The sequence below is a fragment of the Pseudomonas gingeri genome (assembly GCF_013386115.1).
In the GTDB taxonomy this organism is placed as follows: domain Bacteria; phylum Pseudomonadota; class Gammaproteobacteria; order Pseudomonadales; family Pseudomonadaceae; genus Aquipseudomonas; species Aquipseudomonas gingeri.
In genome coordinates this window covers 56664-114334 of record NZ_JACAOR010000008.1, presented here as the reverse complement: position 1 = coordinate 114334, position 57671 = coordinate 56664, and the positions used below count along the sequence as shown (strand labels likewise).

Sequence of the window (57671 nt, the reverse complement as noted above, 5' to 3'; positions counted from 1 at the left end):
GGTGGGAAATCACGCAGGCGGCCACCGCCTCCTCGGCGTCCGGCCAGCGCTCGAACAACACCTGTGCCAGGGCCAGGGCCTGCAGGTAGTGCTCGCGGGCATCGACCAGCTCGCCCAGGTTGAAATAGCGGTTGGCCCTTTCGATCGTGCGTTTCCAGTGTTCCATGACGAACCTCCAGGCAATGCAGTGGGTTACACGCCGCCAGCGGTGAGCTTTTCCGGATCCAGCAGGGTTTCCAGCTGGCTGCGCGGCAGATCGGTGTGTTCAAGCGCGACATCGATGATCGGACGGCCTTGCTGATAGGCCTTCTTGGCAATCTCGGCGGCCTTCTGGTAGCCGATGATCGGGTTGAGTGCGGTGACCAGGATCGGATTGCGCGACAACGCTTCCTTGAGCTTGGCTTCGTTGACCTTGAAGCTGGCGATAGCCTTGTCGGCCAGCAGGCGACTGACGTTCGCCAGCAGTTCGATACTGCTCAACAGATTCTGGGCGATGATCGGCAGCATCACGTTCAGTTCGAAGTTGCCTGACTGCCCGGCCACGGTGATCGCACTGTCGTTGCCGATGACCTGCGCCGCCACCATCGCGGTAGCCTCCGGGATCACCGGATTGACCTTGCCCGGCATGATCGACGATCCCGGCTGCAAGGCTTCCAGCTCGATCTCGCCGAGGCCGGCCAGGGGGCCGGAGTTCATCCAGCGCAGGTCGTTGGCGATCTTCATCAGCGACACCGCGGTGGTTTTCAACTGACCGGACACCGCGACAGCCGTGTCCTGGGAGCCGATCAGCGCAAACAGGTTATGGCCCGGGGTGAATTGCACATGGGTCAAGGCGCTCAGTTGCCGACTGAACAGCTCGGCGAACTGCGGGTGGGCATTGATCCCGGTGCCGACCGCCGTACCGCCCTGGGCCAGGGATTGCAGGCTCGGCAGCAGGTCCCGCAGATGCTGGACATTGGCCTTGAGCTGCGCCGCCCAGCCGTTGAGTACCTGGCTCAGGCGAACCGGCATGGCGTCCATCAGGTGGGTACGGCCGGTCTTGATAAACGGATGGACCTGCCCGGCCTTGGCTTCGGTGACCTGCACCAGGTGCGCCAGTGCCGGCAGCAATTGTTCGTGCAACGCCAGGGCGGCGCTGACATGAATGGTGGTCGGGATGATGTCGTTGCTGCTTTGCCCGCAATTGACGTGGTCGTTGGGGTTGACCGGCTCGCCGAGCAAGCGGCTGGCGAGGGTCGCGATCACTTCGTTGGCATTCATGTTGGAGCTGGTGCCGGAGCCGGTCTGATAGATATCCACCGGGAAATGCGCCATGAAGTCGCCTTCCAGCAGGCCCTGGCAGGCATCGACGATGGCCTTGCCCTGCGCAGCGCTCAACTGCCGCAATTCGACGTTGGCCTGGGCCGCCGCCGCCTTGGCGAGGATCAGCGCACGGATGAATTGCGTCGGCATGCGCAGGCGACTGATGGGAAAGTTGTTCACCGCGCGCTGGGTCTGGGCACCATACAAGGCCTCGGCCGGCACCTGCAGTTCGCCCATGCTGTCGCGTTCGATACGGGTATTACTCATCGGGGAATCCTTGCACCAGTTCAGTCAGGGGAATGGAAGGCAGCAACGAACAGGTCGCCAACTGCCAGGCAAAGCTTTGCCAGCGGCGCAACCGACAGTTGCACAGCGCCTGGCGCTCCAGGTCGCGCAGCGGACGCCAGGCCTGGTCCAGGCACAACGAACGCCAGTGCCAGGGCAACGCGGTGTCGGCGGCCGTGTCGAGCAACAGGCGAAAGGCGGTTTCGGCAATGGTCCACGGCGAGGTGGCCGTACAGCAGGCCAGATAGCGGCCTTCGGCGAGGTAGTGCTCGATCAGCCGGGGTTCATCCGGCAGCAATGCGCAGCGGATCTGGCGGCTCATCCAGCGCCAGCTTTCCAGGTAGGGTTGCTCATGCAAGGCAGAACTCATGACCCAGGCTCATTCGATAATGAGATTTATTATTATATGATATTGAGAATCAAGACAAGCACATAAGCCTATCTATCAGCGGCGGGAGCCAGGCAAAAAAAAGCGTGTCACCCAGTGGGTGACACGCTTCGTGTGCAGCCGGCCAGCGGAATCAGCTGCCCGCCACGGTCATCCGCTCGATCAGTACCGAGCCTGTGCGGATATTGCTGCGCAGTTCGAGATCGCTGCCAACGGCGACGATCTGCTTGAACATGTCGCGCATATTGCCGGCAATGGTCACTTCCTGGACCGGGAACTGGATTTCGCCGTTCTCGACCCAGAAACCCGCCGCGCCGCGGGAGTAGTCACCGGTGACCATGTTCAGGCCATGGCCCATCAGTTCGGTGACCAGCAGGCCACGGCCCATGCGACGGATCAGGGCATCCTGATCCTCGACGCCGTGGGTGACGAACAGATTGTGCACGCCACCGGAGTTGGCGGTACTCGGCAGGCCCAGCTTGCGCCCCGAATACGTGCCCAGCACATAGGACACCAGGGTGCCATTTTCGACGAACGGCTTGGCGTAGGTCGCCAGGCCATCACCGTCGAATGCCGAGCTGCCCATGGCGCGCATCAGATGCGGGCGCTCGTCGAGGGTCAGCCATTCCGGGAACAGGCGCTGTCCCATCGCGCCCTCGAGGAACGACGACTTGCGGTACAGGTTGCCGCCGGAAATCGCCGAGAGGAAGCTGCCGAACAGGCCACCGGCCAGTTCCGCGGAAAACAGCACCGGGACTTCGCAGGTCGGGACCGGTCGCGCGCCCAGACGGCTGGCCGCCCGCTGCGCGGCTTTCTGGCCGATGATCACGGCGTCGGTCAGCAATTCGCCCTGGCGATTCACGTCATACCAGTAATCGCGCTGCATCTGCCCGTCGCCTTCGGCGATCATCACGCAGCTCAGGCTGTGGCGGGTCGACGCGGAACCGCCGATAAAGCCATGGCTGTTGCCATAGACACGGCAGCCCTGACCCGTGGTCAGCGTGGTGCCATCGGCATTCTTGATCCGTGGATCGGCATCGAACGCCGCCGCCTCACAGATCAGCGCCCGTTCGATGGCCTGCTCCGGAGTGATGTCCCACGCGTGGAACAGGTCGAAATCCTTCAGGTCCTTTGCCATCAGGGCGGCATCCGCCAGGCCCGAACTCTCGTCTTCGGAAGTATGTTTCGCGATCGCCAGCGCGGCCGCGACGGTTTCGCGAATCGCCTCTGCGCCACTGGCCGAAGTGCTGGCCGAGCCCTTGCGCTGTCCCACATACAGGGTGATGCCAAAGCCCTGGTCGCGGTTGAACTCGACCGTCTCCACTTCCCGCTGGCGCACCGAAGTCGACAAACCCTGCTCCAGGGACACCGCCACTTCACAGGCACTGGCGCCCTGGCGCTTGGCTTCGGCGAGAATCTGCTCGACCTGCTCCTGCAGTGCCGGCAAAGCCTGCGGGCCGACGCTTTGTGCTGCACTCATGGTTCTCTCCAATCAAATTCGGCTTTCGGTCAAGGTCTTCGAGCGACCGGGCCGGACAAGCGGCCCCCGACTGGTTATCATGGCGGCGTTTCTTTGCGGACTGCCACCATGGTTGATTCTTACGACGACTCCCTCGATGGGGAGAAAAGCAAAACCCAGGTCAAACGCGAGCTGCATGCTCTGGTTGATCTCGGCGAGCGCCTGACAACACTCAAGCCTGACCTGGTGGCAAAACTGCCACTGACCGACGGCTTGCGCCGTGCCCTGGCCGAAGCGCCGAAGCACACCGCGAATATCGCGCGTAAACGGCATATCCAGTTCATCGGCCGACTGATGCGCGACCAGGACACTGACGCCATCCTGGTGTTGCTGGACCAGCTCGACGCCTCCACCCGGCAATACAACGAACGCTTCCACAATCTCGAACGCTGGCGCGATCGCCTGATCGCAGGCGCCGACGATGTGCTGGAAAAGTTCGTCGCCGACTATCCCGATGCGGATCGTCAGCAACTGCGTTCCCTGATTCGCCAGGCCCAGCACGAACTTGCCCAGAGCAAGCCGCCGTCTGCCAGCCGTAAAATCTTCAAGTACATCCGGGAGCTGGACGAAACTCAACGCGGCCTGCGCTGATCTTCGTCACGGGTGAGTGCCGTTGGCGCTCACCCGAGGCTCCGCCTTCCTACGACCCCGTGCCACCCACGGTGATCGCATCGATTTTCAGGGTCGGCTGACCGACACCCACCGGCACCGATTGCCCATCCTTGCCACAGGTTCCCACGCCGCTGTCCAGCGCCAGGTCGTTACCGACCATCGACACCTTGCTCATGGCTTCCGGGCCGTTGCCGATCAGCGTCGCCCCCTTGACCGGCGCGGTGATCTTGCCGTCCTCGATCAGGTAGGCCTCGCTGGTGGAGAACACGAACTTGCCGCTGGTGATATCGACCTGGCCACCGCCGAGGTTGGCGCAGTAGATGCCCCGCTTCACCGAAGCGATGATTTCCGCCGGATCGCTTTCGCCCCCCAGCATGTAGGTATTGGTCATGCGCGGCATCGGCAGGTGCGCGTAGGACTCGCGACGACCGTTGCCGGTCCGCGCCACGCCCATCAGCCGGGCATTCAACTTGTCCTGCATATAGCCCTTGAGCACGCCGTTTTCGATCAGCGTGGTGCACTCGGTCGGCGTGCCTTCGTCATCGACACTGAGGGAGCCGCGGCGCCCGGCCAGGGTGCCGTCATCGACGATGGTGCAGAGCTTGGACGCAACCATCTCGCCCATCCGCCCGCTGTAGGCCGAACTGCCCTTGCGGTTGAAATCGCCTTCCAGGCCATGGCCGACCGCTTCGTGCAGCAGGACCCCGGACCAGCCGGAGCCGAGCACCACCGGCAAGGTACCGGCCGGAGCGGGAATCGCTTCCAGATTGACCAGTGCCTGGCGCAAGGCCTCGCGGGCATAGCCCATCGCGCGGTCTTCGCTGAGGAAATAACGGTAGTCGGTACGACCGCCGCCGCCATGCCCGCCACGCTCGCGCCGGCCGTTCTGCTCGACGATCACGCTGACATTGAAGCGCACCAGCGGGCGCACGTCCGCCGCCAGGCCGCCATCGGTGGAGGCGACGAGAATCCGTTCCCAGACCCCCGCCATGCTCACCGAGACCTGCTGGATACGCGGGTCCAGGGCACGGGTGGCGATGTCGACACGCTTGAGCAACTCGACCTTCTCGGCACGGGTCATGACATCCAGCGGGTTGTCAGGGGCGTAGAGCTGCGCCACATCCCGGGTGGAGAAGGCCTGCACCGTACCGTTCTGCCCGGCGCGGGAAATCGAGCGGGCCGCACGCGCGGCCGACCCCAGGGCTTCGAGGGTGATCGCGTTGCTGTAGGCAAACCCGGTTTTTTCCCCGGACTGGGCGCGTACGCCGACCCCCTGGTCCAGGTTGAAACTGCCTTCCTTGACGATGCCGTCTTCGAGGGACCAGGACTCGGAAATCTGCCCCTGGAAATACAGGTCGGCGGCGTCGATGCCCGGACCGGCCAGGTCACCAAGGACCGATTGAAGGTTTTCGAGCGTCACGCCACCCGGCGCCAACAGGTGTTCACTGACTGAGGACAACAACTCGCTCATAGGTTTTGCGCCTTATTTCGTCATTCCGATGCAGGCCGCCGTGCGCCCTGCGAGAAAAAGCGCCGATGGCTCGCCACCGGCATTCGCGCCCGTATGGACGCCTGTTCAGTACTGTCGCGCTCGGCCAGCAACACCGCTTCGCCTTGATCCTGTTCAGCGACGATACGCCCCCACGGGTCGACGATCGCCGCATGGCCAAAGGTTTCCCGTGGCCCCGGGTGCACACCGCCCTGGGCGGCGGCCAACACATAACACTGGGTCTCGATGGCCCGCGCACGAATCAGGATGTCCCAATGCGCCGCGCCGGTCACCGCGGTAAACGCCGACGGCGCGGTGATCAGCTCGGCCCCGGCCTGGCGCAACTCGCTGTACAACTCGGGAAAGCGCAAGTCGTAGCACACGCTCAGGCCCAGCCGTCCGACCGGCGTATCGGCCACCACCACCCGGCTACCATGAGCATAGTCATCGGATTCGCGATAACGCCCACGATTATCCGCCACGTCGACATCGAACAGGTGCAGCTTGTCGTAGCGGGCCACCGTCTCACCCTGCTCGTCGACCAGCAACGAGCAGGCATTGGCCTTCGCCTGCGGCTGGTCGACCGGCGGTAGCGGCAAGGTGCCCGCCACTATCCATAACCTGAGGTCACGGGCGGTCTGTTTCAACCATGGCAGGATCGGTCCTTCGCCGAGTGCTTCGGCGCGACCGATGGCGGCGACATCCCGACGGCCCATGGCGGCGAAGTTTTCCGGCAGCACCGCCAGGCGCGCGCCGCCTTCGGCCGCTTGCTCGAGCAGGCGGCGGGCCTGGCTCAGGTTGGCCAGCACATCGCTCTGGCTGACCATCTGGATGACGGAGAAAGTCATGGCGCACTCCTTGAAAGGTAGGCAACCATGCTACTCCATGGCGCTCTACTTGGACTTCTCAAAAGGCTTGTCGAAGGTGATTTTCGGTTCTTTCCACGGGCCGGTGACGCTGTACTTCACGCTGGCGAAGCGGGCGACCCGGTCGCCGATCAGCTTGTCGATCAGGAACAGCGCACCGCCGATGGCCGGGGCACCGACGATCAAGGCGGCGATCGGCAGGTTGTTGGTCACCGGCAAGGTCACCAGCAGCTTGGCATCGACCCGGTCGGCCACCATGTCCAGCGTGCCATTGAGCTCGAGATTGCTCGACGGTCCGGTCAGGGTAATCGGATCGCGGGTGACATAGACGCCATCGCTGGCTACCAGCACCCCCTTGACCCGGTCATAGCTCAGGCCTTTGCCGAGCAGGTCGGAGAAGTCCAGGCGCAGGCGACGGCCGATGGAGTTGAAGTTCAGCAAGCCGAACACCCGCAGTGCCTGGGCTCCGCCCTCGACTTCGACGAACTGACCCTTGCGCAGGGTCGCATCCAGGCTGCCGGAGAAACGCTTGAGCCCGACCCAGGCCGGCGAGCCGGGCCAGCGACCGTCGACATCGAGGTGGAAATCCTCGCTGGTCACGGTCGGCGCGAAGCTCCAGGCCTTCAGCACATCCGCCAGGTTCTTGCCTTCCACACGACCGTTGATCCAGCTGTTGCTGCTGCCCGGCACGCCTTCCCAGCCACCGTTGCCCTGGAGTTGCATGCCCTTGAGGCCCAGGTCGAGATCGTTGAGCCTGACTCCCTTGGGTGTCGGCCGGGCCTTGAGCGACCACGCCCCGACCAGGTCCTGGCCCTGGAACAGTTGGTCGATGCTGATATCCAGCGCCGGGATCTGCCGTGGATCCGCCGAGGCCAGCGGGTCCGGGGCATTTTCATCGGCCACCACGCTCGGATCCGGTGCTGGCAATCGCACGTAGGCCAGCTTGACGCCAATCGGCGCGCCCTTGGCATCCGGCAGGGTCACGCTGCCCTTGGCCTGCTGGCTGTCGATCATCAGGCCCCAGGCCGTGGCGCTGCGGGCCATCTGCAGGCTCACCTGGTCGAAACGGGTACCAAAGCCGGTGAGCTTGTCGACCTTGAAGTCGGCGCTGCTGAGCAGCTGCTTGGCATTGCCGCCGGGATCCTGGCCGGCATAACGGTCAACCACCGCTTTCCAAGGCTCCAGGTCCAGTTCCGAGAGCACGCCACGCACGCGCAAACCCTTGGTCGTCGGCAGCTGGGCATCGCCATCACCGAGGAACAGTTCGCCACGACCGTCGCCGAACTTGCCGCCCGGCGCGGCAAAGGTGAAGTTCGCCAGCTCGCCATAGTCGAACCAGTAGCGGCGCTCGGCACCTTGCAGGGTCATGCGGAACACGCTGTCGCGGCCCTGGCTGGCCGGCATGCCAAAGGGCGCGGGCAGGTCGACGGCAACGCCCTTGAGGTTGGAGTTGATGATCAACTGGCTGTCGGCGCCGTCGAGGTTCAACTGCAACTGATAGGGCAGGTCACCGGTGACCGGCAGCGGCTGGCTGACACCCAGCCAGTCGGTGAGTTTTTTGATCGCCACCTGGCCCTTGGCGGTGACCCGGGTACCGAGATCCCCGGGCTTGCCGACGGCAGCGATCTGCGCGGTGATCGGCCGGTCGAACGCCTGGGCGGTGATCGCCTCGCCGCTCAGGCCCTTGGCACTGTCAAAACGGAAAGCGCCCTTGAGCTGGGTCAGCTCCAGGGCCGGATCGGCCAGTTTCAGCCGCGCCTTGTCGGTGGCGAAATCCACCAGGATCTTCGGCTCCTCGCCTTTCTCCAGGGGAATATCCAGCTTGACCTGGCCTTTCAGCTCACCTTCGCCCTGCCAGCCGGCAAAGGTCGCGGCGGTGCCGATCGGTGCTTCCTGGAGAATCTTCAGGCCATCGCCCAGGCCGCCGGCAAAACCACCGTCGAGAAACATGTGCGGGGCCTTGCCCTGCGACGAGTGGGGAATGTTGACCACGACATCACTGACCTGGGTGTCGAGCAACTGGCCCTTGCTGGCCTTGATCCGCACGCCACTGTTTTCGATGAAGACATCGCCGCTGACCTTGCTGACATGCGGCCAACCCGGCTGAAACGCCAGCTCGGCGTCATGGACCTTGAAGAACAGGCTGATATTCTGCGCGGCGGCCACGGCATCATGGTCCAGCGAACCCTGGTACTGGAAGAAGCCCTGTTCCACCGCGCCATGGAGGATCGAGGTGCGCAGCCACTCGTCCAGAGACGGACTCAGCACCGCCGGCAGGTATTTCGGAGTAAAACGCCCGTCCCCGTCCACCAGGCCGACCCGCAGGTCCATGTAGTCTTCCTGGTCACGCTCGAAATGCAGGCGGATCAGGAAGTCGGCGGCGATCTTGCCTTCCTCCCCCAGCACCTTGATATAGGGGGCGATCAGGGTGAACCCCTGCTGGTCGAGTTTCCAGGTCAGGCGGGCGTTGGCCTGGATGTACTGCCAGGGCTTGTTGAAGATCGGATACAGGAACAGCGAGAAGTCCTTGCTGTCCATGCGCAGTTCACCCTGGCCGAGGTCGCCGCTGATGCTGCCGCTGACATTGCGCGCCGCCGGCGCACCGTGATAGGCGTCGAAACCGACCCGCTCCAGGTTGGCCTCGAAGCTGAGACGGCGGTCACCGGTTTCCTGGGGACGGTAATCGAGCAGCACGTTGCGCAAGGCACCGGTGACCTTCAGGTGATCGATGACGGTCGCCAGGCCTTCCGGCAGCGGCGCCAGACCATCGAGCAACGGCGTGATCGGCGTCAGGTCGAGGCGGTCGGCCTGCACATGCCACAACTCCCCGGCCTTGTCGGTCGCCGCCGTCTGCTGCAGTTGCAGATGGGACTCCCAGCGGGTCTTGCCGAGGTTCATCGCCAGGGAGTCGAGCAACAGGCTGAAACCCTGGTCGTTGCGCTGCAGGTAGGCGTTGAGGGCCAGGTTCTCGATCTTCACCGGCTTGCGGTCGGCGTAGGCGCCGCGAAATTGCGGGGCATTGAGACGTGCCACGGCGCTTTGCACCGTGCCATCGGCCCACTTCAACCAGAATTCGCCGCCGGCCTTGAGCTCGGCGACGTTCCATTTCTGTTTCAGGCTCGCCGGCAACCAGCGCGCCCAGTCGCTCTGCGGCAGGCTCAGGTAGGCGTCGGCGGAACCCTGGCGCCAGGCGCCGGCCTGCAACCGGGTACTCAGGTTGAACGCCAGGGGCTGGCCATCGGGCAGGGTCAGGCGCATGTCGAGGCGCTGGCGGGACAGGCCGGTCTGCAGGTTCAGGCCGACATAGGTCAGGGTCAGCGGCGATTCGCCGAACGGTTCCAGGGTCACCTGGCTATCCAGCACCGACAGTTGCGCGACCATCTGCAGACGGTTCAGCAGTTGCTCGGGGTCCAGCGGCTGGCCGTCCGACTGTGGCAATCCTTCGAGGGCCCACTGACCCTCCTTGTCCTGCCGCAGGTTCAACTGCAGGCCATTGAGTTCCAAACGGGCAATGCGCACTTCGCGGGCCAGCAGGCTGGCCCAGATATCCGGGATCACCTGCACCTGGTCCAGGCGCAACGCCGAAACACCGGCACCGACCGTCACATCGTGGGCCAGCAGCACCGGCGCCAGGCCGCTCCAGCGTCCTTCCAGGCTGCCGATGGACAGCGGCATGCCCAGCGCGGCCTGCGCCTTGCCCTCGACATCGGCGCGGTACTCGGCCACCAGCGGCACGAACTGCCGCCCCAGGCTGGCATACAAGGCCACCAGCACCAGCAACAACGCACAGATACCCAGGCCCCAGCGGGTCAACGCGGCGACAAAGCGTGTCAGACGCTCCATGTCAGTGGCCCCTCAGGCAAGGTTCGATCAACAGGCCAACGCCAGCCAGCATGGACAGTGTATGTACAGAGCAGGGAATCAGAGCAGCACCACGTCGTATTGTTCCTGGGAATACATGGTTTCGACCTGGAAACGGATGGTCCGTCCGATAAACCCCTCCAGCTCCGCGACATTGCCCGACTCTTCATCCAGCAGGCGGTCAACGACTTTCTGGTTGGCCAACACTCTATAACCTTCGGCCTGATAGGCACGGGCCTCCCGCAGGATCTCGCGGAAAATCTCGTAACAAACCGTCTCCGGGGTCTTCAGCTTGCCGCGCCCCTGGCAACTGCTGCACGGCTCGCAGAGCACCTGCTCAAGACTTTCGCGGGTGCGCTTGCGGGTCATCTGCACCAGACCCAGCTCGGTGATCCCGATGATGTTGGTCTTGGCGTGATCGCGTTCCAGCTGCTTTTCCAGGGTCCGCAGCACCTGGCGCTGGTGCTCTTCGTCTTCCATGTCGATGAAGTCGATGATGATGATCCCGCCGAGGTTGCGCAGGCGCAGTTGGCGGGCAATCGCGGTAGCCGCTTCGAGATTGGTCTTGAAGATGGTTTCTTCGAGGTTGCGATGACCGACAAAGGCCCCGGTGTTGACGTCGATGGTGGACATGGCTTCCGCCGGGTCGACCACCAGGTAGCCGCCGGACTTGAGCGGCACCTTGCGCTCCAGGGCTTTCTGGATCTCGTCCTCGACACCGTAGAGGTCGAAGATCGGCCGCTCGCCGGGATAGTGTTCGAGACGATCGGCAATTTCCGGCATCAACTCGGCGACGAACTGCGTGGTCTTCTGGAAGGTTTCCCGGGAGTCGATGCGGATCTTCTCGATCTTCGGGCTGACCAGGTCACGCAGGGTCCGCAGCGCCAGACCGAGGTCCTCGTAGATGACATTGGGCGCACCGATGGTCTTGATCTGCGCGCCGATCTGATCCCAGAGCCGGCGCAGGTAGCGGATATCCATCATGATCTCGTCAGCCCCCGCCCCTTCGGCGGCGGTGCGCAGGATAAAGCCACCGGCTTCCTTGATGCCTTCCTGGGCCACGCAATCGCTGACGACCTTCTTCAACCGGTCGCGCTCGGCTTCCTCTTCGATCTTCAGCGAAATGCCGACATGGGCGGTACGCGGCATGTACACCAGGTAACGCGAGGGAATCGACAGTTGCGTGGTCAGGCGCGCGCCCTTGGTACCGATGGGGTCCTTGGTGACTTGCACCACCAGGCTCTGCCCTTCGTGAACCAGGGCGCTGATGCTTTCCACCGCCGGGCCTTCGCGCATGGAAATTTCCGAGGCATGGATAAAGGCCGCCCGATCCAGCCCGATATCGACGAACGCCGCCTGCATGCCCGGCAGGACCCGCACCACCTTGCCCTTGTAGATATTGCCGACGATACCGCGCTTCTGCGTACGCTCGACATGCACCTCTTGCAACACACCGTTTTCTACCACCGCCACGCGCGATTCCATCGGCGTGATGTTGATCAGGATCTCTTCACTCATGGCTGGGTCTCGTTCAGGCGTGTTCACAATAATTGCCGTTCACTGGAGTGCGGCAATCAGCGCACGATAAGGTTTTGCCAACAGGGTATGCCGAAATGGCCGAGCAGTTCTGCGGTTTCGCACACCGGCAAGCCCACCACGCCCGAATAGCTGCCGTTCAGACCCTCGACGAAAACCGCGGCAAGGCCTTGAATGGCATAGCTTCCAGCCTTGTCCCGAGGCTCGCCGCTGGACCAGTAGGCAGATGCCTCTTCTGTTTTGATCGTACGAAATTTCACCAGGCTGCGAACCACCCGCGACTCGCACCGATCACCGTCCAACAGCGCGATGGCGGTGAGCACTTCGTGCTCGCGAGCGGACAATGCCAGCAGCGTGGCCACTGCATCCGCCTCATCCAGCGGCTTGCCGAGAATCCGTCCGTCCAGCACCACGGCGGTATCGGCACCCAGCACACAGAACGGCGCCGCGACCTGGCTGCTCGCCAACAGGCCCTGGCCGGCTGCCGCCTTGCCGCGCGCCAGGCGCTCGACATAGGCCGCCGGCGTCTCATCCATCAGGGGAGTTTCATCGATATCCGCGCTGATCGCGGTGAAAGGCACGCCGATCTGGGTGAGCAGTTCACGCCGACGCGGCGAGCCGGAGGCCAGGTAGAGCGGGGTCATCGGGACATCTCCGTGTCGGGGCGCTTTATCGGGGCTCTTCATCAGCATCAGCATCATCACCAGCTCACGAGCATTCGACGCGATCGGTCAGTTGACCTTGTAGCGTCGACGCAGTCCGCGCAAGCCGAAGCTGATCCACGGCCAGAGCAAGGCACTGACCAGCGCCGGCAGCACCAGCGCCAGGGTCGGCTGGCGGTTGCCGGTCAGGGCGCTGAGCCACAGCTGCACCAGCTGCGCCAGGCCGAAGATCACCAGGATCACCAGGCTCTGCTGCCACATCGGGAACATGCGCAGGCGCTGTTGCAGCGACAGCACCAGGAAGGTGATCAATGTAAGGATCAAGGCGTTCTGCCCGAGCAGGGTGCCGTAGAGCACGTCCTCGGCCAGGCCCAGCAGGAATGCGGTGACCATGCCGATCTTGTGCGGCAGGTACAGCGACCAGAAAGCCAGCAGCAACGCCAGCCACAGCGGACGGAGGATTTCCATGAACTGCGGCAACGGCGAGACACTGAGTAGCAGGCCGACGGCAAAGGTCAGCCAGACGATCCAGCCATTACGCGAAAGAGTAGCGCCCGCCATTATTCCTCCTGCCGTTGGGTGGACGGTGCAGCCGCGGGCGGCTTGGCCGCTGGCTTGGTGGCCGCAGGTTTGCCGGTCGCCGGCTTGGGTGCCGGTGTCGCATGGGCCGGGGCGCTGGTGCTGGTGGCATGCGCCGGTGGCTTGCTCGCCGGGGCTGGCGCCGCAGGTGCCGCGCTCGCCGCAGCCGCCGCAGCCGGTTTCGGTACGGTCGCCGGAACGATCGGCGCACCGTCGCCCTGCTTGTCGGCTTCCTGGGCCTGGGCCGCTTCGTTGGCGCGCTCTTCCGGGGTACGGCTGTCGCTGAACACCAGCAGCAGGTAGCGACTGCGGTTGAGGGCGGCGGTCGGCACGGCGCGGACAATGGCGAAAGGCTGGCCGGAGTCGTGAATCACTTCCTTGACCGTCGCCACCGGGTAACCGGCCGGGAAGCGCTGGCCCAGGCCGGAGCTGACCAGCAGGTCGCCCTCCTTGATGTCGGCGGTGTCGGCGACGTGGCGCAGTTCCAGGCGCTCGGGGTTGCCAGTACCGCTGGCGATGGCGCGCAAACCGTTGCGGTTGACCTGCACCGGAATGCTGTGGGTGGTGTCGGTGAGCAACAGGACGCGGGAGGTGTACGGCATCAACTCGACCACCTGGCCCATCAGGCCACGGGCATCGAGCACCGGTTGACCGAGTACCACGCCATCGCGCTCACCCTTGTTGATGATGATGCGATGGGTGAACGGGTTGGGGTCCATGCCGATCAATTCGGCGACTTCGACCTTCTCGTTGACCAGCGCCGACGAGTTGAGCAATTCGCGCAGGCGCACGTTCTGCTCGGTCAGGGCCGCGAGTTTCTGCAGGCGCCCTTGCAGCAGCAGGTTTTCGGTCTGGAGTTTTTCGTTCTCGGCGACCAGTTCGGTACGACTGCCGAACTGACTGGCCACGCCTTGCCACAACCGTTGCGGCAGGTCGGTAATCCAGTATGACTGCATCAGCACCAGCGACATCTGGCTGCGCACGGGCTTGAGCAGTGTGAAACGGGCATCGACCACCATCAGCGCGACCGATAGCACGACCAGCACCAACAAGCGCACGCCCAATGAGGGGCCTTTGGCGAAAAGCGGTTTAATAAGCCGCTCCTCCCAGGCAATGAGTCATTTTATTCATACGGCATCAAACCGGCCTGGATGAAGATTGACAGAAGATAAACGCAACAGGCAGCACTGCAAAGTGCTGCCTGTGAACGAACCATCATAGAGCCTGCCAGCGAACTCACTCGCTGGAAAGCAGGTCCATGGTGTGCTTATCCATCATTTCCAGGGCACGACCGCCACCACGGGCAACACAGGTCAGCGGATCTTCGGCGACGATCACCGGCAGGCCGGTTTCCTGGGCCAGCAGCTTGTCGAGGTCACGCAGCAACGCGCCACCACCGGTCAGCACCAGGCCACGCTCGGCGATGTCCGAGGCCAGCTCCGGAGGCGACTGCTCCAGGGCGCTCTTCACCGCCTGGACGATGGTCGCCAGGGATTCCTGCAGGGCTTCCAGCACTTCGTTGGAATTGAGGGTAAAGGCACGTGGCACGCCTTCAGCCAGGTTACGGCCGCGAACGTCGACTTCACGGACTTCGCCGCCCGGGTAGGCCGTACCGATTTCCTGCTTGATGCGCTCGGCGGTGGATTCGCCGATCAGGCTGCCGTAGTTGCGGCGCACGTAGGTGATGATCGCTTCGTCGAAACGGTCGCCACCAACCCGTACGGATTCGGCATAGACCACGCCGTTCAGGGAGATCAGCGCGATTTCAGTGGTACCGCCACCGATATCGACGACCATCGAGCCACGGGCTTCTTCAACCGGCAGGCCGGCACCGATCGCGGCGGCCATCGGCTCTTCGATCAGGAAGACTTCGCGGGCACCGGCACCGAGGGCCGATTCACGGATCGCACGGCGCTCGACCTGGGTCGATTTGCACGGCACGCAGATCAGCACGCGAGGGCTTGGCTGCAGGAAGCTGTTTTCGTGAACCTTGTTGATGAAGTACTGCAGCATCTTTTCGCAGACGCTGAAGTCGGCGATCACGCCGTCCTTCATCGGACGAATGGCAGCAATGTTGCCCGGCGTACGACCGAGCATGCGCTTGGCTTCGGTACCGACGGCAACGACACTCTTCTGATTGCCATGGGTGCGAATCGCAACGACCGATGGCTCATTCAGGACGATACCGCGCTCGCGCACGTAGATAAGGGTGTTGGCTGTGCCCAGGTCGATGGAGAGATCGCTGGAAAACATGCCACGCAGTTTCTTGAACATTGGAAAGGGACCCTGGGCAACGCGTGGGTAAAAAAGTGCGGCAAACTCTAACAACGACGGGGATTTTGGGCAAGGCGCCAATATGTTAAATTAGGCGTTTTTCCGAGCACCATCCCATACAATCGCGGCCATGTGACCGTAAAAATGCGGTAGTGTTCCGATAATCCCGGATCAGTACGAAAACTAGTCGAGCGGCGATCGAGCGTGTTTTCAACGCAGCATGATCGTCGCGCAGGCAATTTCCGTGCAGAGCCTAACACACGGACAGCTTCCATTTTGTTTTCCACTGGAGATTCCCATGGCGCTTGACCGCTCCGACGTGGAAAAAATCGCTCACCTGGCCCGCCTGGGCTTGGTCGAAGCCGATCTTCCACGCACCACCGAAGCCCTGAACAGCATTCTGGGTCTGGTCGACCAGATGCAGGCTGTCGATACCGACGGTATCGAACCCCTTGCCCACCCTCTGGAAGCGAGCCAGCGCCTGCGCGCCGACGCCGTCACGGAGCGAAATAACCGCGAGGCTTATCAGTCCATCGCACCAGCGGTCGAAAACGGCCTGTACCTGGTTCCGAAAGTCATCGACTAAAGGGAAAGAGCCTGCAATGCATCAATTGACTCTGGCCGAGATCGCCCGCGGACTCGCCGACAAGAAGTTTTCCGCCGAAGAGCTGACCCGGACCCTGCTGGCGCGCATCGCCCAGCTCGATCCGCAGATCAACAGCTTTATCAGCTTGACCGAAGAACTGGCCCTGCAACAGGCCAAGGCCGCCGACGTACGGCGCGCCAACGGCGAGAACGGTGCCCTGCTCGGCGCGCCGATCGGCCACAAGGACCTGTTCTGCACCCAGGGCGTGCGCACCAGTTGCGGCTCGAAGATGCTCGACAACTTCAAGGCGCCCTACGACGCCACCGTGGTTGCCAAACTGGCCGCTGCCGGCGCCGTGACGCTGGGCAAGACCAACATGGACGAATTCGCCATGGGTTCGGCCAACGAGTCGAGCTACTACGGCAAGGTCAGGAACCCGTGGAATCTGGAACACGTACCGGGCGGCTCGTCTGGTGGCTCTGCCGCCGCCGTGGCCGCACGCCTGTTGCCTGCCGCCACCGCGACCGACACCGGCGGTTCGATCCGCCAGCCGGCGGCGTTCACCAACCTCACCGGGCTGAAACCGACCTACGGTCGCGTTTCGCGCTGGGGCATGATCGCCTACGCCTCCAGCCTCGACCAGGGTGGCCCGCTGGCCCGCACCGCCGAAGACTGCGCCCTGCTGCTGCAAGGCATGGCCGGCTTCGACCCGCAGGACTCCACCAGCATCGATGAACCGGTCCCGGACTACAGCGCCGGCCTGAACGACTCGATCCAGGGCCTGCGCATCGGCGTGCCGAAGGAATACTTCAGCGCCGGTCTCGACCCGCGCATCGCCGAACGGGTGCACGACAGCGTCAAGGAGCTGGAAAAGCTCGGCGCGGTGATCAAGGAAATCAGCCTGCCGAACAACCAGCACGCGATTCCGGCCTACTACGTGATCGCCCCGGCCGAAGCCTCGTCCAACCTGTCGCGTTTCGACGGCGTGCGCTTCGGTTATCGCTGCGAAGAGCCCAGGGACCTCGAAGACCTGTACAAACGCTCCCGTGGCGAAGGTTTCGGCGCGGAAGTGCAGCGTCGGATCATGGTCGGTGCCTATGCCCTGTCGGCCGGCTACTACGACGCCTATTACCTCAAGGCGCAGAAAATCCGTCGCCTGATCAAGAACGACTTCATGAGCGCCTTCAACGAGGTCGACGTCATTCTCGGCCCGACCACGCCCAACCCGGCCTGGAAGATCGGCGCCAAGAACAACGATCCGGTCGCCGAGTATCTGGAAGACTTCTACACCATCACCGCCAACCTCGCGGGTCTGCCGGGCTTGTCCATGCCTGCGGGCTTCGTCGACGGCTTGCCGGTCGGCGTGCAATTGCTTGCCCCGTATTTCCAGGAAGGCCGCTTGCTCAACGTTGCGCACCAGTATCAGTTGAACACTGACTGGCACACCCGCACCCCCCAGGGGTTTTGAAGCCGCTGCGCCCGGTAATGCTGCGTTGAAAGCTGACGCGTAATGCTCATTGACTAAGGTCAACTGCGCTTACTCGTCAGCCTTCGCCTTGCCTTACCTTCGCTCGCAACGCTTCAAACGTCCCCTGGCAAGATTTCGAGGAGTAACACCATGCAATGGGAAGTCGTGATCGGGCTGGAGATTCATACCCAGCTCGCCACCCAATCGAAGATATTCTCCGGCAGCTCGACCACCTTCGGCTCCGAGCCCAACACCCAGGCCAGCCTGGTTGACCTGGGCATGCCGGGCGTGTTGCCGGTGCTGAACGAAGAAGCCGTGCGCATGGCCGTGAAATTCGGCCTGGCAATCGACGCCGAGATCGGCCAGCACAACGTGTTCGCCCGCAAGAACTACTTCTACCCGGACCTGCCCAAGGGCTACCAGATCAGCCAGATGGAACTGCCGATCGTCGGCAAGGGCCACCTGGACATCACCCTGGAAGACGGCACGGTCAAGCGTGTCGGGATCACCCGGGCGCACCTGGAAGAAGATGCCGGCAAGAGCCTGCACGAAGAATTCAGCGGTTCCACCGGTGTCGACCTGAACCGCGCCGGCACGCCGCTGCTGGAAATCGTCTCCGAGCCGGATATGCGCAGCGCCAAGGAAGCCGTGGCCTATGTCAAGGCGATCCACGCGCTGGTGCGCTACCTGGGCATTTGCGACGGCAACATGGCCGAAGGCTCGCTGCGTTGCGACTGCAACGTGTCGGTACGGCCGAAGGGCCAGGTCGAATTCGGCACCCGCTGCGAGATCAAGAACGTCAACTCGTTCCGCTTCATCGAGAAGGCGATCAACACTGAAGTCCAGCGCCAGATCGAACTGATCGAAGACGGCGGCAAGATCATCCAGCAGACCCGCCTGTACGATCCGAACAAGGACGAGACCCGCGCCATGCGCAGCAAGGAGGAAGCCAACGACTACCGTTACTTCCCCGATCCGGACCTGTTGCCGGTGGTCATCGAGGATGCGTTCCTCGATGCCGTGCGCGCCAAGCTGCCGGAACTGCCGCCGCAGAAACGCGAGCGCTTCCAGTCCCAGTACGGCCTGTCGCTGTATGACGCCAGCGTACTGGCCTCGAGCCGCGAGCAGGCGGACTACTTCGAGCAGGTCGCGAGCATCGGCGGCGACGCCAAGCTGGCGGCCAACTGGGTCATGGTCGAGCTGGGCAGCCTGCTGAACAAGCTGGGCGTGGAAATCGACCAGGCGCCGGTGACGGCCGAGCAGTTGGGCGGCATGTTGTTGCGGATCAAGGACAACACCATTTCCGGCAAGATCGCCAAGACCGTCTTCGAAGCCATGGCCAACGGCGAAGGCAACGCCGACCAGGTGATTGAGGCCCGTGGCCTGAAGCAGGTGACCGACAGCGGCGCCATCGAGAAGGTCCTGGACGAAGTCCTCGCGGCCAACGCCGAGCAGGTCGAACAGTACCGGGCGGCGGACGAGGCCAAGCGCGGCAAGATGTTCGGCTTCTTTGTCGGCCAGGCGATGAAAGCCTCCAAGGGCAAGGCCAACCCGCAACAGGTGAACGAATTGCTGAAAAGCAAGCTCGAAGGCTGATAGCGGCGCGGCCGGCAACGGCCGCTCCCGCCAGCCTTGCATGCCTGTCCACTGCGGGAACGGGCTTGCCCGCGAATACGATGGCGCAGATACATCGTCTTCGCGGGCAAGCCCGCTCCCACAGGCAGGCCTACCCCATGCTCCGCCGTGGGAACGATCACTGTAGGGAGTGCCCCCGATGAAACGCCTGCTTGGCGCCTGCGCCCTCCTCACCCTGCTGGCCGGTTGCGCCACTCACGATATCGACCCGCGCGGCTACAATGAAACCGGCATGGCGTCCTACTATGGCGCCCGGCACCACGGCAAACGTACCGCCAGCGGCGAACCGTTCGACCAGCACGGCCTGACCGCCGCCCATCGCCAACTGCCCTTCGGCACCCGGGTAAAAGTCACCAACCTCGCCAATGACCGCAGCGTCGTGGTCCGTATCAACGACCGTGGTCCCCATACCCGTGGGCGCCTGATCGATCTTTCACGGGAAGCGGCCGAGCAGTTGGGTATGCTGCAAAGCGGCACCGCGCGCGTTCGTGTACAAAGCCTCAACGACTGACTTCGGGAGCCCCCGCCATTTTCGGATTGACCGCCCTGCCGCTCCTGAGCCTGATCCAACTGCTCGGCGGCCTGTTACTGCTGATCGTCGGCGCCGAACTGCTGGTGCGTGCGGCCGTGCGCCTGGCGGCAAGCCTGCGGGTGCGCCCGCTGCTGATCGGCCTGACCATCGTCGCCTTCGGCAGCAGCGCGCCGCAGATGGCCGTCAGCCTGCAAGCGGCCTTTTATGAAAACGCCGATATCGCGGTCGGCAGCGTGATCGGCGGCAATATCTTCAACACCCTGGTGACCCTCGGCCTCTCGGCGCTGATCATCCCCTTGCGGGTCTCGCGCCAGTTGGTGCGCCTGGATATCCCGCTGATGATCGTCGCCAGCCTGCTGGTCTTCGGCCTGGCCTTCAACGAAGAGCTGAGCCGTTTCGACGGCGTGCTGATGCTGGTGATTTTCGCCCTGTACCTGGGCTTGCTGCTGCGTACCTCGCAGCACAACCAGCATGCCCATCATCACCCCGGGCATCCCCATGACCGCCCGCGCGCGCCCTGGGTCAGCAGCGTGACCTGGATGCTGCTGGGCCTGGCCCTGCTGACGCTCGCCGGTCACCTGCTGCTGGATGCGGCGGTTGACGTCGCCACCGAGCTGGGCCTGTCCGAACGCATCATCGGCCTGACCGTGGTCGCCGTCGGCACCTCGTTGCCGCAACTGGCCACTTCGCTGATCGCCGCCTTCCGCGGCCAGCGGGATATCGCCGTCGGCAACGTGATCGGCGGCAATCTGTTCAACCTGCTGGGGGTACTGGGCGTCACGGCCCTGATCGCCCCGGAACCCTTGTCGGTGTCGCCCAACGCCCTGTCGTTCGACCTGCCGGTCATGCTCGGCGTCGCGGCGTTGTGCTGGCCGGTGTTCTACTCCGGTTATCGCATCACCCGCGCCGAAGGCCTGCTGTTTCTCGGCCTGTACCTGGCCTACGGCCTGCATGTGGTGTGGTTCACCACCGGCATGCCGATGGCGGTGCGCCTGGAACACCTGATGCTGTTTTTCATCCTGCCGGCGCTGCTGGCGTACCTGCTGTTCAGTACGCTGCGGGCCTGGCGTCGCCAACACTCATAGGAGCCACTGCAATGACCGATCAGAAGAAAGCTGGTGTCGAGATGCGTCGTCAGGTGATGGGCGATGTATTCGTCGACCGTGCCCTGGGCAATGCCACCGAGTTCAGCCAGCCGCTGCAGGATTTCGTCAACGAACACGCCTGGGGCAGCGTCTGGAACCGCGAAGGCCTGCCGCTGAAGACCCGCAGCCTGATCACCCTCGCGGCGCTGACCGCGCTCAAGTGTCCGCAGGAACTCAAGGGCCACGTACGCGGCGCCTTGAACAATGGCTGTACCGTCGAGGAAATCCGCGAAGCGCTGCTGCACTGCGCGGTGTATGCCGGCGTGCCAGCAGCCATCGATGCGTTCCGCGCGGCCCAGGAAGTGATCGACGCCTACCAGACAGCGGACTGAGTGCGACCGCCGGCGGCTGGGCCTGCCGTCAGATCCAGCCGCCCCACTGCAACACGAAGATGCCGATATTGGTCGTGATCGCCGCCATCAGCGTGGTGATCACGATAATCGCCGCCGCCAGTTCATGATTGCCATTGGCCGCCCGGGCCATGACGAAGCTGGCCGCCGCCGTCGGGCTGCCGAAGTAGAGAAACAGAATCCCCAGTTCCGCGCCGCGAAAGCCGCAAAGCCATGCGCCCAGGGTCGCGATGATCGGCATGCCGACCATTTTCACCAGGCTCGCACTCAGGGCCATGTCGCCGCTCTTGCGCAATGCCGCCAGGGACAAGGTGCCGCCAATGCAGATCAGCGCCAGCGGCAGGGTCATCTGCGCCAGGTAGTTGCCGGAGGTTTCCAGCCAGCCAGGCAGGCCGATCTGCCAGTACGCAAAGGGCGCGGCAGCGATCACGCTGATGATCAGCGGGTTGCTGAACACGCTTTTGCAGATGCTCCAGGGATCGGACTTGATCACCGGGCTATAGACCGCCAGGACAATGGTCGACAGGGTGTTGTAGAACAGGATCACCAGCGCCGCGAGGATCGCCCCGAGGGAAATCCCGTAGTCGCCGTACATGCTGGCGGCCAGGGCCAGGCCGATCACCCCGTTGTTGCCGCGAAAGGCCCCCTGGGTATAGATGCCCCGGTCTTCCTTCGGACAACGCCAGATCGCCCACCCCCAGGAACCGGCGAACCCCACCAGCGTGGCAATGGCGAAATACCCCAGCACCGCGGGCTTCAGGGCCGAATGCAGGTCGGCGTGGAGGATCCCGAGGAACAGCAGCGCCGGCATGGTGACGTTGAATACCAGCGCCGACGCGGTGTGGATGAAGTTGTCGTTGATCCAGCCAACGCGCTTGAGCGCCACGCCCAGGAACAGCATGGCGAACACCGGCGCGGTGATGGTGAGAGTGCCGAGAAAGATCGCCAGCATGCCGTAGAAACCCATAGCCTGTCGTTAGTCGGCTAATGATACGGCAAAGCATGGGGTTTCAGTCGAACTGCGCGCGCATCCAGGCCTGGTAAGCGGCGACCTGCGCCTCGCCTTCACGGGGCGCCCAGGTCGCCATCTCGCCCTCGCCCACCGGGCGATACGGGCCGGCCTTGCACTCGAACATCACCGTGTTGGGCTCCAGCACCACCAACCCGTGGAACACCCCGGCCGGCAGGTCGACGGCCGGACAGTCACCGCCCGCCTGCAGGACACGACGAGTCACCACTTGCCCGTCCTCGTCGAACACCAGCAGACCCAGGCTGCCCTTGAGCACCAGCAGGGTCTCGGCCTTGTCCGCGCTCAAATGCCGGTGCGGCGGGACATAGGTATTGGGCTGCAGGCCGACCGCCATGCGATGGCATGGCTCGTCCATCTGGTGAAAGTTGTGGTGCGTGCGCCCACGCGGGCTGGCCGCGGCCTTGCTGGCCAGGTCGGCAAACAGGGCCTGATCGAGAAAACTCGGCGCGGCCATGGCTTACATGCCCTTGACGGCAAAGATGCCGGCAGCGTTGCGCCAGTAGCCCTTGTAGTCCATGCCGTAGCCGAAGATGTACCGGTCGATGCATGGCAGGCCGACATAATCGGCCTTCAGGTCCGGACGCGCCTTGCGGTCGTGGTCCTTGTCGATCAGCACGGCCGTGTGCACCTTGCGGGCACCGGCATGCTTGCAGAAGTCGATGATCGCGCCCAGGGTGTGGCCCTCGTCGAGGATGTCGTCGATGATCAGCACGTCACGGTCGATGAACGAGACTTCCGGCTTGGCTTTCCAGAACAGGTCGCCGCCGCTGGTTTCGTTGCGATAGCGGGTCGCGTGCAGGTAGGACGCTTCCAGCGGGAAATCGAGGTGGGTCAGCAATTTGCCGGAGAAGATCAGGCCGCCGTTCATCACGCAGAACACCACCGGATTGCGCTCGGCCAGGTCGGCATTGATCTGCGCGCCGACCCGGGCGATGGCCGCTTCGACTTGGTCGTTGGTGTACAGGCAGTCGGCTTCGCGCATGACTTGACGGATATGCTCGAGATCAGCGGACATGGCGCTCTCCATAGATGCTTGGGTAGGGCTTGTGCAGGGAGCTGCGCAAGAAAAGCCGGCAAAGGTACGCACCCGGCAGGGTCAGATCAAGCGTTTCTGGACTAACGTATTACCGTTCTATAGGACATCTTCCCCGGATAGATTAATCTAGGGCGGTTTTTTTGCCCGCCGTCGGAGCCTTTCCCCATGCCCATCCGTGAGATCCGCCATCCGCTGATCCGTCACAAGCTCGGCCTTATGCGCCGCGCTGACATTAGCACGAAGAACTTCCGTGAGCTTGCCCAGGAAGTCGGTGCATTGCTGACCTATGAGGCGACCAAGGACCTGCCCCTCGAAACCTATGACATCGAAGGCTGGTGCGGCACCGTACAGGTCGAGAAAATCGCCGGGAAGAAAATCACCGTGGTGCCGATCCTGCGCGCCGGTATCGGCATGCTCGAAGGCGTGCTCAGCCTGATCCCCGGCGCCAAGGTCAGTGCCGTGGGCGTGGCCCGCAACGAGGAAACCCTCGAAGCCCACACCTACCTGGAAAAACTGGTCCCGGAAATCGACGAACGCCTGGCGATGATCATCGACCCGATGCTCGCCACCGGCGGCTCGATGGTCGCGACCATCGACCTGCTGAAGAAAGCCGGCTGCAAGGACATCCGCGCGATGGTCCTGGTCGCGGCCCCCGAAGGCATCGCCGTGGTCGAGAAAGCCCACCCGGACGTGACCATCTACACCGCCTCCATCGATCAGAAACTGAACGAGCACGGCTACATCATCCCGGGCCTGGGCGATGCCGGTGACAAGATCTTCGGCACCAAGCAGAAGGACGCCTGACATGCGGGATGAGTTCAACGACCCGCTCTGGCGCACGGTGCTGTCTGGCGCGCAGATGCTCTTCGTGGCCTTTGGCGCCCTGGTGTTGATGCCGCTGATCACCGGCCTCGACCCCAACGTCGCGCTGTTCACGGCGGGCCTGGGGACTCTGCTGTTCCAACTGGTCACCGGACGCCAGGTGCCGGTGTTCCTCGCGTCGAGCTTCGCCTTTATCACCCCGATCATCCTCGCCAAGGGCCAGTTCGGCCTGGCGGCGACCATGGGCGGGGTGATGGCGGCCGGTTTCGTCTACACCTTCCTGGGCCTCGCGGTGAAGATCAAGGGCACCGGTTTCATCGACCGGCTGCTGCCGCCGGTGGTGATCGGTCCGGTGATCATCTCCATCGGCCTGGCCATGGCGCCGATTGCCGCGAACATGGCGATGGGCAAGGCCGGCGACGGCTCGGAACTGATTCATTACCAGACCGCCATGCTGATCTCGATGCCGGCGCTGCTGACCACGCTGATCGTGGCGGTGTTCGGCAGGGGCATCTTCCGCCTGGTGCCGATCATCTCCGGGGTCCTGGTGGGCTTTGCCATGTCGTTCTACTTCGGCGTGGTCGATACCGCCAAGATCGCCGCCGCGCCCTGGTTCGCCCTGCCGCACTTCACCGCGCCGGAGTTCAACTGGCAGGCGATCCTGTTCATTGTCCCGGTGGCGCTGGCCCCGGCCATCGAGCATATCGGCGGAGTGATCGCCGTGGGCAGCGTGACCGGTCGCGACTACCTGAAGAAGCCGGGCCTGCATCGCACCCTGCTGGGTGACGGCATCGCCACCACGGCAGCCGGCCTGTTCGGCGGTCCGCCCAACACCACCTATGCCGAAGTGACCGGCGCGGTGATGCTGACCAAGAACTACAACCCGAAAATCATGACCTGGGCGGCGATCTTCGCCATCAGTCTGGCGTTTATCGGCAAGTTCGGCGCCCTGCTGCAAAGCATCCCGGTGCCGGTGATGGGCGGGATCCTCTGCCTGCTGTTCGGTTCGATTGCCGCGGTGGGGATGAACACCCTGATCCGCCACAAGATCGACCTGGGCGAAGCGCGCAACCTGGTGATCGTCTCGGTGACCCTGGTGTTCGGCATCGGTGGCGTGCTGGTGGGCACCGGCACCGGCCCCGACGACTTCGGCCTCAAGGGCATCGCCCTGTGTGCCGTGGTGGCGATTGCCCTGAACCTGTTGCTGCCAGGCAATGACAGCTGGAAGCACAAGAAAGGCGACGAGCCGTTGTTGTAAGGCTCGTGTTTGCTCCTACGGGGCCGTGTTGTACGCAAATCTGCGATTCAACACAGAACTGTAGGAGCCGGCTTGCCGGCGATGGCAGCGGTGCGGTTTTCTGTCAAACCGCGTCGCCTGGATCGCCAGCAAGCCGGCTCCTACAAGGTTCAGCAGGGTTTCCACGATTTGCATTTACAGGGCCAACGGCGCCCGCTCACAGAGCGTGTTCAGCGCCGCCGCCCACTGCGGCTCATCGTTCAGGCACGGTACCAGCACCAACTCCTCGCCTCCCGCCGCGATAAACTGCTCGCGCCCGCGATCGCCGATCTCCTCCAGCGTCTCGATGCAATCGGCGACAAACGCCGGGCACATCACCAGGATCTTCTTCACCCCGGACCTGGCCAGCTCATCCAGGCGTGCCTCGGTGTAAGGCTCGATCCACTTCGCCCGGCCAAGACGTGACTGGAACGATACCGACCATTGCTCCTGCGCCAATCCCATCTGCTCGGCAAACGCCGCCGCCGTGCGCAGGCATTGGGCGCGGTAGCACGTGGCGAGCACCGCAGGCGATGCATTCCGACAGCAGTCGGCATCCTTGAGACAGTGGCTGCCCGTGGGGTCGAGCTTGGTCAGGTGGCGCTCCGGCAGGCCATGGAAACTCAGCAGCAAATGATCGAACCCCTGCGTCAGGTGCGGCCGCGCGCTCGCCACCAGGGCTTCGATGTATTCCGGCTGGTCGTAGAACGGCTGCAGGATGGAAAACTGCACGTCGAGCCTGCGCTCGCGCACCACCCGCCGTGCCTCTTCGATCACCGTGGTCACGGTGCTGTCGGCGAACTGCGGATACAACGGTGCCAGGGTCACCTGGCGGATACCCTGGGAGGCCAGCCGGGTCAGCACCGTCTCGATCGACGGCTCACCATAACGCATGGCCAGTTCCACCGGCCCCTGGGTCCATTGCGCGCTCATCTGCTGCTGCAAGCGCCGGCTCAACACCACCAGCGGCGAGCCCTCGTCCCACCAGATCGAGGCATAGGCATGGGCCGACTGCTCGGGGCGCTTGATCAGGATCAGCGACACCAGCAGGCGCCGAATCGGCCACGGCAAGTCGATCACATAGGGATCCATCAGAAACTGATTGAGGTAACTGCGCACATCCGCAACCGAAGTGGAAGCCGGCGAACCCAGGTTGACCAGTAGCAGCGCGTGATCGGTCATGCAATGTCCTATGTCAGAGGCGACCCGACAGATCGTCGAGGGCCGCGGGCAGATCGGTAAACTGAAAGACGAAGCCCGCCGCCAGCAGGCGATTGGGCACCGCGCGCTGGCCGCCGAGCAGCAACAGCGACAACTCGCCGAGGCCGATTCGCAAGGCCGGGGCCGGCATGGGGATCACGGCCGGACGATGCAGCACCTGGCCCAGGGCCTTGGCGAACGCACGGTTGCGCACCGGTTTCGGCGCGCAGGCATTATAAGGACCGCTGGCGTCGTCGCGGTGCAGAAGAAAATCAATCAGGGCGATTTGATCCTGCAAATGGATCCAGGGCATCCACTGCCGACCGTTGCCGATCGGGCCGCCCAGGCAGAGTTTGAACGGCAGCAGCAGGCGCGACAAAAAGCCGCCCTCGGCCGCCAGCACCAGGCCGGTTCGTACCAGCACCACGCGAATACCCAAAGCCTGCGCGCGTTGCGCGGTTTCCTCCCAGGCGATGCACAACTGGCTGGCAAAGTCTTCGCTGACCGGCGGCGAATCTTCCGTCAGCTCACGCTCGCCACCGTCGCCATACCAGCCCACCGCCGAGCCGGAGATCAGCACCGCCGGACGTTGCTCGCGCCCTTCGAGCCAGGCCAGCAGGGTTTCGGTCAACTGGATCCGGCTGCTCCACAGCAATGCCTTGCGCTTGTGGGTCCAGGGGCGGTCGGCAATCGGCGCGCCGGCCAGGTTGATCACCGCGTCCAGCGGCTCGCCGGCCAGGTCCTCCAGATGGCGCACGCCACGCACCTGCGCCCCGCACAAGCGGGCCACGTCCTCGGGCCGGCGGCTCCAGACCGTCAGGCGGTGCCCCTGTGCCGACCAGTGCTTGCACAGCTGGCGCCCGATCAAACCAGTACCGCCTGTCAGCAATATGTGCATGAAAGCGTCCTCGCGTAACGTTTTGTCGGGAGCGTTAGTCTATTTTTATACACAGGGCTCTTTTCTTCTCGACAGAATATGTGTTTAACAATAGGACAGCTTCAGACGACAGGAAGGTCGCAACTTATACCTAAAATCAAGATTGTACAGGTTTTACCGACGGCGTAGTCTGTGCAGACAGGTAACGAGGCCCCTATGACTGTACCTATCGCAATAATTGGTGCCGGTATCGCCGGACTCTCAGCCGCCCGCGCATTGCAGGATGCCGGGCACGCCATCGAACTGTTCGATAAAAGCCGTGGCAGCGGCGGACGCATGTCGAGCAAGCGCAGCGACGCCGGGTCGCTGGATATGGGCGCCCAGTACTTCACCGCCCGCGACCGCCGTTTCGTCAACGAAGTACAACGCTGGCAAAGCCAGGGCTGGGTCGCCGAATGGGACCCGACGCTCTACACCTGGCAGAACGGCCAGTTGAACCTGTCGCCGGACGAGCAGACCCGCTGGGTCGGCGCCCCGCGCATGAGCGCCATCACCCGCGGCCTGCTGGGGGACCTGCAAACCCACTTCAGTTGCCGCATCACCGAAGTGTTCCGCGGCGAACAGCACTGGCACCTGCAGGACGCCGAAGGCTTCACCCATGGCCCGTTCAGCCACGTCATCATCGCCACGCCGGCGCCCCAGGCCACCGCCCTGCTCGCCGCCGCGCCGAAACTCGCCGGAGCCGCCGCCGGCGTGCAGATGGAACCGACCTGGGCCGTCGCCCTGGCGTTCGAGACAGCGCTGGATACCCCGATGGAAGGCTGCTTCGTGCAGGACAGCCCGCTCGACTGGCTGGCCCGCAACCGCAGCAAACCGGGACGCGACGACAAGCTCGACACCTGGGTCCTGCATGCCACCAGCAGCTGGAGCAAGCAGCACCTGGACCTGTCCAGGGAAGCCGTGATCGAACACCTGCACGGGGCGTTCGCCGAACTGCTGCATATCACCATGCCCGCCCCGACCTTCACCCTCGCCCACCGCTGGCTCTATGCCCGTCCTGCCGGCGCGCGCGAATGGGGTGCCCTGGCCGACGCCGACCTGGGCCTGTATGTCTGTGGCGACTGGTGCCTGTCGGGTCGTGTCGAGGGCGCCTGGCTCAGTGGTCAGGAAGCCGCCCGCCGGCTGCTGGAACACCTGGCGTGAACCGGATCAACCCACGCAAGCTGCTGCTGTCGAAGTGGACAGCAGCCCACCCGCAAAACCGGGAAAAACACTTCCTGGTCACCGAACTGTTCTGCGATGAGATCGGCACGGTCCTCGAACTCGAACTGCAAGCGGTATTGACCCGACGCAATCAGCGCGTCGCCTGGCGGACCCTGCAGGACGCCGCCAGTTGGCGGATGGGCTGGCAATAACGTCGGCCAAGCAATCTTGTACAAAATATTTGACTTGTACAAGATAGAACCTATGATGAGATTTAGTTGTACAAGAGACGACACTTGTACAAGTAAATCCCCGAGGTTCGCCGAATGCCCTTGCCCACCGATACACCCCGCAAACCGAGGATCGCCATCAGCGCCTGCCTGATGGGCGCCGAGGTGCGCTACAACGGCGGGCACAAGGAGTCGCGACTGTGCAGCCGCACTCTCAGCGAATATTTCGATTTCCTCCCGGTCTGCCCGGAAGTGGCGATCGGCCTGGGCACGCCCCGCGAACCGATTCGCCTGGTGGGCGATCCGCAACATCCCAGGGCCGTCGGCACGGTGCACCCCGACACTGACGTCACCCACGCGCTGGCGGACTACGGCACGCGAATGGCGGCCGAGCTCAAGGATATCTGTGGCTATATCTTCATGCAGAAATCGCCGTCCTGCGGGCTGGAGCGGGTCAAGGTCTACCAGGACGGCGGCCGCCCCGCCGAACACGCCGGACGCGGCATCTTCGCCCAGGTCTTCTGCGCCCGGCACCCCGACCTGCCGGTGGAAGAAGAAGGCCGCCTGAACGATCCGGTGTTGCGGGAAAACTTCCTGACGCGGGTCTTCGCCTACGCCGCCTGGCAGGAACTGTGCGCCAGCGGCCTGAGCCGCCGGGCCCTGACCGACTTCCACGCACGCTACAAGTACCTGCTCATGGCCCATAACCCGCCGCAGTACAAGGCCCTCGGTCACCTGTTGGGCAGCATGGGCAAGTCGGATCCGAACGAGGTCGGCCCGCGCTACTTCAGCGAACTGATGGCCGCCCTGAAGAAATGCGCGACCCGCCGCACCCATACCAATGTCCTGCAGCATCTCAGCGGCTACCTCAAGCAAACCCTCAGCGCCGCGGACAAGCAGGAAATGCAGCAGCTCATCGGCCAGTACCGCCTCGGCATCGTGCCGCTGGTGGTGCCGCTGACCCTGCTCAAGCATCACTTGCGCCATCACCCCGATCCCTACGTGGCCTTGCAGGTCTACCTGCAGCCCCACCCGGAAAACCTCAGCCTGCGGAACGCGATCTGACCATGACCCTCCCCGAAGACGACGAAGCCAACCCCGACTACGCCAGCGCCCTGGCGGCCGGCTGGCTGCCGATCCGCGAAGTGGCCCGGCAGACCGGCGTCAATGCCGTCACCCTGCGGGCCTGGGAGCGGCGCTACGGACTGATCGTGCCGCACCGCACGCCCAAGGGGCACCGGCTGTTTTCCACCGAACACGTGCAACGCATCCAGGCGATCCTGACCTGGTTGAACCGTGGCGTGGCGGTGCGCCAGGTCAAGCAGTTGCTCGATGCCCCGCAGCCGCCCGCCGAACCGCCGGAAAACGACTGGCATCGGCTGCACCACAACCTGGTCCGGGCCATCGGCCAGCTGGATGAGCGCCAGGTCGATGACAGCTTCAACCAGGCGATGTCGCTGTATCCGCCCCGCACGGTCTGCGAACAGTTGCTGATCCCGCTGCTGGCGGAACTCGAGCAGCGCTGGCAGAGCCAGTTCGGCGGGCAGATGGAGCGGACCTTCTTCTACTCCTGGCTGCGCAGCAAGCTCGGCGCACGGATCTATCACAACAATCGCCAGCTCAAGGGCGCCCCTCTGCTGCTGGTCAACCAGTCGGACCTGCCGCTGGAGCCGCACCTGTGGCTGACCGCCTGGCTGGCCAGCAGCGCCGACTGCCCGGTGGAGGTCTTCGACTGGCCGCTGCCGCCCGGCGAACTGGCGCTGGCCGTCGAACACCTGAAGGCCCGGGCCGTGGTCCTGTATTCCAGCAAGGCGCTGAGCCTGAGCGCCCTGCCCCGGCTGCTCGGCGGTATCGGTTGCCCGAGGCTGATCACCGGCGCCGCGGTGTGCATCCACTTTGTCGAACTGTCCGTATATAGCGACGAGAACCCGGGCGTGAGCCTGGCCGAAGACCCGTTGTCGGCGCACCAGGGCTTGACCCGGCTCGGACTGCTCTAGCGATCTCGCCCATGGCCCAAGGAATGACTATGCAATTGTTCTGGCTGCGCACCGACTTGCGCCTGCATGACAACACCGCCTTGAGCGCCGCTGCCCGGCGCGGTCCCACGGTGGCGGTGTACCTGCTGACACCGGCCCAGTGGCAGGCCCACGACGACGCCCCGTGCAAGGTCGACTTCTGGCTGCGCAACCTGCGGGAGCTGAGCCAGGCGCTGGCCGCCCTGAATATTCCCCTGCTGGTTCGCCATGCCGACACCTGGGAGCAGGTCCCCGCGGTCCTGCTCGAGTTGTGCCAGGCCCTGAGAATCGACGCCCTGCATCTCAACGAAGAATACGGCGTGCACGAAACCCGCCGCGACCAGGCCGTGGCCAAGGCCGTCGAAGCCCACGGCATCGGCTTCCAAAGCTATCTCGATCAACTGTTCTTCAAGCCCGGCACTGTACTGACCCGGACCGGTGGCTACTTCCAGGTCTTCAGCCAGTTCCGCAAGGTCTGCTACAGCCGCCTTCACGGCGCGTTGCCGGCCATGGTCGAGGCACCCCGCGCGCAGTTGCCGCTGAGCCTGGGCAGCGATCCGATTCCCGCCGAAGTCGAAGGTTTTCCGCCACCGTCCCAGGCCCTGCGCGACCTCTGGCCGGCCGGAGAAGCCGAAGCCCGGCGGCGCCTGGACGCCTTTGCCGACCAGCAGATCGACTACTACCAGAGTGAGCGGGACTTCCCGGCCAAGCCCGGCACCAGTCAGCTGTCCGCCTACCTCGCCGCCGGCGTGGTCTCCCCGCGCCAGTGCCTGCACGCCGCCCTGCAGAACAACCAGGGCGAATTCGACAGCGGCAACGCCGGCGCCGTCACCTGGATCAACGAACTGCTCTGGCGCGAGTTCTACAAACATATCCTGGTGGGTTACCCGCGGGTCTCGCGGCACCGCGCCTTCCGCCCGGAAACCGAAGCCGTGCCCTGGCGCGATGCCCCGCAGGAACTGGCGGCCTGGCAACAGGCCCGCACCGGCCTGCCGATCATCGACGCGGCCATGCGCCAACTGCTCGACACCGGCTGGATGCACAACCGCCTGCGCATGGTCGTGGCGATGTTCCTGACCAAGAACCTGCTGATCGACTGGCGCGAAGGCGAGCGTTTCTTCATGCGCCACCTGATCGACGGCGACCTGGCGGCGAACAACGGCGGCTGGCAGTGGAGTTCCTCCACCGGCACCGACGCGGCCCCCTACTTCCGCATCTTCAACCCGATCAGCCAGTCGGAGAGATTCGACAGCGAGGGCCTGTTCATCAAGCACTGGCTGCCGGAACTGGCTGGGCTGAACAAGAAGGAAGTGCACAACCCGGCGGCCGTCGGCGGCCTGTTCGGCGTCGCCGACTATCCACGACCCATCGTCGACCTGGGCAAAAGCCGCGAACGCGCCCTGGCCGCCTTCAAGAGCCTGCCGGCGCGGCTGGATACCGGAGCCACGCATGAGTGAGTTCCTGCACCATTTCGTCCAGCGCTTCGCAGCCCTGGACAAGGACAACCTGCACCTGCTCGCCGAGCTGTACAGCGACGACGTGCGGTTCACCGACCCGTTGCACGAGGTCAGCGGCCTGGCGGAGCTGCAGGGTTATTTCGCCCGGATGTACAGCGACATCAGCGGGCTGCACTTCGATTTCCATGGCCTCGACCAGGTCCGCGAGGGCGAAGGCTATCTGCGCTGGAACATGAGCTATCGTCATCCCAGGCTCGCCAGGGGCGAGCCGATCCATGTCGAGGGTTGCTCCCATCTGCTGTGGATCCACAAGGTCTACCGCCACCGGGATTATTTCGACGCCGGGGCACTGCTCTATGACCACCTGCCATTGCTCGGACACGCCACCGCGTGGCTGAAAAGGAGAGTCGCATGAGCCTGTCCTCCGCACGTCGCATCTGGCTGACCGGTGCCAGCAGCGGGATCGGCGCCGCCATGGCCGAGGTGCTGCTCAAGAGCGGCATCCAGCTGGCCGTGAGTGCCCGCAATGTGCGAGCACTGGAAGCCCTCGACGAGCGCTATCCGGGCCAGGTGCTGCTGGTCCCCGGCGACCTGACCGACAGCCGCCAGGTACGCGAGATCGGCGAACGCATCAAGCAGGCCTGGGGCGGTCTCGACACGGTGATTCTCAACGCCGGCACCTGTGAATATGTCGATGCCCAGGCGTTCGATGCCTCGGTCGTCGAACGGGTGGTGCGTACCAACCTGCTCGCCAGCAGCTACTGCATCGAGATCGCCCTGCCCCTGCTCAGGGCCGGTACCGAGCCGCACCTGGTGGCGATCGCCAGCGCCGTGACCTTCCTGCCGCTGCCGCGCGCGGAAGCCTACGGTGCCTCGAAAGCCGGCATGCGCTACCTGTTCGAATCCCTGCGGATCGACCTGGCCCGCGAAGGTATCGACGTCACCATCGTCAGCCCCGGTTTCGTCGATACCCCGCTGACGCAGAAGAACGATTTCCCCATGCCCCTGAGCTGGCCGGCCGACAAGGCTGCCGGCTACATCTGCGAGAAACTCCACAAGCGGCCGCTGGAAATCAGCTTCCCGGCCTTGTTCATGGCCGGGCTCTGGCCACTGTCACGCCTGCCCAAGCGCCTGCAACTGGCGATCGGCAGGCGCATGGCGCGCAATAACGGCAAGGACAAGGACCCTTCATGAAAATCGCCCTGATCGGCAGCGGCATCGCGGGCCTGACCTGCGCCTACCTGCTCAACCGCAATCACCAGATCACCCTGTTCGAAGCCGCCAGCTGGATCGGCGGGCATACCCATACCGTGGACGTCACGGTGAATGGCGAGCAGCACGCCATCGATACCGGCTTCATCGTCTTCAACGACTGGACTTACCCGAACTTCATCCGCCTGCTCGGCCAGCTCGGCGTCGGCTACAAGGCCACCGAGATGAGCTTTTCGGTGCGCGACCCGGCGGCCAACCGCGAATACAACGGCAACAACCTCAACAGCCTGTTCGCCCAGCGCCGCAATCTGTTGTCCCCGGGTTTCTGGGGCATGTTGCGCGATATCCTGCGGTTCAACCGCCAGGCCCTCGACGACCTGGAGCAGCAGCGCATCGCCGCCGACACCACACTCGGCACCTACCTGTGCGACGGCGGTTATGGCGAGCGGTTCATCCAGCACTACATCGTGCCCATGGGCGCGGCGATCTGGTCGATGTCCCTGGCGGACATGCTCGGTTTTCCGTTGCAGTTCTTCGTACGTTTCTTCAAGAACCACGGCCTGCTGTCGGTCAGCAACCGCCCGCAATGGCGGGTGATCGAAGGCGGCTCGAGTCGTTACATCGATCCCCTGATCGCCGGCTTTCGCGAACGCATCCGCCTCGATTGCGCGGTGACCCGGGTCGAGCGCGACGGCCATGGCGTGGTTATCCACAGCGCCGCCGGCAGCGAACGCTTCGACAAAGTGGTGTTCGCCTGCCACAGCGACCAGGCACTGCGGTTGCTGGCCGAGCCGAGCAGCGCCGAACAGCAGATCCTCGGCGCGCTGCCCTACGCCGACAACGAAGTGGTGCTGCACACCGACACCCGCCTGCTGCCGGAGCGCCCGCTGGCCTGGGCCAGCTGGAACTACCGCCTCGGTGGCGATGGCCTGCGCCTGGCCGCCGTGACCTACAACATGAACATTCTCCAGGGCATCCGCAGCGACACCACCTTCTGTGTCAGCCTCAACCAGGGCGCCGATATCGATCCGCGCAAGGTCCTGGCCCGCTACACCTACGCCCACCCGCAATACAGCCTGGCCGCCGTGGCCGCGCAGCATCGCTGGGAGGAATTGTATGGCGAGCGACATACCTACTATTGCGGGGCCTACTGGGCCAACGGCTTCCACGAAGACGGCGTGAACAGCGCCCTGCGCGTGGCCGGCGCCTTCGGGGAATACCTGTGAACAGCGCCCTGTACAGCGGCTGGATCGCTCACCGGCGCTTTGCGCCGCGGGCCCACGCCTTCCGCTACCGGATCGGCCTGCTGTACCTGGACCTCGCTGAACAGGACAGCGTGCTCGGGCTGTCGGCGCTGGCGGGACGCAGTCGCTTCGCGCCCTTCGCCTTCCGCGAGAGCGACTACCTGCGTACCTGGACCCGCGAGGGCATGCCGCTGATCGAAGCGGTGCGCCAGCAGGTCGCCCGTGCCCTCGGGCATGCCCCGCAAGGCCCCGTACGCCTGCTGACCCAGGCACGGAGTTGGGGCCTGGCATTCAACCCGGTGAGTTTCTTCTATTGCTTCGACGCCGACGAACGCCTGGCGGCGATCCTCTGCGAAGTGACCAATACCCCCTGGGGCGAGCACTACCACTATGTGCTGCCCGCTGACGGCGAGGGCCACCAGCATGTCGCGGTGACCAAGGCGTTCCATGTCTCGCCGTTCCTGCCGCGGGACCTGGAATACCGCATGAGCTTCAGCCAGCCGGCCGCCACGCTCGGCGTGCACATGGCCGACTGGCAGGGCGAACTGAAGGTCTTCGACGCCACCCTCAACCTGCGGCACGAAGCCCTCAGCCGGGCCAGCCTGCACCGCTACCTCTGGCGTTTTCCCTGGATGACCGCCAAGACCTGCCTGGCGATCTACTGGCAGGCCCTGCGCCTGCTGCTCAAACGGATGCCGATCTTCTCCCGCCAGGCTGCCGATGGCGCCTTTGGTATTGCCACCGCGCAAGATAAGGAACAACGTCATGAAAAGTTCTAGCCTGGTGACCAGGACCAATCTGTTCAGCACCAACACCCTGACCACCAGCCTGTTGCGCCGTGGCGTACTGCGCCAGCTCCGTGCCCTGCGCCACGGCCAGTTGCTGCTGGTCGAGGACGGCGAGCGCCAGTTGTTCGGCAATACCGGCGAAAGCCTGCTGGGGGAGATCCATATCCAGGACCCGGCGGTCTGGGGCATGGTCGCCGGCAATGGCTCGATCGGTGCCGGCGAGGCCTTTATCCATGGCTACTGGACCACCCCGGACCTGACGGCGGTGGTCCGGGTGTTCGTCAGCAACCTCGACGTGCTCGATGCCATGGAAGGCGGCCTGGCCCGCCTCGGGCGTCCTTTCGTCCAGGCCCTGCACTGGCTCAATCGCAACACCCGCAAGGGCTCGCGCAAGAATATCGAGGCCCACTACGACCTGGGCAACGCGCTGTTCGAGCAGTTCCTCGACCCGACCATGATGTACTCGGCCGGGCAGTTCCTCAGCCCCGATGACTCCCTGGAACAGGCGCAGTTGAACAAGCTCGAGCGCATCTGCCGCAAACTCGACCTGCAACCGGGCGATCACCTGCTGGAGATCGGCACCGGCTGGGGCAGCATGGCGATCCATGCCGCCCTGCATCATGGCTGCCGGGTCACCACCACCACGCTGTCGAAGGAACAGTTCGCCTACACCCGGCAACGTATCGACAGCCTGGGCCTGCAGGACCGGATCACCCTGCTGCTGGCAGACTACCGCGACCTCACCGGCCAGTACGACAAGCTGGTCTCCATCGAAATGATCGAGGCCGTCGGCCACTCGTTCCTCGCCAACTATTTCAGGCAATGCGCACACCTGCTCAAGAGCGACGGCCTGATGCTGTTGCAGGCCATCACCATCCGCGACCAACGCTATGAACAGGCGAAGAACAGCGTCGACTTCATCCAGCGCTACATCTTCCCCGGTGGCGCCCTGCCCAGCGTGCACAAGATGCTCGAAGTGGTCAGCCGCGAAACCGACATGAACCTGCTGCACATGGAGGACTTCGGCCCGCACTACGCGCGCACCCTGCGCCTGTGGCACGAGAACTTCCGCCGCGCCCACGGCCGCCTGGGCGAGTTGGGCTACGACGACTATTTTCTGCGCCTGTGGGAGTTCTACCTGTGCTACTGCGAAGGCGGCTTCCTCGAGCGCACCATCGGCACCGCCCAGTTGCTGCTGGCCCGGCCGACCGCCCGGGCCCAGCCGCTGCTCGGGCGTTTCGACAGCTGAGGGACCGGCGCTAGAGCTGGCGCAACTGCTCGCGCACCACCACCTCCCGTTCCGGGGCATTGAAAAACAGCTGGCGCGCCATGACCAGGCTGATCTCGCTGCGCCAGATGCGGAACACCTCCAGGGCTCGCCCGGGTTGCCCCTGGCGGATGCGTTCGAAGCGCTCCTGCTCGGCCCGGGCCTGCGCCTTGATGCCGAGAAAACGCTCGGCCCAGCGCTTCAGGTGGGCACCATGGGCCTGTGGCTTGCCGTCCTTGTCCAGGGCCCCGCGCATCACGAACAACTCCTCCGGGGTGGCCTTGTCGGGATAGTGGAAGTGCGCCACCCAGATATTCTTGCCGGTCGCCTTGTCACGCACCGCGTACTCCTGGAGAAAGTCGCTTTTGCCGAGTCGGGTGCGCGGCCCGTTGCGAAAGATCTCGACCTCGTTGTGCTCCTTGAGAAACAGCAGCCGTTCGGTGTCCGGCGCACTCGACTTGGTCACGGCGATCCGCGCCATCAGCCCCTCATGCCTGAGGGTCCCGGCCTGGAGACGCAGTTCCGCGGCCTGGACCTGGCCGGCGGAAACTTCGCTTTGCGTCACCGAGCCGTTCGCCTGCGTCACCGCCCGGTCGATCTGCCCGGCCAGCGCTTCCAGCGCCCGCGCCCGCACGTCGAGGACATCCTGCAGATAGATCGGGTCCTTGGCGACCGGGATCTGCCGCCTGGCCATCTCGATTTCCCGGCCGGCCTGGCGGATCTGGCTCTCGGCCATCTGCACCAGGCGCTTGAGGCCCGGCTGCGGTGCCGGTCTGGGCGCGGGGGCGGGCGCCGGCTTGGGCAGCGGCTGCCAGTAGCCGTCCTCTTCCTCGACAAAGGACTCGAGCGGTTGACCGGTCTGGGGATCCATCAGCTCGACGACCTCATGGCCATCCTGGGGCGTGTCGCGAACATAGCCGAGATAGTGCTGCTTGCGACGGGTGCGGATGATCTTGCGCCGCTTGCCGGCGGGCGGCGACGGCAGGTCAGGCGCGTGCTCGGTGGGAGCCTGCGCCTCGATACGCGCGACCAGGCTGCGCTCGGCTTCCTGCTGCAACTCGACCAGGCGCTGGGTGAACAGGTCGGTCCAGACCAGGCGAGTCCCCGGCGGCAACAGGCCGGTCTTGTACTCGGCCATGGCCAGGGCCTCGTTGTATTGGCTCACACAGGTATTGAGCACCGCGATGTCCGCCTCGGCGGACAGCGGCGTAGCGGAGCGTTCATCGAGAATGGACTGGGAGGCCAGGGCACCGCGCAGGTCATTGAGCTTGGTCGAGATATCGCTCTCGAGCTGGTGCGGATCCAGTTCCCTGAAGCAGTACACCGCGAGCCGGCACGCCCTGATGGCCTTCAGTGCGCGCACCTTGTGCCCCCCGCCCCTGATTTGCTGCATGCGCTGGTAGTCCGCCAGGTTCTGGTTGCGATGCTCGCCCAGTTCGGCAAACGCCTGCTGCTCCCGCTCCGCCCAGTCGATATACAGGTCCGTGGCGCGGTTTTCCCGTTGCTCCAGTCGTTGCGTTTCCATCAGGACCCGGCCCGAACCATCCTGATAGGGCAAGCGCTCGATGATCCGCACGCAACGACGGTCGATGATCCTGATCGCGTCCAGGGCGAACTGCATCGCCGTGACGAATTGATCCAGGGTGGTAAAGAGTGTCGCCTTGTAGCCCCGCAGGAAGACCGTCTCGTTCATCCGCAGTTCGTTGAGCTGTTTCTCGTAACCGTCGATCAGGGCTTTTCCCAGCTCGGCGATCCGGTCCATGCGGGCAAACCATTGCGCGTGGGTATAGCGGTCGGGATTGGCTTCCATCGCCACCAGGGCCTCGCGTTCGGGAAACAACGCGCGTGCCCGTCTCCCCTGCTCCGCGACGCGCTGATTCCAGCCTTCCATGAAGCGCTCGCTGACCCGCTCCCGCTGTTCCTGCTCCCGGCGTTTTTCCTCGAGCAGGGCCGCTCTTCTTTTCCCGACGTTGCCCGGGCGCCCCGAGCCGCCGCGAAGGCGCAGCTTCAAGTCCGGCGTCCAAACGCCCGCGCCATCGTTTTTCAGATAGAAGCCGTCACGCAGGCCGTCCGGCGAGACCACCTGGACAGTGCCTTCGCTGTCCGCCTTCACAGCAAACAGCCATCCCCCGAAGTAGGCCGCCAGCCGCTTGGACGCCTTCAAGCGGATCAGGCCCTTGAGGTCGCCGGACGCGATGACCTCCCCCAGGGTCTCGGGCGCGGGCCAGGGATAGGGGTAGATCTTCAGGGTGAACGAACTGGCGGTCGGACGCGAGGCGACCGTGCCGGGCGCCACCGGGTTGTCCAGTTTCATCGGCAATGGCCGGTCCGGCCCTTCGCTGATCGTGGCCCCGTGCGACGGCCGCTGGCTTTCGTCGAGCGGGATCCGCTGCGGTGTCCTGGCGTGCGCCTGCCGACGGTTCAAGTGATGTTCGAGAATAAAGGCGATGTTCACCAGGACATCGGCCCAGGCATTGGCCTTGGCCCCGGGGTCCTTTTCCTGCAGTCGCCGAAAGTCGGCATCGACGCTGGCGACCACGGCGAAAATCCAGCCGGCCACCGCCGCCGGGCCACGGATAAACATCAGCACCACGTTGAACAATTGCCAGCCGCCCTCCTTCAAGGTGTTCCAGCGCAGTTCGGCATTGGACACCGATTGCCGGTCCGCCAGGGCGATCAGGGTCCTGGTCAGCGAATCGAACAGGTGATGCAGGTAGTCGCCCTGGACCACCGTTTCGTCGAGCGTGGCCGGCGCCACCGGCAGCAGCGCGGCAAAATCGTCCTCGAACGAACGCCGCAGGTGGGGCTCGACCAGGCCGCCATTGGCATAGGTGCGCCGGGCCTGATCGCTCAACCAGGCCAGGATGCTGTCCTGCAATGCACCGGGTTGCCTGAGCGCATCGAACAGGGCCGACCACGTCGGGTATTGCAGCAGCGGTTCGACGGGAGGCGTGGGGCGGGCGTCATTGTCATGAGGGCAGAAGTGCTTGTCCGCTGTCGCCTGGAACTGCTGGAAGGCCGCCGCCTGCGGGCCGGCCTTGGCCAGCAGCGGACGATAGAGAATGAACGGGCCGCTCCCCGTGTCCTTCGGACCGATGATGAACATGGACGCCACGACATCCGCCGACGCATCGGCTTCGGCCTTGAATGCCAGGGGACGCAGGACGATCTCCTGGCCGTTCACCTGGCGTTGAGCCGCTTCGGCCTGCACTACCGCTTCGACACAGCGGTAACCCGCTTCGTCGAAGTGGGCGTCGCCGCGAATCTTCAGTTCCAGCGCCGCCATGGGCAATTGCACCCGCAGTTGCCCGGTGAAGAGTGTTTCCCGGCGCCGGGCCTCATCGGCGTCGTCGACAAGCTTGGCCCGCAGGATGTCGAGATAAGTCTTGCCGATGTCCACGGCCGTGACCAGCGCCTTGACGTAGTCCGCGTTGAGCCAGTCGGGCACCGCCATGTCCACGCCACAGTGGCGGATGGTGATCTTCATCTTCGCATGCCGGAAGCCGCCGAGATTCTCCAGGGCAAACTCCGTCAGGCTCATCCGCACCTTTTCCACCGTCCCCAGCGCCCCGCCCGCGCCGCCGGCCACGGCCACCGCGATGACCTTGTCGAGCTCCAGGCGAATATCATCGGGGTTGGCGATATCGGCAGCGGACGGATGGTCCTCGCCCATCTTCTTGCGCAGCGCCCTGGCCGCGAACTCCGGCAGATCGCCCACGTCATCGAGAAATGCCTTGCCGCCCGACACTCGCTGCACCTCGGCCAGTTTTTCCAGCAGGGCCCGGTAGGTGCCGAGGTCTTCGCTCGACGCCCCCAGCAGCCAATGCGGCAAGCCGTCATTGAGCGCCGCCAGCGCTTCGGGCAACTCGACCACCGTATGGGGCTCGGTCTGCACCGGCGTGAAAAACCAGTCATCGGGACGGGTGATTTCATCCAGCCGGTGCTGGTAGTCCGCGAGCGTCCACTCGCTATCGAAGCCGATCAGCGCAATCGCCTGCAGCTGGTTTTCCAGCAGGGTTTCGACAAAGCTGGCGAAGGCCAGGCCCAGTTGCATATCCGGGTCGCCCCGCTGCCAGAGCCGATGCTCGCGATACTCGATATCTCGACCGTTGGCGCGGATACTCATGAACAAGGGCAGCAGCGGTCCGAGGTCCGTAGTGTCGGCCCGGAAAAGGCCCTTGGCCAGGCTGAGCAGCAGCGGGTTCTGCTCGACTCCGCGCTCCTTGCGACGGGCCACCAGCACGGGCAAGGCTTCGGGATAGCTACCGCCCCAGATGTCCTTGCTCACCGCCTGGATGCCATGGAAAGCCAGTTGCTGCTCGGGCTTTTGCAGATCGATCGACAGAAAGGCCCGATGCTGTTCACGATCGGCGGAAAACATGCGCATCAGGATCCGGCCAAGGCGTTGAAAGCGACTGCTGCCGTCCGCATCCTCCGCGTTCCAGTAGTCGACCAGGCCCTGTTGATAGAGTTGCAGCAGGATATCGCCCCACGACCCGAGCGTGTCCTGGGTTGCCGCGGCGTCCACCACCAGGCGGTCGCCGGGCAAGCCATCGAGCCTGATCTCCAACACATGTTCGGCGGTAAAGAGCGGCGCGACCCCGCTGGTAAAGTGTTCGAGCACCAGGTCGATCACGGCACGGTACTGATAGCCGCCCGAGAACCGTTTGCCTTCCTGCTCGCGCCACAGGAGCTTGCCGACATACAGATGCGAGGCGTTGCGCTGCGGGTCCCAGCGGCTGAAAAAAGCCTCCTGGATGGCCGACAGGGCCACTTCCCGCAATGTCGGCGGATGGGCGAAAAGCGCCTTGGCCGCCTCGATCTCCTGCTCGAGCGACAGGCCCGGCAGTGTGCTTGCGTCATTCATGCAGACTATTCCCTTCAAACAGATCCGACGGGCCCGGCTTCGAGCCGCCGTGCCCGGCACCGCACGGCGGTACCAGGGCAGTAGACGCCCGGCACGCCGGGCCCTGGCGGTATCCGCTTAGCTACAGTCGGCGCAATTGCTCCACCAGGGCCGCATCCACTTCAGCGGCATCGAAAAAGAACTGGCGGGCCATGGGCAGGCTGATCGCACTGCGCCAGATATCCACCGCCGCCTGCGCGCGACCGGGCTGGCCGCGACGAATACGCTCGAACCGCGCCCCTTCGGCACGGGCTTGCGCCTTGGGCCCGAGAAAACGCTCTTCGCGGGTTTTCAGGTGGGCGGCCCCCGGGGTGAACAGGTCATCGTTGGGGGTCAGGTCGGGGTAGTGGAAGTGGGCCACCCAGAGCAACGCGCTCTTCTTGCCCGCGACCGCCTTGTCGAGGATCAGATACTCCTGCAGGTAATCGCCGGACTTGAGCAGGCTGCGCGGGCCATTTTTCCTGATTTCGATGGCGCCCTGGCGGTGCAGGAAGTCGACGCGGGCCATGTCCGGCATGCTCGCCTTGGTCGCCTCGACCCGGATCAGCAGCCCCTCGTTGCCCAACTCGAGGGCCAGGGCGCGCAAGTTGGCCGCCTGGCTCTGTGCGTTGAGCCGCTCGGGTGACTGCTCGGCGCTCGCCAGGCCGTTCTCCAGTTGTTCGGCGAGCCGGACGAGGATCCGCGCTTCCCCTTCCAGCACATCCTGCAGGTAGACCGGGTCCCGGACCGGTTGCTTCAACCGGGCGGCGTGGTCGAGCGCGCGTGCCAGCTCCTTGCGGGCATTGGCCAGCTCGCCACGGGCCTTCTGCATCTGCGTGCCGGCCTCCTTGACCAGCCGCTTGAGCCCGACCTGTGGCCGCGTGGCGACCGGCGCCGGGGCCGGCTCGGGGGCCTTGACCTCCTCCCAGTAGCTGCCGCTGGCGCTTTCCTGGAACACCCGCACTTCATCGCCATCGGCCAGTTCGACAGTCTCCCGGCTCTGACCGGCGGCCGGCGGCCGGACTTTCCCCAGGTAGGTCCCGCCCCTGGATCCGCGGGTCTGGATCAGCCCGGGGATTTTCTCCAGCTCCTCCTGCGCGGCGATCTCGCTGGCCTGTGCCTCGAGCGACTCGCTCAACGCCTCCAGCGCCTCGTCACGCAATTGCGCGATCAGTTCGAGCAGACGGTCGGTATAGGGCAGCGCCGTGCCTTCGGGCTGCTGGTGCCGCCAGAACTCGAGGGTCTGCAGGCCCGACACATAGTTTTCGATACAGGTGTTGAGCACCCGCTGACGGCGCCGGGCGGGTATATCCGGGTCCTGCTCCAGGTTGAGCCAGGACTGGTTCGCCATGGCGATCTCCTGGGTCTTGTCTATCAGCGAAGGAGGGACCTGCTCGTCCTGTCGCAACTCATGCAGCGTCAGCCAGCGCAGGCTATGCAGTTGCGACGCCTGCGTGTCGCGCTCCAGCGGAGCGTTCGGGGTCCGGCCGATGGTCTGGTCGCGGGTCTTGCTGCCCAGACCGGCAAAATCGTCCAGATGCCTGTCGACCTGCCTTTCCCTGCGATGCCATTCGAACATGCGCTCATTGGCCGCGACCTTGCTCCGTTGGTAGGCAAGGAACCGCTCGAAGAACCCGGAGCCCATCTGCATAGCGCTGGTCTGCGCCAGCTCGAGTTCTATCGCGGAGGGGCGCTGTTCCTCACGGACCCGGCGCAGGACTTCCAGCGTCTCACGGCAGCCGCCCAACTGGATGCCGAGGAAAGCGCACACGGCGTCCTTCCATTTCGGCACTTTCGCCACCCGGGATTGTTCCTCGCGCAGGACGATGCTCTGCCCCATCATGTCGAAGGCCTTTTCCGCTTCCTGGAGATATCGTTGCCGAGCCCTGCTGATGGCCTCGACGTCAGTCCCCTCCTCCTTGAGTTTCAGCGCGGCCCGTGCCGCGGAGGCGGCGATTGTCGCGAGTTTCCCGGCGGTTTCGATCTCCTTGTGGCGATCCACCAAGACCTTGGCCGCCGCCTTTTTTTCGTCCTGTATCTGCTTGATGGACTTGCGTCCACCGCGCCCCGAGCCACCGCGCAGACGCAGCTTCACGTCCAGGCTCCACTCGCCGGCCTCGGTGCTTTTCAGGTAGAAGCCTTCGCGACTGCCGTCCGGGGTGATCATCCGCACGCCGCCCCCGGGTTCCTCGCGGACCCGATACAGGCGCCCACCGATATAGGTGGCCAGGTGGCCGCTGTCGTTGAGCCGGATCAGGCCCTTGAGTTCACCCTCAGCGATCACCGCGCCCAGTGACCCGACATCAGGCCAGGGCCGTTCGAAACGGCGCAGCAGCAGGTCGTCGATGCGGATGCGACGCTGCCCGGAGGGCGCCAGGGCCGGCTCGTCCAGGTGCATGGGCACGGGCAGGTCCGCCCCTTGCGCCACATAGGGCCCAGGCCTGAGTCGGCCCGCCCCGGCGGGCTCCGTGCTGAACGGTATACCCTCGCGAGCGGCTGAAGGTGCCCTGCCCTCGGCGAGATGATGGCTGAGGATAAAGGAAAGATTGACCAGCACATCGGCCCAGGCATTCGCCTGCCCCTGGCCGCCCCTGGCCTGCAACTGACGGATGTCCCGGTCCACGCTGGCCACCACCGCATAGATCCAGCCCGCCACGGCCGCCGGGCCACGGATGAACATCAGCAGCACATTGAACAGTTGCCACGCGCCTTCCTTGAGCTGGGCCCAGCGTTGCTCGGCGTTGGACACCGACTGCCGGTCGGCCAGCTCGATCAGCGTGCGCGCCGTCGACGTGAACAGGTGGTGCAGGCAGTCGCCGTCGACCACAGCGTCACTCGGGCGTGCCGGCCCCGGAGTGGAAAAAGCGGCAAAATCGTCTTCGAACGATCGCGGCAGGTGCGGTTCCTGGAAGCCGCCATGGTCGTACAGGCGCCTGGCCCGGGGGCTCATCCAGGTCAGGACACTGTCCTGCAGCGGGCCCTCCTGGCGGATGGCCTCGAACACCGCGCCGAAGGTCTCGTACTGGCGCAGGGGTTCGAGCGCCGGCGTGGGCCGGGCATCGTTGTCGGGGGCACACAAGGCCGCCCCGTAGGCCGCCTGGAAGCCCAGCAACGCCGACTCATGGCTGCCAGCCTTGGCGAACAACGGGCGATACAGCACGTGTGGACCGTGACGGATATCCTTCGGCCCGATGATAAACATCGACGCCACTTCATCGACCGCGGCATCGGCTTCGGCACGAAAACCCAGGGGCCTGAGCACGATCTCCTGGCCGTCGACCTGCCGCTGCGCTGCGGCGGGTTTCATGAGTGCCTCGATATACCGGAAACCCGCCTCGCTGAAACCGGACTGGGCCCTGATCTTGAGTTCCAGCGCCGCCATGGGCAATTGCACCCGCAGTTGCTCGGTGAAGAGTTTTTCCCGCCGCCGGGCCTCGTCGGCGTCGTCGATCAGCTTGGCCCGCAGCGCCTCCAGGTAGGTCTTGCCGATGTCCACGGCCGTCACCAGGTGCCTGACGTAATCCGGGGTCAGCCAGGCCGGCACGGCGGACTCGCGGTCGCAGTGCCGGACCGCGATGCGCATCTTCGAATGGTGAAAGCCGCCTAGGTTCTCCAGGGCGAATTCGGTCAGGGTCATCCTGACCTTTTCGATGCTGCCCAGGGCCCCACCGCCGCCACCGGCCGTCGCCACCGCGATGACCCTGTCGAGCTCCAGGCGGATATCGTCGGAACTGCTGATCCCCAGGGGCTCGGCATGCTCCTCATGGATTTTTTCCAGCAGGGTCCGCCGGGTGAAACTCATCAGGTCGCCGATACCGTCGAGAAAGGCCTTGCCCTGGGAGGCACGCTGCACACTCGCCAGATGATCGAGCAGATCCCGGTAGCGCTCGATATCCCGCGGGTCGGCAGCGAGCAACCAGTGGGGCATTGCATCGCGCAGCGCCGTCAGTTCCTCGGACAGTTCGCGCACGCTATGGGGCTGCGTCGGCTCGGGGTTGAAAAACCAGTTGTCGGGGCGGGTGATGGCGCTGAGTCGCCGCTGGTAATCCTCGACCGTCCGGTCGAGATCACGGCCGATCAGCGAAACCTCCTGCAACTGATTCTCCAGCAAGGTACGCCCCAGGCTGGCAAAGGCCTGTTCCAGCAGTTCGTCAGGATCACCCGACTGCCAGAGCCGATGCTCGTGATATTCGATATCACGCCCCTCGGCCCGGCGGCTCATGAACAAGGGCAGCAGATGTCCCACTTCCGGGGTCCGGGCCCGGAACAGTCCCTGGGCGAGGCTGAGCAACAACGGTGCCTGCTCGACCTCATGCTCCCAGCGACGAACCAGCAGCACCGGCAACGCTTCCGGGTAGTAGCCGCCCCACGGGTCCTTGCTCACGGCGCGCAGGCCATGGACGGCCAGTTTCTGGTCGGGCTTCTGCAGGTCGACCGTGAGGAAGGCGCGGTACTGTTCGCGGTCGGCGGTGAGCATCCGCACCAGCAGCGCACTGAGCCGGCCAAAGCGACTGCTGCCTTGCGCATTCTCTTCGTTCCAGTAGTCGACCAGCGCCTGCTGATAGAGCTCCAGCAGGATATCGCCCCACTGGCCGAGCAGCGTCGGCGGGACCGGCGGCTCGATCATCTGGCGATCGCCGGGCAGGCCGACGAAGCGGACTTCCAGCACATGATCTTCGCTGAAAACCGGCGCCACGCCCTGGGTGAACTGCTTGAGCACCAGATCGCTTAAGGCCGTGTACTGATAGCCGGCGGAGACCTTTTTGCCATCGGCCGTCAGCCATCGCGGCTCGCCGACATACAGGTGCGTGGCGTTGCGCAGCGGGTCCCAACGGCTGAAGAACTGTTCCTGGATAGCCGCCAGGACCACCCCCGACAAGGTCGGCGGGCGGGCGAAAAGCGCCTTGGCCGCAGCGATGTCCTGCTGCAGCGACGGGCGAGGCGAGGTGGTGGTGTCCGGCATGTCTGGCTCCCTGCAAATGCGCGAGTAGACAAGGAACAGCACTGCCCACGGCGGTATCCGGCTATCGCCAGACCGCTGATTCAGGCATACGGGCCCGCGACACTGGCATACACTGGCGCCCATGACCACGATTCCCCTGACCGACCTCACGCCCCCGGCGATCACCTGCTCTTCCTGCGCGGCCTGCTGCTGTCGGCTGGAAGTCATGCTGATCACCGATACCGGTGTGCCCGAGCGCTTTATCGATATCGACGACTGGGGCGGCGAGGTGATGCTGCGCCTGGACGACGGCTGGTGCGCGGCCCTGGATCGCGACAGCATGCGCTGCACGATCTACGCGAAACGGCCGTTGATCTGCCGGGAGTTCGAGACCGGCTCGGCGGAGTGCCTGGAAGAACGCCGCGATATCGCCACCGCGTATCGATGATTTGAACGGGCGCATCAGGGCGCTTTCATCTCCGAGTCAAAGACGCTTCCCATATATCCGCTGAACCAGCGCAATCCACACTTGGGACCCCACGTCACAAGTAGCGGGCAACCCCAACGTTGCCCCCGGAACCTGAGATCACCGGCCCATGAAAACCCTCGAACCACCCTGTGCTTCGCCCCCCTGTGCAGCCGACCCCCTAAGCGAACCGGACGAGCCCGCGCCGGCCCGCTCGCAAGCGTTGCTCGCCCTCGATACGGCCAATGTCCAAGTGACCGCCCTGCTGGAAGAGCTACCGCCGCCGACGCTGCCCGAGGCGGGTCCGGCAATAGCGAAAAGTGAGCGGATACGCCAGTTGCAGCAGGATTACCTGGCGCAACTGCAACGGTTCTGGACGCAACCCAACGACGCCAGCAATGGCCTGCCCGCCGAGCAATGGCTCGCCCTGAGCCTGGAGACGCAACTGCGGGCCGAGGTGCAGTTGCGCAACGCCGATGGCACGCTGGACACCGACGACCGGCAACTGATCGACCAGGTGCTGCGCCTGCCCACGCGGGCACAACGGGAAGATGCCCTGCCGGTACTGCCGGTACGCCATCGACCGGCGGTGTACGGCATTACCCTGCTGGGAGAGGACGCCGCGCCGTGGCCCGGCGCATTCGTTATCACCAGCAGCGATGGCGCCGTCCTGCCGGGCAACGATCTCGACCCGACGCAGCTCAAGGGCAAGAAAGCGGTCGAGGTCCACAGCGATCTCGGCCGGGTCGTGCTCTACACCCTGGAACAGGGGCTTGAAGCCTTTGCCTCGCTCCGGCTCCTGCACAACACGCTGCAAGTGCGCCTCGGGCACAAAATCGCCGACCGCTTCACCGCCAGCGAGGACAAGCACGAAAACCTGTTCACCGAGCAGGTTCGCTCACTGCGCGACGCCCAGCAACGCAAGGTGAACGCTGTGTTTGCCGCGTCCCCGACGGACGCCTCGCCAGCCCTGCTGAAAGACCTCGCCGCCGCCGCAGACCTGCGTGACATCCTGGATATCGGCGGGCGACTGAACCAGCGCTTGCAGGCATTGCAATACCAGGCCTGGCGGCAGGTCTTCAAGGACGGCAGCCGGCAGGACTGGCAACGCTACCGCACCGCCGCCGGCCAGGTGCAGGCCGGCCGGTTGGCGCTGGGCCTGGCGTTGCTCGATACGCTGCCGTCAACCGCGCCTGCCGACAACTCCGCCACGCCGGTCATCAAGGACCAGGCAGCACTGGATGCCATCGTCACGGCGCTGAGCGCAGAAAACCCGACGACCGCAAAACCGGCACAGGCGATACGCGAGGCCTGGCAATACGCCAATGCCGCCAGCCTGCAACTGGCGCTGCTGGACGCCACGCTCGAAGGCCGCATCGACACGCGCCAGCAACAGTGGGTCCGCCTGCTGCTCGACTACCCCGACCCGGCCACCCGCCCGCTGATCGGCACACACACCCTCATCGCCAGCGCGCTGGGCCTGTGGACCCATCCCGAGAATGCCCCGAGCACGCTGCATATCATTGACGGCATACTCGCTATCAGCAGCTCGGCCCCGAACGACCCGACTGTCGTGCTGTACATCCCGGACGCCCCCGATGACCAGGATCTCAAGGCCCTGAGCCGACTCGCCGATATCAACCCGTATCTCGTGGAACCGCAGTGGCGAAACTACCTAGCCGCGCGACTGAAAACGTCGGGCACGCCAATCCCGCAGGTGCCGTTCCCCGTAACCGGCGCCCACGTGCAACTGATCCCGATACCGGGCGATGTGCAGCTGGGCCTCTACACCATACGGCGCGACGCACTGCTGGAGCAGGCGCGCCAGAGTGATCCCGGCGCCACGACCACTGATCGCCGGTCACTCATCGATCAGTGGGCGCTGGGCAATGTGGTCGGCCAGAAGAGCGCCGGCCTGATCGGCACGTTCCTGCCCGGAAAAAACGCCCTGGCACGGATCAGGGCGACCGGCCAACCCGAGCTTGCCGCGCTGCCGGCGCGCCCGGCGACAGAGCGCCTGGGCCCGGCCAGCAGCGGCGCCACGCCACCCGGCACGGTGCGGCTACGGCTGCTGGGCGGCGCGCCGATCGATCCGCCGCCGGCCCTGCCACCCCGTGTGTCCGCCATAGCCGGTCTGATCCGCCTGGGCTCCTGGAACGCGCGGGTCATGGATATCGTCGCGCCCCTCATGCCCAGCCTGTCGGACTGGCCATCGCACGGCAGCCTGGTGATCATCGATTGCCAGGGCCCCGGACCCGGCTGGTCGGTACGCTACCGGCAGGGACTGCACGAAGACGCCTATGGCTTTCGGGTGAACCCGGATATGTTCGTTGCCCGCCAGGACGTGGTGCTGTACCGGTCCGCTCCCGATCACTACAGCGCCTGGCTCCATGGCAACAGGGTGGATGCCCCCGCCGGTGAAGACAGCTTCTTTCATGCCTTGGCCCTGGCGCTGAACCTGGGTCGCGACAGCGACACGTTCACGGTCGAGAGACTGCGCGATGCCACCGCCGGGCATATCGAACGCCATCCGGAGATCGCCCCCTTCGTGACCGCCGAGCACCTGCCGCTCTATGCCCAGGCACTCGAACATTGCGCGGAACTGAATATCTGGCTGGGCAGCGAGGTCTATCAGGAGCTGACCGCCATCCTCAAGGGTTTCCCCAATCCGTACGGGCTCTTCCAGCCGGTCATCCGTTACCTGGAGACGACCCTGCCGTCGCGCTCACCGAGGCTGAGCCGCGTGGTCGATGCCGCGTTCGATGCCGTGCATCAACGCCATGCCCTGCGTCCGCTGCCCGCGGAAATACGCCAGATCATCGATCGCTATATTGACGCCCCGCCCCGTCCGGTACTGTCCCTGCTGGCCGCCGGGCCCAGTCGCAGGAGGCTGCTGGAAACGCTGTTGCTCGGGCCGTCAGAGGCGGCAGACATCGATTTCCTGGAGCAGCGCATCTTCATTTTTGACGACAGCATCCGCCACATCCTGCTGGAGTACGGCGCGACGGCCGCCCAGTTGCGCGAGTATGCGCTCCAGTACATAGGCAACCAGATCACCGCCCGGCGCGACTTGCTGCGCGCCACGCTCCGGCGCGTCCCGGCGCTGCTCGAACGGCTCGATATCATTTTCGCCTCGCCCACCCTGACCCCGCCCATGGCCGAGGGGATCAACATCGGTCAGATCGCCCACCTGCTCCACGATCCGCACATCTCCACCACCAGGTTGCGCCTGATCAGCCGTTGCGCGGATGCCGGCATCCTCAATATCAACCTGCTGGAGAACGCCGACGGGATCAGGCCGCTGACGGACGAGGTGCTGTCGCGACTCCTCGAACATCAACAGGAACTGCTGGGGCTGGCCAGGCAAATGGGCTTCCAGGACATCGCCCCACTGCTTTTCCCCTTCAGGGCCGACCCCATCGCCTGGACCCCACATCAATTCCACTCGGCCCCTCTCGCGAATGCCAGGCTCAACCTGCTGCTCGATACGCCCGGACTGTTCAGCATGCTCAGGCAACGATCGAACCGCGTAGTCGAAAAGATGTGGACCCAACTGACCAGCGCCACCCATGACAATGCCAGGGTTCGCCATGCACTGGCCTCTCCACGGGAAACCCTGAGCAGCCTGGCCCAACTGGACAGGGCATTGAACGCGCCACTGCCGAACACACGGCAGGCAGGTCCGTCGACGGGCTCGCAACCGACTTACCTGAGGGGATACGAGGTACACGGCAGATCGACGGCGCAGCTGTCGGGACCGGATGCGCGCGGCCTGTATCATGCGGCAAACGGCAGGACCTACATCCGCCATGACGGCCTGCGCTACGAAGTCCGCGCCTTCGGCAATCGCGTGCGGATCATCCATGCCATCGAAGGTTTCCGGCGTCCGACCTATGAGGTGCAACTGCGTCCCGATGGTTCCTGGCAGCTTATCGACACCCCCGGCCTCGGGGGCGACAGGCGCCGGTCCTATCCGGCCATCGCCGAACAATCGCGCACGCAACGCGAGGCGTTCGCCACGCTGGGCCAGGCCGCGCAACAGGAGTGGCAACGGCTCGCCGCCGATACGACGGTGTCCGGCCGGGTCCCCGACCTGCACAGCCTGCAATCCACGACCGCTGGCTACACCCTGGAACTGATCGACGCGGACGGCGCCCCACGCCGGCAGTTGGCACTGGCGAAAACCAGCGCACTGGCCGCACTCTCGAACCGTATCCGCAGCAGCGTGGACACCCTCCACCAGCACTTCCAGTTCCGGGAGGGCCAACTGCTGCCGCGCCCGGGCGTCACCCATCACGAGGTGGTCCATGCCCTTGCCCAGCTCGATGGCCTGAACAGCCTGAATACCGGCTTCGCCCTGTTGCTGCTCGGCAGCGGCAAGCCTCATGCCCTGTCGGCGGACCTGACCCGCGCGGTCCAGGTGCAGTTCTACACGCAACTGGCCCTGGTGGTGATGGGCATCGCCAACGAGGGCGCACTGCTCGCCCAGGCGCTTTACCTCGGCCTGAAGGACGCCGGACACCTGGGCGCCGAAAGCATCCGCCTGCTGGACAAGGCCGGCCAGGGGATCAGCCTGGCCGGCAAGACCCTGACCCTGGGCGGACTGCTGGCCGCCGGCAATGCCTTGCTGGTCCTCGCCAGCCTGGGGGTCGACAGCTACCTGCTGGCCCATGCCGAGAGCGCCGAGGAAACAGCCACCTACGGCACCCATGTCGGGCTCGATAGCCTCGCGTTGGGCACGGTGCTGGCCGGGTTCGCCGAGGGTGCCGAGTTCCTCGGGCCGCTGTCGATACCGCTGGCCGGCCTGGGCCTGGGCGCCAGCAGCCTGGTGGCGGTGTTCTTTGCCAAGGCCCACAAGGTCCTCGCCACGGGCGAGCAATTCAACCGGGAGATCCAGGCCTATCGCAACGGTTATGTCGAGGATCCGCACAGCCACGGGCTGCGCCTGGACGGTCCGGTGGTGGTGAGCCATGTGGATCAGCGCAATGGCCGGGTCCACCTGGGCAGCCCGAAGATCTATGCCGTGGACACTTCGCGTTCGGGCGATCCGCGGGTGATCCTCGACGAGCGCCAGGCCATCGATGTCGGCCTGGTCCTGGGGCTTCCCGGAGAAATGCCGTTGCCGGTTTCCGACAGTGCCCGCTTCCTGCATCTGCCGATCACGCCCGAGCACACCTATCTGCCGCAATACGGCTGGCTGCTGGGCGCGACCCAGCGCAATGACGCCGAGCTGCAGCTGTTCAAGGCCCTCGAACAGAAGACCCGGGGCAAGTTCATCGAGGCCAAGTGGGTCGCGGTGTTCCAGAAGATCGTCGAACAGCTGGAGCCGCGCTACCACGCCACGCGTATCCGGGTCAGCCTCGGCCTGGCGGCGCCGATGCTGATCATGGACGATCCCGGCGAAGGCGGTCGTTACCTGAGCCATGCCATCGAAGGCCAGGGCAGCCAATATGACATTTACCTGAGCGACGGCACGACCCTCGATCTGTCCAGTTGCGCCACATCGCGCCCCTCCACCTGGGTGCTGCACACCGATCAGTTGAGTCGCCCGGACGATATCCGCCTCGAGCCCGGCCGGCTGACGGTGGGGGGCGTCGTGGTGCGGGTGCAGGACAAGGAGACCCTGTATCTGGTCAACAAGCTCGACGAGGCCTACCGGCTGGACCTGGCCGGCGGCCGCTACACGCTGGCGACACTGAGCGCGCGCGACCATGAGGATGTGAATGAGCTGGAGCAACGCCTGCAAGCCCTGCAGGGCTTGCAGCGACTGACCGCCCCGGTACCTGTCGAAGACCTGTCGGCACCCGACTGGCCGGGCCGGGGCATCTATTATCGGCCCGCCGACGGCGACTTCGCCGCCATTCCCACGAACGGCGAGGACCACGGCGACGAGCTGTACCAGATCCCCGTGACCGCTGAAATGCTGTTGATCGCCTCCAGCCCCCAGCGCGAGAAAGTCAGGCAGGCGGTCGAGACACTGGCCGCGCTGACGCGCCACCTGGACGAGCAGTACCGCAAGTTCGGCGGGCGTTCGGCGGGTTTCTGGAGCGCCCACCCCGCTGCCGGCCAGCCCCGCAACGAGCAGTGCTATGGCGACTTTCTGCGGGCGCAATATCGCCTGGAGGTACAGCGCGCCCGGCTGCAAGGCCGGTATTCGGACACCGCCGGCCAGATGCTCCTGCAACTGCTGCCACGCCACGAACGCGAGCCGTCGAGCCAGGGGCCGCGCCAGGTGCTGGTGCACCGTTTGAGTATCAACGGCTATCCGGCCGATGACATCCTGGTCATCGGCGATCCGGAGCAGGGCACGCTGCTGTTGTATGTACCGGCGTCAAGCCCGGCATTGAGCGAGTTCTGTGGCGCCAGCGGGCTCAAGGCCCATGTGCAGCAACTGGCCGCCGCCGACGCAACGCTCCGGGAGCTGCAGGAACATTTCCCGCGACGCTATCGCGCCAGCAACTACAGTGCCCTCTGGGGCTACACCGGAACGGACGAGGCGCTGGAAAATCTCGGCGACAACGGCGACTGGAGCCTGATCCAGCTCGACCGTGGCCGCGTCGATGGCGACGATGTATTTGCCGTCCTGGCCAGCCTCAAGCGCCAGGGCGAAGGAGGCTGACCCCGGCAGCGAATGCTCCGCTACAACGGCATCGTGTAGTGCAAGGCGTAACTCTCGATGCCGTCGTTGGGCGTGCGGATCCCCGCGTTGGAATAGTGGGTCGCGCGGATCCCCAGCTCATGCCCGCCGGCAAAGCGCAGGCCGAAGCCGATGCGGTCCTCGAACTGGAAGGCCGAGCCGAGCTTGTTGTCTTCCACTTCGGTATGGGCAAACACCGCGACGCCTATCCCGGCCTCGATGTAGGGTTTGATCGAGGCTCCGGAAAACTCGTACACGAACACCGGCGAGAACGACAGGCTGTGGTTGCTGGCCGCCTTGTCGCCATCCCAGTAGGTGTAGGCGCCGCTCCAGTAGCCGGTCAGGCGACCGACATCGCTTTGCAGCCAGCTCTTGTCCCAATCCAATTGCAGGCCCAGGCGATAGGTCTGGGTCGAATCGCTGGTCTGGCCGACCGCGAACTCAAGACCGGCCGCGTGTGCCGCAAGACCATACCCCAGTGTGGCGGCTGCAAGCGCAGCCAGGCAGAACAGTCGCTTCATGAGAAACATCCTATTTCCAACGTATGTTCGGGATTGTTGTACAGCTCAACAGGCCTTCAATAGAAATCTGGCGTTAAGCAGAAGTTCACGGATTTGCGCGGTTTTTCACAGACTTTCCTACTCTGTGAAGCTTTGCACAACGCCAGACTTATTCCATAGCATCGGAAGGATTTTTCTGAGGTGATGCGGATCAGCACTGGTCCAGAATTGCGCCTCGCGTGCCGTTCCCGCGGACAGCAGGTCGCGGCCTTGCAGCAGGCGCTGGAGTTGCCGGGCCACCGCGGCACCGGTATCGATCAGACTGATGGACGCCGGAAGCATCTCCAGCAGCAGTGGCTTGAGGAAGGGATAGTGGGTGCAGCCGAGGATAATGGTGTCGCAGCCCGCGGCCAAAAGCGGCTCGACATAGCTGGCGAGCAACTGGCGCAGGGCCGGGCTGTGCAGATCGCCATCTTCGATCATTTCCACCAGGCCGGGACAGGGCTGGGTGACCACCCGCACATCGCTGGCAAAGCGGTCGAGCAAGGCGGCGAACTTGGCGCTTTGCAAGGTGCCGGTGGTGGCGAGCACGCCGACCACACCACTGCGGGTAGCCGCCGCCGCCGGCTTGACCGCCGGTTCCATGCCCACCAGCGGCCAGTCCGGGTAACGCTGGCGCAGATCAGCGACACCGGCCACCGTCGCGGTATTGCAGGCAATCACCAGGGCCTTGGCGCCCTGCTCGCGAAGAAACCCGGCAATCGCTTCACAGCGCTGGCGGATATAGGCCGGGCTTTTTTCCCCGTAGGGAATATGTCCGCAATCGGCGACATAGAGCAGCGATTCGTTGGGCAACAGCGCGCTGATTTCATTGAGCACCGACAGCCCGCCGATACCGGAGTCGAACACCCCGATCGGCGCCTCACGCATCGCGGCTACCGCAGACGCTGCAGTGCGGATCGCGCTTGACCCGCAACTCACGGAATTTCGTGCCCAGGGCATCGATCAGCAACAGCCGGCCCACCAGCGGTTCGCCGAAACCGGCGAGCAGTTTCAGCGCCTCCAGTGCCTGCAGGCTGCCCACCAGGCCGACCAGCGGACCGATCACCCCGGCTTCGCTGCAGGTCAGTTCGGCCTCGCTGCCGTGGCCGTAGAGGCAGTGGTAGCACGGACTCTCGGCACGCCGGGGGTCGAACACCGACAACTGGCCTTCGAGACGGATCGCCGCGCCACTGACCAGCGGCTTGCCGGCGGCCACGCAGGCGACGTTGACCGCCTCGCGGGTGGCAAAGTTGTCACAGCAGTCGAGCACCAGGTCGACGGCGGCCACCACGGCACTCAAGGAATCTTCATCCAGGGCCTGGCGATGGGCAACCAGGCTGACCTGCGGGTTGATTGCCGTCAGCCGGCGCAGCGCCGAGTCGACCTTGGTCGAACCGACGCTGTCGGTGTCGTGGATGATCTGGCGTTGCAGGTTGGTCAGGTCGACGCTGTCAAAATCCGCCAGGTGCAATTCACCGACACCGGCGGCGGCCAGGTACAAGGCCACCGGCGCGCCCAGGCCACCCAGGCCGACAATCAGTACCCGGCTGTTTTTCAGGCGCAACTGGCCGTCGATATCCACCTGTTGCAACAGGATCTGCCGGCTATAGCGCAACAGCTCCTGGTCGCTCAGCACGATATGCGCCCCAGGCTGATGCGCTGGTGACCACCCAGGTCGGTGCGGCTGTGGACTTCGCCGAAACCCTGTGCCGAGAGCAGTTCGCGGACGGCTTCGGCCTGGTCGTAGCCGTGTTCGAGCATCAACCAGCCACCGGCCTCCAGATGGGCCGGGGCCTGGGCGATGATCAGGCGCAGGTCGTCCAGGCCATCGGCGCCGGCCACCAGCGCACTGGCGGGTTCGAAGCGCACATCGCCCTGGCCCAGGTGCGGGTCGGCGGCGGCAATGTACGGCGGGTTGCTGATGATCAATTGAAAGCGCTGGCCTTCCAGGGCGCTGAACCAATGGCTGCTCAGCACCGTGGCGTTGTCCAGGCCCAGGCGCTGACGGTTGCGCTCGGCCAGGGCCACGGCCTCCAGCACCCGGTCCACCGCGGTGACCCGCCAGGCCGGACGCTCGCTGGCCAGGGCCAGGGCAATCGCGCCGCTGCCGGTGCCGAGGTCGAGCACACTGGCCGGGGTCGCCGGTAGCAGCTCGAGGGCGGCTTCCACCAGCAATTCGGTGTCGGGACGCGGGATCAGGGTATGCGGCGCGACTTCCAGGTCGAGCTTCCAGAACCCCTGCTGGCCGAGGATATAGGCCACCGGCTCGCCACCGCGGCGGCGTTGCAGGAAACCGGAAAAGGCCAGCGCGGCTTCGCTGCTGACGATCTTTTCCGGCCAGGTGTGCAGGTAACTGCGGGATTTGCCCAGGGCAGCCGCCAACAGCAACTCGGCGTCCAGGCGCGCGGTCGGTGAGTCGGGCAGTTCGGCGGCGCGCAGCAGGCTGGCGATAATAGTCATTTAATCACCCAAGGCCGCCAGTTGATCGGCCTGGTATTCGGCCAGCAACGGTTCGATCACCGCCTCGACACCGCCTGCCAGGACTTCGTCCAGGGAGTACAGGGTCAGGTTGACACGGTGGTCGGTGACCCGGCCTTGTGGAAAGTTGTAGGTACGGATGCGTTCGGAGCGGTCGCCCGAGCCCACCAGCAGCTTGCGCTCGCTGGCGATGGCGCTGGCGGCGGCGCTGGTCTGCTGGTCGTTGAGCTTGGCCGACAGCCACGACATGGCCCGCGCGCGGTTCTTGTGCTGGGAGCGCTCTTCCTGGCACTCGACCACGATTCCCGATGGAATGTGGGTAATGCGGATCGCCGAGTCGGTCTTGTTCACGTGCTGGCCGCCCGCGCCCGAGGAGCGGTAGGTGTCGACGCGCAGGTCGGCCGGGTTGATCTCGATGGCCTCCTGTTCATCCGGCTCGGGCAGCACCGCCACGGTACAGGCCGAGGTGTGGATACGGCCCTGGGATTCGGTGGCCGGCACCCGCTGCACGCGGTGCGCACCGGATTCGAACTTCAGCTTGCCGTAGACATTGTCGCCCTCGACCCGGGCGATGACTTCCTTGTAGCCGCCGTGCTCACCTTCGTTTTCCGAAAGGATCTCCACCCGCCAGCCGCGTTTCTCGGCATAACGCGAGTACATGCGGAACAGGTCGCCGGAGAAGATCGCCGCCTCGTCGCCGCCGGTGCCGGCACGGATTTCGAGAAAGACGTTGCGCCCGTCATTGGGGTCCTTGGGCAACAGCATGCGCTGCAGGGAGGACTCCAGCTCGACCAGTTGCTCCCTGGCTTCGCGGACTTCCTCGACCGCCATTTCGCGCATGTCCGGGTCGCTGTCCTTGAGCAGCGCCTGGGCACCGTCCAGGTCCGCCTGCACTTTCAGCACCTGGTTGTAGGCCGCGACGATCGGCTCGACCTCGGCGTACTCCTTGGAGTAGGCGCGAAACTTGTTCTGGTC

Annotated in this window: 45 protein-coding genes (2 of these 45 cut by a window edge); 21 read left to right on the top strand and 24 right to left on the bottom strand. The window is 64.7% G+C overall.

All coding sequences use genetic code 11. The features are described from left to right. The 4 genes from HX881_RS16460 to pmbA form a co-directional block, all read right to left on the bottom strand. Positions 1 to 166: the start of a hypothetical protein gene (locus tag HX881_RS16460; RefSeq protein WP_017126537.1), read on the bottom strand. It extends 275 nt beyond the left edge of the window; the window shows 166 of its 441 coding nt (coding positions 1–166); it begins with the start codon at positions 164 to 166; its stop codon lies off the left edge, out of view. Positions 167 to 192: 26 nt separating this feature from the next. Then, on the bottom strand, positions 193 to 1569 hold the full coding sequence (locus HX881_RS16455) for a class II fumarate hydratase (RefSeq protein WP_017126538.1): 1377 nt from the start codon (positions 1567 to 1569) through the stop codon (positions 193 to 195). Beyond that, entirely contained in the window at positions 1562 to 1957 is a 396-nt protein-coding gene (locus tag HX881_RS16450) for a hypothetical protein (protein ID WP_017126539.1), read from the bottom strand. The genes HX881_RS16455 and HX881_RS16450 overlap by 8 nt, the downstream gene beginning before the upstream one ends. A 151-nt stretch (positions 1958 to 2108) precedes the next feature. Further along, positions 2109 to 3455 carry a metalloprotease PmbA gene (gene pmbA, locus HX881_RS16445; protein WP_017126540.1) on the bottom strand — a complete coding sequence of 449 codons (1347 nt, stop codon included), beginning with the start codon at positions 3453 to 3455 and terminating at the stop codon, positions 2109 to 2111. A gap of 108 nt (positions 3456 to 3563) precedes the next feature. Between pmbA and yjgA the strand changes: the two genes are divergently transcribed. Next, on the top strand, positions 3564 to 4085 hold the full coding sequence (yjgA, locus tag HX881_RS16440) for a ribosome biogenesis factor YjgA (RefSeq protein WP_103033066.1): 522 nt from the start codon (positions 3564 to 3566) through the stop codon (positions 4083 to 4085). A gap of 49 nt (positions 4086 to 4134) precedes the next feature. Here yjgA and tldD read toward each other — a convergent pair whose 3' ends face one another. The 8 genes from tldD to mreB all read right to left on the bottom strand — a co-directional run bounded on the left by tldD (position 4135) and on the right by mreB (position 15373). After that, positions 4135 to 5577: a metalloprotease TldD gene (gene tldD, locus HX881_RS16435; protein WP_017126542.1), complete on the bottom strand. Its 1443-nt coding sequence runs from the start codon at positions 5575 to 5577 to the stop codon at positions 4135 to 4137. A gap of 20 nt (positions 5578 to 5597) precedes the next feature. Beyond that, positions 5598 to 6443 carry a carbon-nitrogen hydrolase family protein gene (locus HX881_RS16430; protein WP_177085502.1) on the bottom strand — a complete coding sequence of 282 codons (846 nt, stop codon included), beginning with the start codon at positions 6441 to 6443 and terminating at the stop codon, positions 5598 to 5600. Positions 6444 to 6488: 45 nt separating this feature from the next. Next, positions 6489 to 10304 carry a YhdP family protein gene (locus tag HX881_RS16425; RefSeq protein ID WP_177085500.1) on the bottom strand — a complete coding sequence of 1272 codons (3816 nt, stop codon included), beginning with the start codon at positions 10302 to 10304 and terminating at the stop codon, positions 6489 to 6491. A gap of 78 nt (positions 10305 to 10382) precedes the next feature. Continuing rightward, positions 10383 to 11840: a ribonuclease G gene (gene rng, locus HX881_RS16420; protein ID WP_017126544.1), complete on the bottom strand. Its 1458-nt coding sequence runs from the start codon at positions 11838 to 11840 to the stop codon at positions 10383 to 10385. A 56-nt stretch (positions 11841 to 11896) separates the two neighbouring features. Continuing rightward, a complete protein-coding gene (locus HX881_RS16415) occupies positions 11897 to 12502 on the bottom strand; it encodes a Maf family protein (RefSeq protein ID WP_177085866.1) in 606 nt (201 codons plus the stop codon). Between the two features lie 87 nt (positions 12503 to 12589). After that, positions 12590 to 13081, bottom strand: coding sequence for a rod shape-determining protein MreD (gene mreD / locus HX881_RS16410; RefSeq protein WP_103032945.1), 492 nt, complete (start codon positions 13079 to 13081; stop codon positions 12590 to 12592). Beyond that, positions 13081 to 14163, bottom strand: a complete 1083-nt coding sequence (gene mreC / locus HX881_RS16405) for a rod shape-determining protein MreC (RefSeq protein WP_218171712.1) — start codon at positions 14161 to 14163, stop codon at positions 13081 to 13083. Before mreC ends, mreD begins: the two co-directional genes overlap by 1 nt. Before the next feature lie 172 nt (positions 14164 to 14335). Then, the gene (gene mreB, locus HX881_RS16400; protein WP_002555108.1) at positions 14336 to 15373 is read right to left on the bottom strand and encodes a rod shape-determining protein MreB; all 1038 of its coding nucleotides are present in this window, start codon (positions 15371 to 15373) and stop codon (positions 14336 to 14338) included. Between the two features lie 298 nt (positions 15374 to 15671). On the opposite strand from mreB, the gene gatC reads away from it, so the two are divergent. The 6 genes from gatC to HX881_RS16370 all read left to right on the top strand — a co-directional run bounded on the left by gatC (position 15672) and on the right by HX881_RS16370 (position 21071). Beyond that, complete coding sequence (gene gatC, locus HX881_RS16395) at positions 15672 to 15959, top strand: Asp-tRNA(Asn)/Glu-tRNA(Gln) amidotransferase subunit GatC (RefSeq protein ID WP_017126548.1); 288 nt, start codon at positions 15672 to 15674, stop codon at positions 15957 to 15959. A gap of 16 nt (positions 15960 to 15975) precedes the next feature. After that, positions 15976 to 17427 (top strand): Asp-tRNA(Asn)/Glu-tRNA(Gln) amidotransferase subunit GatA, encoded by a 1452-nt coding sequence (gatA, locus tag HX881_RS16390; RefSeq protein ID WP_177085498.1) that lies wholly within the window; start codon positions 15976 to 15978, stop codon positions 17425 to 17427. A gap of 132 nt (positions 17428 to 17559) precedes the next feature. Next, a complete protein-coding gene (gene gatB / locus HX881_RS16385; protein ID WP_280529440.1) occupies positions 17560 to 19023 on the top strand; it encodes an Asp-tRNA(Asn)/Glu-tRNA(Gln) amidotransferase subunit GatB in 1464 nt (487 codons plus the stop codon). A gap of 178 nt (positions 19024 to 19201) precedes the next feature. Continuing rightward, entirely contained in the window at positions 19202 to 19573 is a 372-nt protein-coding gene (locus HX881_RS16380; protein ID WP_177085494.1) for a septal ring lytic transglycosylase RlpA family protein, read from the top strand. 50 nt (positions 19574 to 19623) lie between these two features. After that, positions 19624 to 20679: a calcium/sodium antiporter gene (locus tag HX881_RS16375; protein ID WP_042935460.1), complete on the top strand. Its 1056-nt coding sequence runs from the start codon at positions 19624 to 19626 to the stop codon at positions 20677 to 20679. Positions 20680 to 20690: 11 nt separating this feature from the next. After that, entirely contained in the window at positions 20691 to 21071 is a 381-nt protein-coding gene (locus tag HX881_RS16370; RefSeq protein ID WP_177085492.1) for a carboxymuconolactone decarboxylase family protein, read from the top strand. Positions 21072 to 21099: 28 nt separating this feature from the next. On the opposite strand, the gene HX881_RS16365 is transcribed toward HX881_RS16370, so the two are convergent. From HX881_RS16365 to HX881_RS16355, 3 genes are read right to left on the bottom strand one after another with little or no spacing between them, the layout of a single operon-like run. Continuing rightward, positions 21100 to 22041 carry an AEC family transporter gene (locus HX881_RS16365; protein WP_042935461.1) on the bottom strand — a complete coding sequence of 314 codons (942 nt, stop codon included), beginning with the start codon at positions 22039 to 22041 and terminating at the stop codon, positions 21100 to 21102. A gap of 58 nt (positions 22042 to 22099) precedes the next feature. Further along, positions 22100 to 22573, bottom strand: a complete 474-nt coding sequence (locus HX881_RS16360; RefSeq protein WP_177085490.1) for a WbuC family cupin fold metalloprotein — start codon at positions 22571 to 22573, stop codon at positions 22100 to 22102. Positions 22574 to 22576: 3 nt separating this feature from the next. Further along, positions 22577 to 23134 (bottom strand): hypoxanthine-guanine phosphoribosyltransferase, encoded by a 558-nt coding sequence (locus tag HX881_RS16355; RefSeq protein WP_177085488.1) that lies wholly within the window; start codon positions 23132 to 23134, stop codon positions 22577 to 22579. A 186-nt stretch (positions 23135 to 23320) separates the two neighbouring features. Here HX881_RS16355 and upp point away from each other — a divergent pair, with 186 nt between their 5' ends. Both upp and HX881_RS16345 read left to right on the top strand, forming a co-directional pair. Further along, complete coding sequence (upp, locus tag HX881_RS16350) at positions 23321 to 23959, top strand: uracil phosphoribosyltransferase (RefSeq protein ID WP_017126557.1); 639 nt, start codon at positions 23321 to 23323, stop codon at positions 23957 to 23959. A 1-nt stretch (position 23960) separates the two neighbouring features. After that, the gene (locus tag HX881_RS16345; RefSeq protein WP_017126558.1) at positions 23961 to 25235 is read left to right on the top strand and encodes a uracil-xanthine permease family protein; all 1275 of its coding nucleotides are present in this window, start codon (positions 23961 to 23963) and stop codon (positions 25233 to 25235) included. A gap of 174 nt (positions 25236 to 25409) precedes the next feature. Here HX881_RS16345 and hemH read toward each other — a convergent pair whose 3' ends face one another. After that, a complete protein-coding gene (gene hemH / locus HX881_RS16340) occupies positions 25410 to 26435 on the bottom strand; it encodes a ferrochelatase (RefSeq protein ID WP_177085486.1) in 1026 nt (341 codons plus the stop codon). A gap of 13 nt (positions 26436 to 26448) precedes the next feature. Further along, entirely contained in the window at positions 26449 to 27351 is a 903-nt protein-coding gene (locus HX881_RS16335; RefSeq protein WP_042935441.1) for a TIGR01777 family oxidoreductase, read from the bottom strand. Positions 27352 to 27546: 195 nt separating this feature from the next. Between HX881_RS16335 and HX881_RS16330 the strand changes: the two genes are divergently transcribed. The 10 genes from HX881_RS16330 (at position 27547) to HX881_RS16285 (ending at position 36728) form a co-directional block, all read left to right on the top strand. Beyond that, entirely contained in the window at positions 27547 to 28533 is a 987-nt protein-coding gene (locus HX881_RS16330) for an NAD(P)/FAD-dependent oxidoreductase (RefSeq protein ID WP_042935443.1), read from the top strand. After that, the gene (locus HX881_RS16325; protein ID WP_177085484.1) at positions 28530 to 28745 is read left to right on the top strand and encodes a TIGR02450 family Trp-rich protein; all 216 of its coding nucleotides are present in this window, start codon (positions 28530 to 28532) and stop codon (positions 28743 to 28745) included. The genes HX881_RS16330 and HX881_RS16325 overlap by 4 nt, the downstream gene beginning before the upstream one ends. 114 nt (positions 28746 to 28859) lie before the next feature. Then, positions 28860 to 29828 carry a YbgA family protein gene (locus tag HX881_RS16320; protein ID WP_177085482.1) on the top strand — a complete coding sequence of 323 codons (969 nt, stop codon included), beginning with the start codon at positions 28860 to 28862 and terminating at the stop codon, positions 29826 to 29828. A 2-nt stretch (positions 29829 to 29830) separates the two neighbouring features. Then, positions 29831 to 30760 (top strand): MerR family transcriptional regulator, encoded by a 930-nt coding sequence (locus HX881_RS16315; RefSeq protein WP_177085481.1) that lies wholly within the window; start codon positions 29831 to 29833, stop codon positions 30758 to 30760. A 29-nt stretch (positions 30761 to 30789) separates the two neighbouring features. Beyond that, complete coding sequence (gene phrB, locus HX881_RS16310) at positions 30790 to 32235, top strand: deoxyribodipyrimidine photo-lyase (RefSeq protein WP_177085478.1); 1446 nt, start codon at positions 30790 to 30792, stop codon at positions 32233 to 32235. Beyond that, complete coding sequence (locus HX881_RS16305) at positions 32228 to 32650, top strand: nuclear transport factor 2 family protein (RefSeq protein WP_017126566.1); 423 nt, start codon at positions 32228 to 32230, stop codon at positions 32648 to 32650. The genes phrB and HX881_RS16305 overlap by 8 nt, the downstream gene beginning before the upstream one ends. Continuing rightward, positions 32647 to 33429: an SDR family NAD(P)-dependent oxidoreductase gene (locus HX881_RS16300; RefSeq protein WP_177085476.1), complete on the top strand. Its 783-nt coding sequence runs from the start codon at positions 32647 to 32649 to the stop codon at positions 33427 to 33429. Before HX881_RS16305 ends, HX881_RS16300 begins: the two co-directional genes overlap by 4 nt. Beyond that, complete coding sequence (locus tag HX881_RS16295) at positions 33426 to 34673, top strand: NAD(P)/FAD-dependent oxidoreductase (RefSeq protein ID WP_017126568.1); 1248 nt, start codon at positions 33426 to 33428, stop codon at positions 34671 to 34673. Before HX881_RS16300 ends, HX881_RS16295 begins: the two co-directional genes overlap by 4 nt. Then, positions 34670 to 35470, top strand: a complete 801-nt coding sequence (locus HX881_RS16290; RefSeq protein WP_177085474.1) for a DUF1365 family protein — start codon at positions 34670 to 34672, stop codon at positions 35468 to 35470. Before HX881_RS16295 ends, HX881_RS16290 begins: the two co-directional genes overlap by 4 nt. Next, positions 35457 to 36728, top strand: coding sequence for an SAM-dependent methyltransferase (locus HX881_RS16285; RefSeq protein ID WP_177085472.1), 1272 nt, complete (start codon positions 35457 to 35459; stop codon positions 36726 to 36728). Before HX881_RS16290 ends, HX881_RS16285 begins: the two co-directional genes overlap by 14 nt. 10 nt (positions 36729 to 36738) lie before the next feature. Here the strand turns inward: HX881_RS16285 and HX881_RS16280 are convergent, their stop codons facing one another. Both HX881_RS16280 and HX881_RS16275 read right to left on the bottom strand, forming a co-directional pair. Continuing rightward, positions 36739 to 41613, bottom strand: a complete 4875-nt coding sequence (locus HX881_RS16280) for a hypothetical protein (protein ID WP_177085470.1) — start codon at positions 41611 to 41613, stop codon at positions 36739 to 36741. A 121-nt stretch (positions 41614 to 41734) separates the two neighbouring features. Next, on the bottom strand, positions 41735 to 46594 hold the full coding sequence (locus HX881_RS16275; protein ID WP_177085468.1) for a dermonecrotic toxin domain-containing protein: 4860 nt from the start codon (positions 46592 to 46594) through the stop codon (positions 41735 to 41737). Positions 46595 to 46715: 121 nt separating this feature from the next. Here HX881_RS16275 and HX881_RS16270 point away from each other — a divergent pair, with 121 nt between their 5' ends. Continuing rightward, on the top strand, positions 46716 to 47021 hold the full coding sequence (locus HX881_RS16270) for a YkgJ family cysteine cluster protein (RefSeq protein ID WP_017126573.1): 306 nt from the start codon (positions 46716 to 46718) through the stop codon (positions 47019 to 47021). 148 nt (positions 47022 to 47169) lie between these two features. Continuing rightward, positions 47170 to 53658 carry a TcdA/TcdB pore-forming domain-containing protein gene (locus HX881_RS16265; protein WP_177085466.1) on the top strand — a complete coding sequence of 2163 codons (6489 nt, stop codon included), beginning with the start codon at positions 47170 to 47172 and terminating at the stop codon, positions 53656 to 53658. Between the two features lie 20 nt (positions 53659 to 53678). On the opposite strand, the gene HX881_RS16260 is transcribed toward HX881_RS16265, so the two are convergent. From HX881_RS16260 to prfA, 5 genes are all read right to left on the bottom strand, one after another. Further along, the gene (locus tag HX881_RS16260; protein WP_017126574.1) at positions 53679 to 54197 is read right to left on the bottom strand and encodes an acyloxyacyl hydrolase; all 519 of its coding nucleotides are present in this window, start codon (positions 54195 to 54197) and stop codon (positions 53679 to 53681) included. 117 nt (positions 54198 to 54314) lie between these two features. Beyond that, positions 54315 to 55106: a glutamate racemase gene (murI, locus tag HX881_RS16255; protein ID WP_177085464.1), complete on the bottom strand. Its 792-nt coding sequence runs from the start codon at positions 55104 to 55106 to the stop codon at positions 54315 to 54317. Beyond that, on the bottom strand, positions 55099 to 55854 hold the full coding sequence (locus HX881_RS16250) for a molybdopterin-synthase adenylyltransferase MoeB (protein WP_177085462.1): 756 nt from the start codon (positions 55852 to 55854) through the stop codon (positions 55099 to 55101). The genes murI and HX881_RS16250 overlap by 8 nt, the downstream gene beginning before the upstream one ends. After that, the gene (gene prmC / locus HX881_RS16245) at positions 55848 to 56678 is read right to left on the bottom strand and encodes a peptide chain release factor N(5)-glutamine methyltransferase (protein ID WP_177085460.1); all 831 of its coding nucleotides are present in this window, start codon (positions 56676 to 56678) and stop codon (positions 55848 to 55850) included. Before prmC ends, HX881_RS16250 begins: the two co-directional genes overlap by 7 nt. Continuing rightward, on the bottom strand, positions 56679 to 57671 hold the 3' portion of the coding sequence (gene prfA / locus HX881_RS16240; RefSeq protein WP_017129004.1) for a peptide chain release factor 1. It continues 90 nt past the right edge of the window; 993 of the gene's 1083 nt are visible here — the last part of the coding sequence; its start codon lies beyond the right edge, outside the window; the stop codon is at positions 56679 to 56681.

Coding starts and splice junctions, on each gene's coding strand:
- HX881_RS16285 (WP_177085472.1), top strand. CDS start 35,457: ATGAAAAGTTCTAGCCTGGTGACCAGGACCAATCTGTTCAGCACCAAC.
- mreD (WP_103032945.1), bottom strand. CDS start 13,081: ATGGCGGGCGCTACTCTTTCGCGTAATGGCTGGATCGTCTGGCTGACC.
- hemH (WP_177085486.1), bottom strand. CDS start 26,435: ATGACCGATCACGCGCTGCTACTGGTCAACCTGGGTTCGCCGGCTTCC.
- tldD (WP_017126542.1), bottom strand. CDS start 5,577: ATGAGCGAGTTGTTGTCCTCAGTCAGTGAACACCTGTTGGCGCCGGGT.
- HX881_RS16300 (WP_177085476.1), top strand. CDS start 32,647: ATGAGCCTGTCCTCCGCACGTCGCATCTGGCTGACCGGTGCCAGCAGC.
- gatC (WP_017126548.1), top strand. CDS start 15,672: ATGGCGCTTGACCGCTCCGACGTGGAAAAAATCGCTCACCTGGCCCGC.
- pmbA (WP_017126540.1), bottom strand. CDS start 3,455: ATGAGTGCAGCACAAAGCGTCGGCCCGCAGGCTTTGCCGGCACTGCAG.
- HX881_RS16265 (WP_177085466.1), top strand. CDS start 47,170: ATGAAAACCCTCGAACCACCCTGTGCTTCGCCCCCCTGTGCAGCCGAC.
- HX881_RS16295 (WP_017126568.1), top strand. CDS start 33,426: ATGAAAATCGCCCTGATCGGCAGCGGCATCGCGGGCCTGACCTGCGCC.
- HX881_RS16455 (WP_017126538.1), bottom strand. CDS start 1,569: ATGAGTAATACCCGTATCGAACGCGACAGCATGGGCGAACTGCAGGTG.
- HX881_RS16425 (WP_177085500.1), bottom strand. CDS start 10,304: ATGGAGCGTCTGACACGCTTTGTCGCCGCGTTGACCCGCTGGGGCCTG.
- HX881_RS16430 (WP_177085502.1), bottom strand. CDS start 6,443: ATGACTTTCTCCGTCATCCAGATGGTCAGCCAGAGCGATGTGCTGGCC.
- phrB (WP_177085478.1), top strand. CDS start 30,790: ATGCAATTGTTCTGGCTGCGCACCGACTTGCGCCTGCATGACAACACC.
- HX881_RS16330 (WP_042935443.1), top strand. CDS start 27,547: ATGACTGTACCTATCGCAATAATTGGTGCCGGTATCGCCGGACTCTCA.
- HX881_RS16320 (WP_177085482.1), top strand. CDS start 28,860: ATGCCCTTGCCCACCGATACACCCCGCAAACCGAGGATCGCCATCAGC.
- HX881_RS16365 (WP_042935461.1), bottom strand. CDS start 22,041: ATGCTGGCGATCTTTCTCGGCACTCTCACCATCACCGCGCCGGTGTTC.
- mreB (WP_002555108.1), bottom strand. CDS start 15,373: ATGTTCAAGAAACTGCGTGGCATGTTTTCCAGCGATCTCTCCATCGAC.
- HX881_RS16270 (WP_017126573.1), top strand. CDS start 46,716: ATGACCACGATTCCCCTGACCGACCTCACGCCCCCGGCGATCACCTGC.
- HX881_RS16280 (WP_177085470.1), bottom strand. CDS start 41,613: ATGAATGACGCAAGCACACTGCCGGGCCTGTCGCTCGAGCAGGAGATC.
- prmC (WP_177085460.1), bottom strand. CDS start 56,678: ATGACTATTATCGCCAGCCTGCTGCGCGCCGCCGAACTGCCCGACTCA.
- HX881_RS16370 (WP_177085492.1), top strand. CDS start 20,691: ATGACCGATCAGAAGAAAGCTGGTGTCGAGATGCGTCGTCAGGTGATG.
- rng (WP_017126544.1), bottom strand. CDS start 11,840: ATGAGTGAAGAGATCCTGATCAACATCACGCCGATGGAATCGCGCGTG.
- HX881_RS16450 (WP_017126539.1), bottom strand. CDS start 1,957: ATGAGTTCTGCCTTGCATGAGCAACCCTACCTGGAAAGCTGGCGCTGG.
- HX881_RS16275 (WP_177085468.1), bottom strand. CDS start 46,594: ATGCCGGACACCACCACCTCGCCTCGCCCGTCGCTGCAGCAGGACATC.
- HX881_RS16355 (WP_177085488.1), bottom strand. CDS start 23,134: ATGTCCGCTGATCTCGAGCATATCCGTCAAGTCATGCGCGAAGCCGAC.
- gatA (WP_177085498.1), top strand. CDS start 15,976: ATGCATCAATTGACTCTGGCCGAGATCGCCCGCGGACTCGCCGACAAG.
- murI (WP_177085464.1), bottom strand. CDS start 55,106: ATGCGTGAGGCGCCGATCGGGGTGTTCGACTCCGGTATCGGCGGGCTG.
- HX881_RS16415 (WP_177085866.1), bottom strand. CDS start 12,502: ATGACCCCGCTCTACCTGGCCTCCGGCTCGCCGCGTCGGCGTGAACTG.
- HX881_RS16315 (WP_177085481.1), top strand. CDS start 29,831: ATGACCCTCCCCGAAGACGACGAAGCCAACCCCGACTACGCCAGCGCC.
- HX881_RS16360 (WP_177085490.1), bottom strand. CDS start 22,573: ATGGCCGCGCCGAGTTTTCTCGATCAGGCCCTGTTTGCCGACCTGGCC.
- HX881_RS16345 (WP_017126558.1), top strand. CDS start 23,961: ATGCGGGATGAGTTCAACGACCCGCTCTGGCGCACGGTGCTGTCTGGC.
- HX881_RS16380 (WP_177085494.1), top strand. CDS start 19,202: ATGAAACGCCTGCTTGGCGCCTGCGCCCTCCTCACCCTGCTGGCCGGT.
- HX881_RS16335 (WP_042935441.1), bottom strand. CDS start 27,351: ATGCACATATTGCTGACAGGCGGTACTGGTTTGATCGGGCGCCAGCTG.
- HX881_RS16260 (WP_017126574.1), bottom strand. CDS start 54,197: ATGAAGCGACTGTTCTGCCTGGCTGCGCTTGCAGCCGCCACACTGGGG.
- yjgA (WP_103033066.1), top strand. CDS start 3,564: ATGGTTGATTCTTACGACGACTCCCTCGATGGGGAGAAAAGCAAAACC.
- HX881_RS16305 (WP_017126566.1), top strand. CDS start 32,228: ATGAGTGAGTTCCTGCACCATTTCGTCCAGCGCTTCGCAGCCCTGGAC.
- upp (WP_017126557.1), top strand. CDS start 23,321: ATGCCCATCCGTGAGATCCGCCATCCGCTGATCCGTCACAAGCTCGGC.